The 55754-nt window shown below is 30.1% G+C and carries 66 protein-coding genes and 1 tRNA gene (1 of these 67 running past the window's edge); 44 read left to right on the plus strand and 23 right to left on the minus strand.

The genetic code is table 11. The features are described from left to right. Both ACTT9X_RS00005 and ACTT9X_RS00010 read left to right on the plus strand, forming a co-directional pair. The coding region (locus ACTT9X_RS00005) for a ubiquinone biosynthesis protein UbiB (protein ID WP_440933666.1) at window positions 1-723 on the plus strand (723 nt) is incomplete at its 5' end. 14 nt (window positions 724-737) lie between these two features. Further along, on the plus strand, window positions 738-1298 hold the full coding sequence (locus ACTT9X_RS00010) for a class I SAM-dependent methyltransferase (protein ID WP_440933667.1): 561 nt from the start codon (window positions 738-740) through the stop codon (window positions 1296-1298). A 15-nt stretch (window positions 1299-1313) separates the two neighbouring features. Here the strand turns inward: ACTT9X_RS00010 and ACTT9X_RS00015 are convergent, their stop codons facing one another. Continuing rightward, complete coding sequence (locus ACTT9X_RS00015) at window positions 1314-1952, minus strand: LON peptidase substrate-binding domain-containing protein (protein WP_440933668.1); 639 nt, start codon at window positions 1950-1952, stop codon at window positions 1314-1316. A 36-nt stretch (window positions 1953-1988) separates the two neighbouring features. On the opposite strand from ACTT9X_RS00015, the gene ACTT9X_RS00020 reads away from it, so the two are divergent. From ACTT9X_RS00020 to ACTT9X_RS00030, 3 genes are all read left to right on the plus strand, one after another. Beyond that, window positions 1989-2840 carry a sulfotransferase domain-containing protein gene (locus tag ACTT9X_RS00020; protein WP_440933669.1) on the plus strand — a complete coding sequence of 284 codons (852 nt, stop codon included), beginning with the start codon at window positions 1989-1991 and terminating at the stop codon, window positions 2838-2840. Between the two features lie 56 nt (window positions 2841-2896). Further along, window positions 2897-2971, plus strand: a tRNA-Gly gene (locus ACTT9X_RS00025). A 9-nt stretch (window positions 2972-2980) separates the two neighbouring features. Then, window positions 2981-3325 (plus strand): 4a-hydroxytetrahydrobiopterin dehydratase, encoded by a 345-nt coding sequence (locus ACTT9X_RS00030; protein WP_440933670.1) that lies wholly within the window; start codon window positions 2981-2983, stop codon window positions 3323-3325. On the opposite strand, the gene purH is transcribed toward ACTT9X_RS00030, so the two are convergent. The 6 genes from purH to ACTT9X_RS00060 all read right to left on the minus strand — a co-directional run bounded on the left by purH (window position 3315) and on the right by ACTT9X_RS00060 (window position 9667). Beyond that, a complete protein-coding gene (gene purH / locus ACTT9X_RS00035; RefSeq protein ID WP_440933671.1) occupies window positions 3315-4853 on the minus strand; it encodes a bifunctional phosphoribosylaminoimidazolecarboxamide formyltransferase/IMP cyclohydrolase in 1539 nt (512 codons plus the stop codon). The two genes, ACTT9X_RS00030 and purH, sit on opposite strands and share 11 nt — an antisense overlap. Beyond that, a complete protein-coding gene (locus ACTT9X_RS00040) occupies window positions 4850-6478 on the minus strand; it encodes a heparinase II/III family protein (protein ID WP_440933672.1) in 1629 nt (542 codons plus the stop codon). The genes purH and ACTT9X_RS00040 overlap by 4 nt, the downstream gene beginning before the upstream one ends. Window positions 6479-6482: 4 nt before the next feature. Then, entirely contained in the window at window positions 6483-7142 is a 660-nt protein-coding gene (gene rpe, locus ACTT9X_RS00045; protein WP_440933673.1) for a ribulose-phosphate 3-epimerase, read from the minus strand. A 34-nt stretch (window positions 7143-7176) separates the two neighbouring features. Next, window positions 7177-7527, minus strand: a complete 351-nt coding sequence (locus tag ACTT9X_RS00050) for a hypothetical protein (protein ID WP_072090963.1) — start codon at window positions 7525-7527, stop codon at window positions 7177-7179. A 68-nt stretch (window positions 7528-7595) separates the two neighbouring features. Continuing rightward, window positions 7596-9410 carry a sodium:solute symporter family protein gene (locus ACTT9X_RS00055; protein WP_440934022.1) on the minus strand — a complete coding sequence of 605 codons (1815 nt, stop codon included), beginning with the start codon at window positions 9408-9410 and terminating at the stop codon, window positions 7596-7598. Beyond that, complete coding sequence (locus ACTT9X_RS00060; protein ID WP_271560210.1) at window positions 9407-9667, minus strand: DUF4212 domain-containing protein; 261 nt, start codon at window positions 9665-9667, stop codon at window positions 9407-9409. Before ACTT9X_RS00060 ends, ACTT9X_RS00055 begins: the two co-directional genes overlap by 4 nt. 135 nt (window positions 9668-9802) lie before the next feature. Here ACTT9X_RS00060 and ACTT9X_RS00065 point away from each other — a divergent pair, with 135 nt between their 5' ends. Beyond that, window positions 9803-10426, plus strand: coding sequence for an esterase (locus ACTT9X_RS00065; protein WP_440933674.1), 624 nt, complete (start codon window positions 9803-9805; stop codon window positions 10424-10426). Here ACTT9X_RS00065 and acs read toward each other — a convergent pair. Genes acs through tsaD form a run of 3 tightly spaced genes read right to left on the minus strand, consistent with a single transcriptional unit; the run spans window position 10423 to window position 14021 of the window. Continuing rightward, window positions 10423-12519 carry an acetate--CoA ligase gene (acs, locus tag ACTT9X_RS00070; protein WP_440933675.1) on the minus strand — a complete coding sequence of 699 codons (2097 nt, stop codon included), beginning with the start codon at window positions 12517-12519 and terminating at the stop codon, window positions 10423-10425. The genes ACTT9X_RS00065 and acs overlap by 4 nt on opposite strands. 15 nt (window positions 12520-12534) lie before the next feature. Next, the gene (locus ACTT9X_RS00075; protein WP_440933676.1) at window positions 12535-12948 is read right to left on the minus strand and encodes an EVE domain-containing protein; all 414 of its coding nucleotides are present in this window, start codon (window positions 12946-12948) and stop codon (window positions 12535-12537) included. Further along, complete coding sequence (gene tsaD, locus ACTT9X_RS00080; RefSeq protein WP_440933677.1) at window positions 12948-14021, minus strand: tRNA (adenosine(37)-N6)-threonylcarbamoyltransferase complex transferase subunit TsaD; 1074 nt, start codon at window positions 14019-14021, stop codon at window positions 12948-12950. The genes ACTT9X_RS00075 and tsaD overlap by 1 nt, the downstream gene beginning before the upstream one ends. Before the next feature lie 54 nt (window positions 14022-14075). On the opposite strand from tsaD, the gene hemC reads away from it, so the two are divergent. From hemC to ACTT9X_RS00130, 10 genes are read left to right on the plus strand one after another with little or no spacing between them, the layout of a single operon-like run. Then, window positions 14076-14993, plus strand: coding sequence for a hydroxymethylbilane synthase (gene hemC / locus ACTT9X_RS00085; protein ID WP_440933678.1), 918 nt, complete (start codon window positions 14076-14078; stop codon window positions 14991-14993). Between the two features lies 1 nt (window position 14994). Beyond that, a complete protein-coding gene (locus tag ACTT9X_RS00090) occupies window positions 14995-15693 on the plus strand; it encodes a uroporphyrinogen-III synthase (RefSeq protein ID WP_440933679.1) in 699 nt (232 codons plus the stop codon). Between the two features lie 2 nt (window positions 15694-15695). Then, window positions 15696-16781, plus strand: a complete 1086-nt coding sequence (locus tag ACTT9X_RS00095; RefSeq protein WP_440933680.1) for a mechanosensitive ion channel family protein — start codon at window positions 15696-15698, stop codon at window positions 16779-16781. Continuing rightward, entirely contained in the window at window positions 16778-17068 is a 291-nt protein-coding gene (locus tag ACTT9X_RS00100) for a YggT family protein (RefSeq protein ID WP_440933681.1), read from the plus strand. Before ACTT9X_RS00095 ends, ACTT9X_RS00100 begins: the two co-directional genes overlap by 4 nt. A 9-nt stretch (window positions 17069-17077) precedes the next feature. Further along, on the plus strand, window positions 17078-17923 hold the full coding sequence (locus tag ACTT9X_RS00105; RefSeq protein WP_440933682.1) for a bifunctional 5,10-methylenetetrahydrofolate dehydrogenase/5,10-methenyltetrahydrofolate cyclohydrolase: 846 nt from the start codon (window positions 17078-17080) through the stop codon (window positions 17921-17923). Window positions 17924-17961: 38 nt separating this feature from the next. Continuing rightward, on the plus strand, window positions 17962-18165 hold the full coding sequence (locus ACTT9X_RS00110; RefSeq protein ID WP_440925847.1) for a hypothetical protein: 204 nt from the start codon (window positions 17962-17964) through the stop codon (window positions 18163-18165). 3 nt (window positions 18166-18168) lie between these two features. Continuing rightward, entirely contained in the window at window positions 18169-18444 is a 276-nt protein-coding gene (locus ACTT9X_RS00115) for an SHOCT domain-containing protein (RefSeq protein WP_440933683.1), read from the plus strand. An 11-nt stretch (window positions 18445-18455) separates the two neighbouring features. Continuing rightward, window positions 18456-19343, plus strand: a complete 888-nt coding sequence (locus tag ACTT9X_RS00120; RefSeq protein ID WP_440933684.1) for an alpha/beta fold hydrolase — start codon at window positions 18456-18458, stop codon at window positions 19341-19343. Then, on the plus strand, window positions 19321-20112 hold the full coding sequence (locus ACTT9X_RS00125; protein WP_440933685.1) for a TauD/TfdA dioxygenase family protein: 792 nt from the start codon (window positions 19321-19323) through the stop codon (window positions 20110-20112). Before ACTT9X_RS00120 ends, ACTT9X_RS00125 begins: the two co-directional genes overlap by 23 nt. 3 nt (window positions 20113-20115) lie before the next feature. Continuing rightward, entirely contained in the window at window positions 20116-21042 is a 927-nt protein-coding gene (locus ACTT9X_RS00130; protein WP_440933686.1) for an AEC family transporter, read from the plus strand. Here ACTT9X_RS00130 and ACTT9X_RS00135 read toward each other — a convergent pair. The 5 genes from ACTT9X_RS00135 to ACTT9X_RS00155 are packed head-to-tail and all read right to left on the minus strand — an operon-like array spanning window position 21037 to window position 24690. After that, window positions 21037-22020, minus strand: a complete 984-nt coding sequence (locus ACTT9X_RS00135) for an MBL fold metallo-hydrolase (RefSeq protein ID WP_440933687.1) — start codon at window positions 22018-22020, stop codon at window positions 21037-21039. The genes ACTT9X_RS00130 and ACTT9X_RS00135 overlap by 6 nt on opposite strands. A 1-nt stretch (window position 22021) precedes the next feature. Further along, the gene (locus ACTT9X_RS00140) at window positions 22022-23089 is read right to left on the minus strand and encodes a PQQ-dependent sugar dehydrogenase (protein ID WP_440933688.1); all 1068 of its coding nucleotides are present in this window, start codon (window positions 23087-23089) and stop codon (window positions 22022-22024) included. Window positions 23090-23092: 3 nt separating this feature from the next. Further along, window positions 23093-23803 carry an AMP-binding protein gene (locus ACTT9X_RS00145; RefSeq protein ID WP_440933689.1) on the minus strand — a complete coding sequence of 237 codons (711 nt, stop codon included), beginning with the start codon at window positions 23801-23803 and terminating at the stop codon, window positions 23093-23095. Further along, window positions 23757-23978, minus strand: coding sequence for a DUF6356 family protein (locus ACTT9X_RS00150; RefSeq protein ID WP_440933690.1), 222 nt, complete (start codon window positions 23976-23978; stop codon window positions 23757-23759). Before ACTT9X_RS00150 ends, ACTT9X_RS00145 begins: the two co-directional genes overlap by 47 nt. A gap of 1 nt (window position 23979) precedes the next feature. After that, window positions 23980-24690, minus strand: a complete 711-nt coding sequence (locus tag ACTT9X_RS00155; protein ID WP_440933691.1) for an SDR family NAD(P)-dependent oxidoreductase — start codon at window positions 24688-24690, stop codon at window positions 23980-23982. Between the two features lie 27 nt (window positions 24691-24717). Here ACTT9X_RS00155 and ACTT9X_RS00160 point away from each other — a divergent pair, with 27 nt between their 5' ends. Genes ACTT9X_RS00160 through ACTT9X_RS00175 form a run of 4 tightly spaced genes read left to right on the plus strand, consistent with a single transcriptional unit; the run spans window position 24718 to window position 27279 of the window. After that, entirely contained in the window at window positions 24718-26208 is a 1491-nt protein-coding gene (locus tag ACTT9X_RS00160; RefSeq protein WP_440933692.1) for a cryptochrome/photolyase family protein, read from the plus strand. Continuing rightward, window positions 26208-26336 (plus strand): DUF2256 domain-containing protein, encoded by a 129-nt coding sequence (locus tag ACTT9X_RS00165; protein WP_440933693.1) that lies wholly within the window; start codon window positions 26208-26210, stop codon window positions 26334-26336. Before ACTT9X_RS00160 ends, ACTT9X_RS00165 begins: the two co-directional genes overlap by 1 nt. 5 nt (window positions 26337-26341) lie before the next feature. Continuing rightward, the gene (locus ACTT9X_RS00170; RefSeq protein WP_440933694.1) at window positions 26342-27061 is read left to right on the plus strand and encodes a type 1 glutamine amidotransferase; all 720 of its coding nucleotides are present in this window, start codon (window positions 26342-26344) and stop codon (window positions 27059-27061) included. After that, the gene (locus tag ACTT9X_RS00175) at window positions 27058-27279 is read left to right on the plus strand and encodes a hypothetical protein (RefSeq protein WP_023854586.1); all 222 of its coding nucleotides are present in this window, start codon (window positions 27058-27060) and stop codon (window positions 27277-27279) included. The genes ACTT9X_RS00170 and ACTT9X_RS00175 overlap by 4 nt, the downstream gene beginning before the upstream one ends. Here ACTT9X_RS00175 and ACTT9X_RS00180 read toward each other — a convergent pair. Genes ACTT9X_RS00180 through ACTT9X_RS00205 form a run of 6 tightly spaced genes read right to left on the minus strand, consistent with a single transcriptional unit; the run spans window position 27276 to window position 32047 of the window. Continuing rightward, window positions 27276-28415 (minus strand): FAD-binding domain-containing protein, encoded by a 1140-nt coding sequence (locus ACTT9X_RS00180; protein WP_440933695.1) that lies wholly within the window; start codon window positions 28413-28415, stop codon window positions 27276-27278. The genes ACTT9X_RS00175 and ACTT9X_RS00180 overlap by 4 nt on opposite strands. 6 nt (window positions 28416-28421) lie before the next feature. Continuing rightward, complete coding sequence (locus tag ACTT9X_RS00185) at window positions 28422-28802, minus strand: phosphate-starvation-inducible PsiE family protein (protein WP_075504930.1); 381 nt, start codon at window positions 28800-28802, stop codon at window positions 28422-28424. Then, window positions 28802-29260 carry a hypothetical protein gene (locus tag ACTT9X_RS00190; protein WP_075504929.1) on the minus strand — a complete coding sequence of 153 codons (459 nt, stop codon included), beginning with the start codon at window positions 29258-29260 and terminating at the stop codon, window positions 28802-28804. The genes ACTT9X_RS00185 and ACTT9X_RS00190 overlap by 1 nt, the downstream gene beginning before the upstream one ends. Window positions 29261-29317: 57 nt before the next feature. Further along, window positions 29318-30505 (minus strand): argininosuccinate synthase, encoded by a 1188-nt coding sequence (locus tag ACTT9X_RS00195; RefSeq protein ID WP_440933696.1) that lies wholly within the window; start codon window positions 30503-30505, stop codon window positions 29318-29320. Between the two features lie 4 nt (window positions 30506-30509). Then, complete coding sequence (locus ACTT9X_RS00200) at window positions 30510-31022, minus strand: invasion associated locus B family protein (protein ID WP_440933697.1); 513 nt, start codon at window positions 31020-31022, stop codon at window positions 30510-30512. After that, window positions 31013-32047: an aldo/keto reductase gene (locus ACTT9X_RS00205; RefSeq protein WP_440933698.1), complete on the minus strand. Its 1035-nt coding sequence runs from the start codon at window positions 32045-32047 to the stop codon at window positions 31013-31015. The genes ACTT9X_RS00200 and ACTT9X_RS00205 overlap by 10 nt, the downstream gene beginning before the upstream one ends. Before the next feature lie 79 nt (window positions 32048-32126). On the opposite strand from ACTT9X_RS00205, the gene ACTT9X_RS00210 reads away from it, so the two are divergent. After that, a complete protein-coding gene (locus ACTT9X_RS00210; RefSeq protein ID WP_440933699.1) occupies window positions 32127-32888 on the plus strand; it encodes a Bax inhibitor-1/YccA family protein in 762 nt (253 codons plus the stop codon). 2 nt (window positions 32889-32890) lie between these two features. On the opposite strand, the gene ACTT9X_RS00215 is transcribed toward ACTT9X_RS00210, so the two are convergent. Together ACTT9X_RS00215 and ACTT9X_RS00220 are read right to left on the minus strand one after the other, a co-directional pair. Further along, on the minus strand, window positions 32891-33235 hold the full coding sequence (locus ACTT9X_RS00215; protein ID WP_440933700.1) for a DUF2794 domain-containing protein: 345 nt from the start codon (window positions 33233-33235) through the stop codon (window positions 32891-32893). Continuing rightward, window positions 33228-33779 (minus strand): septation protein A, encoded by a 552-nt coding sequence (locus ACTT9X_RS00220; RefSeq protein WP_440933701.1) that lies wholly within the window; start codon window positions 33777-33779, stop codon window positions 33228-33230. Before ACTT9X_RS00220 ends, ACTT9X_RS00215 begins: the two co-directional genes overlap by 8 nt. 87 nt (window positions 33780-33866) lie before the next feature. Between ACTT9X_RS00220 and hspQ the strand changes: the two genes are divergently transcribed. The 23 genes from hspQ to ACTT9X_RS00335 form a co-directional block, all read left to right on the plus strand. Continuing rightward, window positions 33867-34187 carry a heat shock protein HspQ gene (gene hspQ, locus ACTT9X_RS00225; protein ID WP_440933702.1) on the plus strand — a complete coding sequence of 107 codons (321 nt, stop codon included), beginning with the start codon at window positions 33867-33869 and terminating at the stop codon, window positions 34185-34187. 179 nt (window positions 34188-34366) lie between these two features. Continuing rightward, a complete protein-coding gene (ccmC, locus tag ACTT9X_RS00230; protein WP_440933703.1) occupies window positions 34367-35074 on the plus strand; it encodes a heme ABC transporter permease CcmC in 708 nt (235 codons plus the stop codon). Further along, on the plus strand, window positions 35071-35298 hold the full coding sequence (locus tag ACTT9X_RS00235) for a heme exporter protein CcmD (RefSeq protein ID WP_440933704.1): 228 nt from the start codon (window positions 35071-35073) through the stop codon (window positions 35296-35298). Before ccmC ends, ACTT9X_RS00235 begins: the two co-directional genes overlap by 4 nt. A gap of 10 nt (window positions 35299-35308) precedes the next feature. Beyond that, complete coding sequence (gene ccmE, locus ACTT9X_RS00240; RefSeq protein WP_440933705.1) at window positions 35309-35728, plus strand: cytochrome c maturation protein CcmE; 420 nt, start codon at window positions 35309-35311, stop codon at window positions 35726-35728. A gap of 1 nt (window position 35729) precedes the next feature. Next, window positions 35730-37601, plus strand: coding sequence for a heme lyase CcmF/NrfE family subunit (locus tag ACTT9X_RS00245; RefSeq protein ID WP_440933706.1), 1872 nt, complete (start codon window positions 35730-35732; stop codon window positions 37599-37601). After that, complete coding sequence (locus ACTT9X_RS00250; RefSeq protein ID WP_440933707.1) at window positions 37601-38119, plus strand: DsbE family thiol:disulfide interchange protein; 519 nt, start codon at window positions 37601-37603, stop codon at window positions 38117-38119. Before ACTT9X_RS00245 ends, ACTT9X_RS00250 begins: the two co-directional genes overlap by 1 nt. Continuing rightward, window positions 38116-38478: a cytochrome c-type biogenesis protein gene (locus ACTT9X_RS00255; RefSeq protein WP_440933708.1), complete on the plus strand. Its 363-nt coding sequence runs from the start codon at window positions 38116-38118 to the stop codon at window positions 38476-38478. Before ACTT9X_RS00250 ends, ACTT9X_RS00255 begins: the two co-directional genes overlap by 4 nt. Before the next feature lie 47 nt (window positions 38479-38525). After that, a complete protein-coding gene (locus ACTT9X_RS00260) occupies window positions 38526-39002 on the plus strand; it encodes an acyloxyacyl hydrolase (RefSeq protein WP_440934023.1) in 477 nt (158 codons plus the stop codon). 9 nt (window positions 39003-39011) lie between these two features. Next, the gene (locus tag ACTT9X_RS00265; RefSeq protein WP_440933709.1) at window positions 39012-40163 is read left to right on the plus strand and encodes an alpha-hydroxy acid oxidase; all 1152 of its coding nucleotides are present in this window, start codon (window positions 39012-39014) and stop codon (window positions 40161-40163) included. Window positions 40164-40168: 5 nt separating this feature from the next. After that, the gene (locus ACTT9X_RS00270) at window positions 40169-41320 is read left to right on the plus strand and encodes an alpha-hydroxy acid oxidase (protein WP_440933710.1); all 1152 of its coding nucleotides are present in this window, start codon (window positions 40169-40171) and stop codon (window positions 41318-41320) included. 104 nt (window positions 41321-41424) lie between these two features. Further along, the gene (locus tag ACTT9X_RS00275) at window positions 41425-42591 is read left to right on the plus strand and encodes a pyridoxal phosphate-dependent aminotransferase (RefSeq protein ID WP_440933711.1); all 1167 of its coding nucleotides are present in this window, start codon (window positions 41425-41427) and stop codon (window positions 42589-42591) included. Between the two features lie 38 nt (window positions 42592-42629). Then, window positions 42630-44003, plus strand: coding sequence for an FAD-binding oxidoreductase (locus tag ACTT9X_RS00280; RefSeq protein WP_440933712.1), 1374 nt, complete (start codon window positions 42630-42632; stop codon window positions 44001-44003). 8 nt (window positions 44004-44011) lie between these two features. Then, window positions 44012-44965 (plus strand): 2-hydroxyacid dehydrogenase, encoded by a 954-nt coding sequence (locus ACTT9X_RS00285; RefSeq protein ID WP_440933713.1) that lies wholly within the window; start codon window positions 44012-44014, stop codon window positions 44963-44965. Next, window positions 44966-45880, plus strand: coding sequence for a 3-hydroxyisobutyrate dehydrogenase (mmsB, locus tag ACTT9X_RS00290; RefSeq protein WP_440933714.1), 915 nt, complete (start codon window positions 44966-44968; stop codon window positions 45878-45880). Window positions 45881-46096: 216 nt separating this feature from the next. Then, on the plus strand, window positions 46097-47158 hold the full coding sequence (locus tag ACTT9X_RS00295) for an NAD(P)-dependent alcohol dehydrogenase (RefSeq protein ID WP_440932937.1): 1062 nt from the start codon (window positions 46097-46099) through the stop codon (window positions 47156-47158). Between the two features lie 23 nt (window positions 47159-47181). Further along, window positions 47182-48717, plus strand: coding sequence for an ABC transporter substrate-binding protein (locus ACTT9X_RS00300; protein ID WP_440933715.1), 1536 nt, complete (start codon window positions 47182-47184; stop codon window positions 48715-48717). 59 nt (window positions 48718-48776) lie between these two features. Beyond that, window positions 48777-49643, plus strand: a complete 867-nt coding sequence (locus ACTT9X_RS00305; protein WP_440933716.1) for a carbohydrate ABC transporter permease — start codon at window positions 48777-48779, stop codon at window positions 49641-49643. Beyond that, window positions 49643-50491, plus strand: coding sequence for a carbohydrate ABC transporter permease (locus tag ACTT9X_RS00310; RefSeq protein WP_440925809.1), 849 nt, complete (start codon window positions 49643-49645; stop codon window positions 50489-50491). The genes ACTT9X_RS00305 and ACTT9X_RS00310 overlap by 1 nt, the downstream gene beginning before the upstream one ends. Next, the gene (locus tag ACTT9X_RS00315; RefSeq protein WP_440933717.1) at window positions 50491-51570 is read left to right on the plus strand and encodes an ABC transporter ATP-binding protein; all 1080 of its coding nucleotides are present in this window, start codon (window positions 50491-50493) and stop codon (window positions 51568-51570) included. Before ACTT9X_RS00310 ends, ACTT9X_RS00315 begins: the two co-directional genes overlap by 1 nt. Beyond that, window positions 51563-52636 (plus strand): ABC transporter ATP-binding protein, encoded by a 1074-nt coding sequence (locus tag ACTT9X_RS00320; protein WP_440933718.1) that lies wholly within the window; start codon window positions 51563-51565, stop codon window positions 52634-52636. The genes ACTT9X_RS00315 and ACTT9X_RS00320 overlap by 8 nt, the downstream gene beginning before the upstream one ends. 132 nt (window positions 52637-52768) lie before the next feature. Further along, window positions 52769-53926, plus strand: coding sequence for a TRAP transporter substrate-binding protein (locus ACTT9X_RS00325; protein WP_440925806.1), 1158 nt, complete (start codon window positions 52769-52771; stop codon window positions 53924-53926). A gap of 89 nt (window positions 53927-54015) precedes the next feature. After that, window positions 54016-54600: a TRAP transporter small permease subunit gene (locus ACTT9X_RS00330; protein ID WP_440925805.1), complete on the plus strand. Its 585-nt coding sequence runs from the start codon at window positions 54016-54018 to the stop codon at window positions 54598-54600. Further along, window positions 54590-55754 carry the 5' portion of a TRAP transporter large permease gene (locus tag ACTT9X_RS00335; protein WP_440928440.1) on the plus strand. Its footprint extends 197 nt past the window's final position, so the window shows 1165 of its 1362 coding nt (coding positions 1-1165); it begins with the start codon at window positions 54590-54592; its stop codon lies beyond the right edge, outside the window. The genes ACTT9X_RS00330 and ACTT9X_RS00335 overlap by 11 nt, the downstream gene beginning before the upstream one ends.

Raw genomic sequence — 55754 nt, forward strand, 5'->3', positions numbered from 1 at the left:
ATTAAAAATAGAAAAAAAATAAATTATTTTAAAGAATACGATTTAATTTTTAATACTGATTTTAATCACCCAATTACGAAAAAATATTTTAATAAAAAAATAGAGAAAAAATATAATAGTGTAGCCTATACCACAATTTTAAAGCATGAAAAAATTTCAAATAACGTTGCTGTACAAATATTTACAAAAGATGGTCCCTTAGCTTTTTTGCCTATTTCGGATTATGAAACTTCAGTTGTTTATTCAATTAAGAAAAATTTAAAAGATGCTACAGAATTAAATAAATTAATTAATGATTATAATTTTAAATATAATTTAAAAAAAATAAATAAAATTGACTCTTTGAAATTGAATGGATTAAGTTTACGATCTTATTATTATAAAAATATCTTAGCATTTGGAGATTTACTTCATAAAATTCATCCTCTAGCAGGACAAGGTTTTAATATGACTATAAGAGATATAAAGATATTAAATGATATAATTCAGAATAAAATTAACCTTGGTTTACCATTAGACTCAACATTAAATTTTGAATTTGAAAAAAATCAAAAGCATAAAAATTATATATTCTCGTCAGGTATTGATTTAATTCATGAGTTTTTTAATTTAGAAAGAAAAACCAAAAATCAATTTTTAAGTAAATCAGTGCAATTCTTAAATAAAAATCCCACTATAAACAAAGCTTTCACAAAGTTTGCAGATAAAGGAATTATATTTTAATCTAAAATAATTATATGAAACTTAATTTAGGTTGTGGGTCTAAAAAATTAAAAAATTATGTTAATGTTGATAAATTTGACTATTTTAAACCTGACATTATTCATGATTTAGAAATTTTTCCATATCCTTTTGAGGATAATTCTGTAGATGAAATTTTAATATCACATGTTTTGGAACATATAGGTCAATCCCCTGAAACATTTTTAAAAATAATAAAAGAATTTTATAGGGTTTGTCGCCATAACTCTTTAATAAAAATAATTGTTCCTCATCCACGGCATGATAGTTTTTTATCTGACCCAACACATGTTAGACCGATTACGATATTAGGACTACAATTATTCGATAAAGAATTAAATCTAAAATGGGAAAAAAAAAATGCAGCTAATAGTCCTTTAGCTTTAATAAACAAAGTTGATTTTAAGATTATAAGAGTAAAATACAATTTAGATGACAACTATATAAGAAATATTCAAAAAAATGAAATTGACAAACAGAAAATTGAAGTTGATGCCTCTAGGTATAATAATGTTGTTAAAGAAACAGAAATAGACTGGCAAGTTATAAAAAAATAAAATTTTTTTACTTTATTATTGAATAGTAGTGTTTTCGTAGTTATCAAAAATATAAGTTTTTAGTATCTCTGCAATTTTATTTTTTCTGATATTTAAGTTTTTAGCTTCTAGTAAAATTTGTTTTTCCTCCAAAGAGAAAGGAGATGCCATAGCTAAAGCATTTATAGTCTCAGTTAGACTTTGCTTTTCTAATGCTTTCCAATTGATAATAAAACCTCTTTTTTGAAACAAAGACTTTAAATCTTTAAAAATTAATTCTAGATCAGAAAAATTTAATTTACCATTTTCAACGTTCAAATCATTTAAATAATCATTATAGTCCACCTCTACACTTCTATATTTTTTGTCAGTGTTTATTTCATTTATTATTTGAAATCTAATTACCCCTTTTAATTCAATTAGATAACGACCATCTTCTGTTTCTCGAAAACTTATTATTTTTCCTAAACAACCAACATGATATAATTTTGGTATACCTTTTTCATTTTTTGAATTTTTTGGTTGAATCATCCCAATTAATTTATTTGATTTCATACTATCATTGACCATATCAAGGTATCGTGGTTCAAAGATATTTAAAGGTACAGTGGTATTAGGAAAAATTATAAAATTGCTAAGTGGAAACACAGGAATTATTTTAGGAAAATTGTTCATTTTTTAATTTATAATATATTATTAAAAAAAATTTAAATGATATTTTGGATAGCCTCATATCCCAAAAGTGGGAATACCTGGTTAAGAGCTTTATTGTCATCATATTTTTATACAGAAGATGGAATTTTCAACCAAGATTTATTAAAAAATATTGCACAATTTCCTGAAAAGCGACACTTTAGCGATTTTAATTATAATCCTAAAATAGTGACAGATACCTCTAGATTTTGGATTAAAGCTCAGGACAAAATCAATTTAAACAATAAATTAAATTTCCTTAAAACTCATAACATTTTGGGATCAATTAATAATAATAAATTTACAAATACAAAAAATACTGTTGGTGCAATATATATCGTTCGTGATCCAAGAAATGTATTAACTTCTTTACAAAATCATTATGAGTTAACTAAAGATGAAGGTTTGAAATTTATGCTAAGTGAAAAAAAATATATTTATGATTATCATACAAAAGATGATTTCAGTGATTTTCAGTTTATTAGTTCTTGGGAAAAGAATTATAAATCTTGGATAAATCAAAAAATTTTTCCAGTTAAGTTAATTAGATATGAAGATCTCAGTTTAAAAACTTTAGATATTTTCAAAGAAATAATAAAATTTATCCAAAAAACTAACCAAGATAAACAAGACATTAATACTTTGAAAGCTCAGAACTGTGTAAGTTCTACCAATTTTGAAAAAATGAGAAATATAGAAAAAAATAATGGTTTTCTAGAGTCTGTCTTGTCTAAAAACGACACCAAAAAAATTCCTTTTTTTTATTTAGGTCCAAAAAATAATTGGAAAAACACGTTTCATAAAAACTATCAGAAAAAATTAAACTTAGTTTTTGAAAATAATTTAAAAGAATTAAATTATCTTTTATAAATTTTTCTTATTACTTGCAATTTTAAAAAGCCCTTATTATAATATTTAATAAATAAGCGGGTATAGCTCAGTGGTAGAGCGTCTCGTTGCCAACGAGAAGGTCGAGGGTTCGACCCCCTTTGCCCGCTCCAAAAAAAATTATGAGTGATTTAGCCAATAAAAAGTGTGTACCTTGTGAAGGAAATATTCCTCCTTTTAGCATTGATGAAATTCACCAATATTTAAAAAAAGTTGATGGTTGGGAAGTTTTAGAAGATAAGATTGATGGCTTTCATTTAATAAAAAGTTTTAAATTTGATAATTTTTTAGAAAGTCAAGAATTTGTAAATAAAGTTGGAGAAATAGCTGAGTCCGAGGGTCATCATCCTGATTTATGGTTTGGATGGGGCTACGCGAGAATTAAAATATTCACTCATGCAATTAAAGGCCTAGCGGAGAGTGATTTTATTCTTGCTGCAAAAATAGATAAAATATCTAATGTCTAAAGTGTCTTGTCTTTGAAAAAAGAAGTACGGTATCAGTTTCATTTGCAAAATTAATTATCTCTTTATCTCTTACTGATCCAGATGGCTGAACCACTGCTTTTACACCAGATTGAACCAATTTTTCAATACCGTCTACAAAAGGAAAAAATGCATCTGAGGCAGCAACTAAATTATCATTCTGAAGGTTAAATTTTTTCATTTTATTAATTGCTATTTGACAACTGTCCAATCTACTTGGTTGACCAGAACCAATACCAATAGTTGTTTCGTTAGATGCTAACACTATTGCATTAGATTTGACATACCTGCATACATTAAATGCAAAAATTAGATCTTTAAGTTGTTTAGATGTTGGTTTTCGTTTTGATACAATTTTAAAATTTTTTTTTAAAAATAAATTTAAGTCCTCTGATTGAATCATTATAGATTGGTTGAATGATACAAATTTATGTAATTTTTCTGATGTATAGTTTGTACCATCAACTATTCTTAAGTTTTTTTTAGTTTTTAATATTTTTAGAGCATCGCTATTAAACCCATTTGCAATTATTACTTCTAAAAATAATTTCTTTAACTCTAATGCTAAATTTCTTTTAATTTTAAAATTGCAGGAAACTATCCCACCAAAGGCACTCACAGGGTCACAAGAGAGAGCAGATTTATAACTTTCTAAATTATTATTTTTAGCAGAAACTCCACATGGATTTGCATGTTTTACTATCACTGTTCCCTTTCCTTTCGGTAATGATCTTGAAATAGTTAGGGCACTAAATATGTCATTATAATTGTTATAACTTAGTTGCTTTCCATGAATTTGCTTTAAATTAGCATTTAAACTACTTGAATAAATTGCACTTTGTTGATGGGGATTTTCTCCATATCTAAGTTGCTCAATTAGTTTTCCATAAAAAACTTTCTTCTTAGGGAAAATAGTATTTGATTTTTTGTTAAAATAGTCTGAAATTACAGAATCATAATAAGCCGTTTCAGTAAAAGCTATTCTTGAAAGTTTTTCTCTAAAATTTAAAGAAGTAGATCCTTTGAATTTTGTTAGTTCTTCAATTAATTCCTCGTACTGTTCTGAAGAAGTAATTACAGTTACATCATTATAGTTTTTGGCAGCAGATCTAACCATCGTAGGACCACCAATATCTATATTTTCTATAATTTTTTTATGGTTCTTTGTTTTTTTTATAGTGCTCTCAAATGGATAGAAATTTACAATAACCAAATCAATGTTCTCAAAGTTATTATCTTTCAGATCTTTAAAATGAGATTTTTCTAACCTTTTATTTAAAATACCTGCATGGATTTTTGGATGTAGAGTTTTTACTCTTCCTTCTAAAATTTCAGGAAAATTTGTAAACTTAGAAACTTCCAAGCATTTAAAATTTAATCTTATAATTTCTTTATAAGTTCCACCTGAGCTAATTATTTTAATTTTATTTTTGCTTAGAATATTCAATAGTGGTTTTAAGTTTTTTTTGTCAGATACAGAAATAAGAGCTGTTTTAATTTTTTTCTTCATTGTAATTTACTTATTTCCCACTTTATTATCTGCACTTCTTCATTGTTCATGCCAGATATAAAAATATTTTGGTTCTCTTTATATGAATTTTTATTACCGAAATATAAACCATTATCAATATTAATATCAAAGTTTTCGCAACTAAATTTCCACCCTTCTTCATCTATCTCAATTAATATAGATTTGTTGTCTTGAGTTTTCATTACTTTTGATCTTGGATCAAGATGAAATCTTATATCAAATTTAAGTTCTGTATTTGGTGTTTTTCTTAATAATCTATCATATCCGATAAATTTTATTTGCTCTGGATAAAATTCAATTTCTCTCTCATAATTAGTTCCAAACCTTATTAAATATCCATCGTGAGCACCTGATATTTTCCAATAATTATTTTCGAAAACCACATTTTTTTTTGTAACTTTCAGTCCTTTATCAATAAGTAAATTATTCTCATTTTTTGTAAAAATACATGATGAGTAATCTTCAATAGTTAAATTACAATGAAGAGCTGTGCTTCTTGATAATTTGTTAAATTTATTATTTTTGTCTGAAAAATATCCAGAATTTGAAATTATTTTTTTATCGTTTGAAAATATTTCAAATGATAAAGCACCTGCCTGGTAGTCGTTGGAAAAAAATTTATTAGGGCTAGAACCAATATCAGCTGCAATAATTATTTTTTTATTTTTAAGTATTGTATATCCACCAAGTTCATTAATTTGATTCTTAAATTTATAACCAAGTCTTTTTAAGTATTGATCAAATTCTTTATTCTCAGAGGAATAATTTCCATTAAAAAAAATATCTTGTTTTATATTTTGCCATATGAAAGCGTAACTTGAACCTAAATAATAAATGGTTTCATCAATATATTCAGGAATTAGATTTTGAGATTCTTTAAACCACTCTCTAATTATAATTAAGTATTTTAAATAAAATATTAATTGTCTGATATTTCTTGATTTAGGAAAACCTTGGTTATCAATTGAGGATTTAATTATATTTTTTAACAAGTTTAATCCGTTAATAAGATATAATTTTTCATTTTTATAAGCTAATCCCGTAAGAATTATTGCAGCACATCCAATCATTTTATTTTCTACCTCTTTTGGATTCTTAATTTCATTTAATAGATGGTTAGTTTGTTTTTGTACCATGTGATCAAAAATGGACCTATATTCTTCATCACTATCTTCATAAGTAAGTTTGTGATTTGATAACCATGAAATAATTCTTTTAGCTGTTAAATCAAACTCCCAACTTTTTTTCTGATATTGTGTGTTATTTGAAATCCAATTTTTAATAACTGTTTGCGTAGTCTTTTTGGAGGATTTTAAATCTAAGCTGAAAAACCAAAAAAAATTATTTAATTTTTCATAATCTTTTAGGCTTAAATTGTTTTTCCAAATTGATTCAATAGCAAAATCCTCAATTTTATATTTCTTATTTTGGTATTTAATTATAGAAGATAGTAAATGAGGGCTAGGTTTATATTCAAAATTATTATTGAAAGTTTTTGATATTTTTTTTTCGTAAAAATTTGAATTTTTATAAATTGATTTGAAACTTTCTTTTAAGCTAGAATAGAATTGACCTAAAATGCCTAAGGAATTTATATTAATCATTAACTTATTTTAATTTTAATAAATTAATATTTTTCTTTATATCTCCATCATTGCTTTTAAATACTGTAGTACCGGAAACAAGAATGTTAGCACCAGCATCAATTGCACTCTTACAATTATCAAAATTTATTCCCCCATCAATTTCTATGTCAAAAGTCATTTTTTTCTGTTCTCTTATTTTCTTTAGTTCTTTAATTTTATCTAAAACTTCAGGTATAAATTTTTGGCCTCCAAACCCAGGATTTACACTCATAATTAAAACTAAATCAATTTGATCTAATAGATTAAATATTAAATCAATTTTAGATTCGGGATTAAGCGAAACTCCAACTTTTTTATTTTTTTCTTTTATTTTTTTTATTGAATTTTCTAAATTATCAGTAGCTTCAGGGTGGATAGTAATTATATCCGCTCCCGCTTCAGCATAAGCATCTATGTATTTATGTACCGGTGAAATCATTAAATGAACATCAAATTTTAATGAACAGTGTTTTCGAAGGGCTTTAATTACAGGTGGTCCTATTGTTAAATTAGGAACAAAATGACCATCCATGACATCAACATGAATCATATCCGCTCCACCTTCTTCGAGTCTTTTAATTTCTGAACCTAATTGACTAAAGTCAGCTGATAAAATCGATGGTGAAATTTGTATATTTTTCATTGATTGTTAGATTAACTAGTATCAATTTTAAAAATTAAAATGAATTAAAAAATTGATAAATTTGTCTAGAAATTTCACTCTCCAAAGGAAATGACAACATTCCCATCACCGAATACCCCAAGATCCAAGGCATAAGATAAAATCTGATCATGTAAAAAAACCAAGCAACGTATAAAGGCACTAATGGCCCAATAATAAATGAAGGTGTGATTGGTTTAAATAATTTAATTAAAGGATTAGTATATTTTACGAACACTCTCATAAAAAAAAATTGAGAGTCTTCCCTTTGAAAAATATTCATTGCCACTCTTCCAATAAGAGTCCACATGATAATCCCTAGCAAATAATCAATAAAATATATTAAAGGATGAAAATTTGCTGACATTCAAAATTTATATTGGAAAATTTATTGAAATAAAAGGGGCGAAATTAATCGCCCCTTTAAAAGATTATTTAGTGTGATTTACCAAGAATTGTTTTACCACTCGGTACACGTACATCATCAACCATTTTTTGAGTAGCTTTATCTGGTTCCGCAGTCATTAAACTAACTACTACCATTAAAACTAAACTAACAGCTGATCCGAAGATACCAAAGGTTAACTGAGTAATTCCTAGGAATCCACTTCCACCAGTTCTTACCCAAACCAAGTACCACGCACCGGCGATTAGACCACCTAGCATACCAGCAATCGCACCTTGTCTATTAGCTCTCTTCCACCATACACCAAGTACAAGTGGGAAGAACAATCCTGACATCGCAAAATCAAAAGCCCAGATAACCGAACCTAAGATTCCTTGAATCTCCATTGCTGCAATAGTTGCTCCAGCAAAACCAATTATTACAAGTAATACCCTTGCAACAAGTAGTCGTTTTGCAGTTTCCGCTTTTGGATCAATGATCTTATAGTAAACATCATGTGATATAGCGTTTGCAATCGCTAGAATCAAACCATCGGCAGTAGACATGGCAGCTGCCATACCTCCTGCAGCAACTAGACCTGAAATTACATAAGGTAATCCAGCTATCTCTGGTGTTGCTAATACAACGGCTTTACCACCCATGAAGAACTCGTTTAATTCTAGAGTTCCATTTCCGTTAAAGTCGCTGATAAACATTAGGTTTGCTTGGTTCCAGTTTTGGTACCAATCTATCGCTTCCACTTCTGCAAATGTCTTACCGATAATACCTGTTGGTAAATTCGGGTCGATCAATGATAACTTAGATAATGTAGCTAACATTGGAGCAGAAGAATAAAGTAGGAAGATAAAGAATAATGACCAACCTACTGATTTTCTAGCTGCTTTTACACTTGGAGTAGTAAAGTATCTCATCATCACGTGCGGTAATGAAGCTGTTCCCATCATCATCGCTAATGCTAATGAAATAAATGCCCAAGGTGTAGCGTTCACTGCAGAGTGAGCTTTAGTTATTCCTGCTAAGCCTTTAGGTACTGTTTTTAGATCAGCAGCCGCGTTTTTAACAAAACCGAACTGTTGTTCTAATTCACCAATTCTAGCTACCTCATCAGCTAACATAAAGTGAGGGAAGAAACCCGCACCCATTTTGTTACTGATCCAGAATACTGGAAGTAGGTATGCTATAATTAGTACGATATATTGTGCAACCTGTGTCCAAGTCACCCCTCTCATACCACCTAACATTGAACATAATAAGATACTTATTAGTCCAACATAAACTGCGTATTGGAATGGGATATCAAGTGCAACAGATGCAATAGTACCTGTAGCGTTAATTTGTGCAGTCACATAAGTAAATGAAGCAACAGTTAAAACTACTACTGCGCTAAATCTTGCTAGATTACCACCGTATCTTGTACCTATAAAATCTGGGACTGTATAACAGCCAAATTTTCTTAAGTATGGTGCTAATAAAGATGCAACAAGCACGTAACCACCAGTCCAACCCACAAGTAGAGCCATATAGCCGTAACCTTTAAAGTAAATACCACCCGCCATTGCAACGAATGATGCACCAGACATCCAGTCTGCTGCAGTCGCCATTCCGTTGAAGACTGTTGGTACTTGCCTACCAGCTACGTAATATGCATCTGCTTGGGCTGTTCTTGATAGCCAACCGATTAATGCATAGATGAATACAGTAAATGCAACGAAAGCGATACCGATCGCTTTAGCTGTCATACCCATCTGTTCAGCAATTGCCATAATGATTATGAAACCTATAAATCCTCCGGTATAGATCCCGTAAACTTTAGGCAAATTATCTATGAAATTACCTTTCATTATTCGTCCTCTCTTTCGCTAAAGCCGAACTCTTCATCGATTTTTTCTTGTCTATTCGCAAACCAGAAAATTAGTATTACGAATGCACCAAGAGATCCCTGACATGTAAACCAGTATGTCCATGGATAACCGAAAGGTCCTGTGACCTCGTTCATTTCAGCTCCAAAGAGAAAGATGCCAATTGAGAAAACAAACCAGATTGCCAGTGTTATAAATAACAATCCCCTGGTTTTTTCCCAGTGTTTTTGTTGATTTGACATTTATACCTCTCTTTTTAGTTATAACTGGTTGAAACCATAACCATTATGAAGGTTTTGAAAAGACCTAAAATTCACCATATTAGGTACTTATTTACTTACTTTTTTAAGATATAATTGGCGCACTTACAAATTTACATGGGAAAATACAAATTAACTTGGAGAGACATAAAACTTGAGGATTTCAAAACATATTTATTCGCCATGTTTAAGGCGTTTATTCCAAAGAAAAAAATAAAAACTTTAGATGAATTAGAACAATTTATTCAAACTAAATCTGCCTGGGCTACTCAAGTTACTTTATATAATTATCTAAAAACTAGAATGGGAACAAGATATGTTCTTCATTTTGACAATGATGAATTTATGTCATCAGTAAATCTTGCTAAATGGAATATTTATTCAGTTGCATTACAAGATTTAACTTTTTTTACTTTTTCGTATTTAAAAGTTAATTTTAATTATCAGGATATTCATAAAGCAAATGAAATTTTTAATAAAATTTTAGATGACGAAATTTCTAACAAGATGCCGTTAGATATTATTGATGAAGCTAGGAAAAGTTTTGATGAACGATTAGAGAAAATAAATTGGGATGGTTATTATCAAGACTTACCTTTTAATCCTAGTGCTCTTTCTTTATATAAGTGGGCTCCGATTGCAGACGAGTTAAAAACTTTAGATCGAAAGATTGTTTTAAATTCTATGATTTTAAAATGGGACGTTGTTAAACAAGAGTTTAAAGATTTAATTCAGTTTTAAATATTTTTTCTATTATCTACTAAACTATCAACAACACTTGGATCAGCTAGAGTAGTGGTGTCTCCTAATTGACCGTGCTCGTTAGCAGCAATTTTTCTCAAAATCCTTCTCATTATTTTTCCCGATCTTGTTTTAGGTAGACCCGGGGTAAAATGAATTAGATCTGGAGTAGCTAAAGGACCAATTTGTTTTCTAACCCAAAGTTTTAGATCTCTTTCTAGTTCACCAGTTTCGCTTTCTCCTGCATTTAAGGTTACATAACAATACAAACCATTACCTTTAATATCATGAGGGTAACCAACTACAGCAGCTTCAGCTACTTTTGGATGAGCAACAAACGCACTTTCAATTTCAGCTGTTCCAAGATTATGTCCTGAAACAATAATTACATCATCTACTCGTCCTGTTATCCAGTAATATCCATCTTTATCTCTTCGGCATCCATCACCAGTGAAATATTTTCCATTAAATTGAGAAAAGTATGTATCAATAAATCTTTGATGATCACCATAAACAGTTCTCATCTGTCCAGGCCATGATTGAGCTATACACAATCTTCCTTCTCCAGCTCCTTTAATTTCCTTACCGTTTTTATCTACAAGCACTGGCTTAATTCCATAGAAAGGTTTTGTTGCAGATCCAGGTTTAAGAGGAATTGCACCTGTTTGAGGAGCAATCATTATACCTCCAGTTTCTGTTTGCCACCAAGTATCTACAATTGGGCATTTAGAATTACCTACAGTTTTATAGTACCACATCCAAGCCTCTGGATTTATTGGTTCTCCCACTGTTCCCAAAAGTTTAAGGGACTTTCTAGAGGTTTTTTTAACTGGTTTGTCTCCCTCTCGCATTAATGCTCTAATTGCAGTTGGTGCTGTATAAAAAGTATTTACTTTATATTTATCAACTATCTGCCACCACCTTGAACTATTAGGATAATTTGGAATTCCTTCAAACATTATAGTTGTTGCACCATTCGAAAGTGGACCATAAATAATATAACTATGTCCAGTTACCCAACCAATATCAGCAGTACACCAATAAATATCTTTTGGTTTGTAATTAAAAATATATTGATGTGTCATTGAAGCATAAACCATATAACCACCAGTAGTGTGAAGAACTCCTTTAGGTTTACCTGTTGAACCTGAGGTATATAAAATAAATAAAGGATCTTCTGCGTTCATTTCTTCAGGTTCACAATGATTAGGAACGTCTTTAATTAAATCATGATACCAAACATCTCTGCTATGATCCCAGTTGATGTAATTTCCAGTTCGTTTAACAACAACACATTTTTTAACGTTTGGACAACTCATTAAAGCTTCATCGACTGTATATTTCAGTGGTATAGTTTTTCCACCTCTCACTCCTTCATCAGCAGTGATTATATACTCAGATTCGCAATCATTTACTCTTCCAGAGATAGAATCTGCTGAAAAACCTCCAAAAATAATTGAATGTACTGCACCAATTCTTACACAAGCCAGCATTAAAATTGCTAACTCTGGTATCATAGTTAAATAAATTGTCACACGGTCACCTTTTTTAATTCCTAATTTTTTTAAACCATTTGCTGCTTTAGAAACTTTTTGATGAAGTTGTTTATAAGAAATTTTTTGACTATCTTTTGGATCATCTCCAACCCAAATAATAGCAGTTTTATCTTTTTTATCCTTTAAATGTCTATCAATGCAATTTGCAGAAGCATTTAAAGTGCCATCTTCAAACCATTTAATTTTCACTTCTTTTGTACTATATTTTACGTCTTTAATTTTTTTATATGGTTTTATCCAAGTAATTCTTTTTCCCTCTTTCCTCCAAAATTCGTCATTGCTTTTTATAGATTGAGAATATTTTTGTTGGTATTTACTTTTATTTGCTAAGCTACTTTTAACCCATTCCGGTTTTGTTTTAATAACAACTTCAGGAGGTGTATTTCCGTTTTCCTTTTTTGCTTTAATTCTTTTTTTTGGTTTTTTAGAAGATTTTATTCTAACTTTAGATCTTCTTTTCACTTTTTTTGAGGTTTTTTTTCTAACTTTAGATTTTTTTTTTCTTACCTTGCTTTTGTTTTTCTTTTTTTTTGGCATAGGACAATTTTTTTTTTAAATTTTACTCATGTTATTTATAATTTTCCAGCTTTTATAATCAACAGGCATTACAGAAAGTCTACTTTGCTTTATCAGAGCTAAATGGCTTAAATCCTTATTTTTTTTAATACTTTCGAGCGTTATAGGCTTTGAAAATTTAGACTTAAATTGAACAGTAACGGCAACAAATCTCCCTGTTTTGTCTGTTTTATCTATATACGATTCTTTTATAACTTTTACTATTCCAACTATTTCTTTTCCTATGTTTGAATGATAAAAAAAACATAGATCACCTTTACTCATACTTTTTAAATTTTTTGCAGCTTGATAATTTCTGACACCATCCCAAGGTGCACCTTTACTTCCAGCTTTTTTTTGTTGGTCAATTGACCAAACATCTGGTTCAGATTTTATCAACCAATATTTCATTACAATTGAACTCCAGCACCTTTTAGAAAAGCTGCATCTTCATCTAAAGGCCACCTAGGTTTTGCTGGATAATCTAAATTATCAAATTGATTTATTTTAAATTTTTCCAAACCTACTATTGCAATCATTGCTGCATTATCTCCACAAAACTCTATAGGTGGAAAAATACTTTTATAATTTTTTTCTTCACATAGATTAATTAACATAGATCTAATTTTCTTATTTGCTGCAACTCCACCAGCAACAACAAAAATTTTTTCATTTAATTCATTTATTTTTTCAAATTCAGTAAAAGCAATCTTTGTTTTTTTATATAAAATTTCCTCAATTGTTTTTTGAAAAGATGCTGCAAGATCATATTTATCTTGTTCTGATTTAATTGTTTTGCTTATCTTCAATACGGCAGTTTTTAGACCTGCAAAAGAAAGATTGCATCCTCCTTTGCTGAAAATTGGTTTTGGTAAATCATATTTTTCTGGATCACCTTTTTTAGCTAAAATTTCTATTTGAGGTCCTCCTGGAAATTCTATTCCTAAAAGCTTTGCTGTTTTGTCAAACGCCTCACCTAATGCATCATCAATAGTTGTTCCTAATCTTTTATATTTACCAAGGTTCTGAACACTTAAATATTGTGAGTGCCCACCTGAAATTAAAAGAAGTAAATATGGATAATTTAACTTTGTATTTAGTTTTGGACTTAAAGCATGTCCCTCTAAATGATTAACAGCAATAAAAGGTTTATTCATTGCTGTTGCGAAAGCTTTACCAAAACTTAACCCAACTGATAAACAAACAATTAATCCAGGACCAGCGGTAGAAGCAACAGCATCTATTTCTTCAATTTTTCTTCCACTTTCATCAATAGCTTTTTTGACAATCCAATCAATTTTTTCAATGTGTGAACGTGCTGCTAGTTCAGGAACTACACCACCAAACTCCTTATGAACCTCAACTTGGCTAGAAACAATGTTGGATAAAACTACTGGGAATCCCTCTTCATTTTCAGTTATTAAAGAAGCTGCCGTTTCATCACAACTAGACTCTATTCCAAGAATTAAGGGTTTTTTGCTCATTCAAATAGTTTTTAATAATTGTACAATCTTTATACAAGTAAGAAATAATTTTTTATGAGAAAAAAAATAATAATTGGATCTAGGGGTAGCAAGCTTGCCTTACTTTATGCTCAACAAGCTAAAGATAAGATTATTGAAAATACCGACCTTGGTAATGAAGATGTTTTAATTAAATCAATTACAACTAAAGGTGACGAAGTACAGGATACAAGATTATCTGAGCTTGGTGGCAAAGGTTTGTTTTCTAGTAATATTGAAAAAGAACTTCAGTTAAAAAATATTGATATTGCAGTCCACGCACTGAAAGATATGCCTGCTAATGAAACAAAAGGATTAACAACAGACTCTTTCCTTGAAAGAAATGACCCTAGAGAGATTTTAATTACAAAGAACAAAAAAAAACTTAAAGACCTAGATCAAAAGTCAATTGTTGGTACCTCATCATACAGAAGAGAATTTCAAATAAAAAAAATTAGACAAGATTTGAACTGTAAACTAATTAGAGGAAATGTAGATACTAGAATTAGAAAATTGAATGAAGGGATGTATGATGCAATTATTTTGTCTTATGCTGGTATCAAATTTTTAAAGTTTGAAAATGAAATTTCAGAAATTTTTTCAGCTGAGGAAATAATTCCTAGTGCAGGACAAGGCATAATTGCTCTTCAGTGCAGGGAGAATGATGATGAGACAATTTCTATTTTAAACAAAATTAATCATGAAGAAACACATAAAAGAGCTCACCTTGAGAGAAATATTTTAAAAGTTTTAGATGGAGATTGTGAAACAGCAATTGGTGCTCATTCAGTGGTCGATGGAGATAAGATTACAGTGGAGGCTGAACTTTTTTCTTTAGATGGTAAACAAAGGTTTTATGAAAAAAAAGTTGGTAATTTGAATGAGTTTAAAGAAATTGGTAAGGAGATTGGAATACTTTTAAAAACAAAATCAAATAACACATATAAAAGATAATATGCATATTTTGTTAACTAGACCATTAGATGATTGTTCCGAAATGATATTTAAATTTCAATCATTAGGACATCAAGTTTCTCATCTTCCATTAATAAGGATTGAAAAGGTTAATTATGAAGAAATTAACTTTTCTGAATATGGTGGAATTGTTTTTACTAGTGCAAATGCAGTAAAATTTTTAAACACAGTCAAATTAGATAAAAATATTAAATGCTTTTGTGTTGGAAACGCCACAGAAAACAAAGCAAGAAGCGTTGGTTTTCAAAATACAATTGCGGCTGAAGGAAATGTAACAAACTTAAAGGAGCTAATTATACAAAGTTATGACTCCAAAAATAAAGAATTACTTTACGTTAGTGGTGAAACAATATCGGTTGATTTAGATCAACAGTTATTAAAAGAAGGGTTTAAGGTAAAAAGAATTATTAATTACAGAGTAGATCATAATCAAAAATTTGATCAGAAATTTGTTAATGAATTAAAATTAAATATGCCTGATATGGTCTATGTGTACTCTCAAAATAGTGCGTCAAGTTTCTTAAATTTCATAAAGATTTACCAAACCGAAAATTTATGGATGAGTACAAATTTGATGTGTATAGGCGAAAAAACCTCGTCAATACTGAACGAAATCAAATGGAAAAAGATTTTTCTTTTTAACCCTGGAGAAGAAGAGTTTTTGTTATATAAAATTTAGAAATGGAATTAATTAATAATTTTTCAGAGATATTTTTATCAGTATGGAATAAAGGAATTCTTGGTGTTGATATTTTTCAAATCTTAATTGGTATTGGAATATTTTTACTATTCTTAATTTTTAGAGGTCTAATAAGCAAATTAGTTATTAAAAAATTAGAAATTATCTCGAAAAGAACAACGAATAAACTAGATGATACTTTTGTTCAATCACTTGTAGGTCCAGCAAGATTTTTACCAATTGTATTAGGATTTTTTATTGCAAGCTACTATATGACTTTCTCACTAGAAGGAAGAGAAGTGGTAGATACAATTAATAGAACATTAATCACTATTTTGATTTTTTGGGTAATTCACCAAATCATAGAACCAATTTCATACATACTTAGTGGTTTAGATAAATTGTTAACAAGAGAACTTATTGGCTGGATAATTAAATCGCTAAAAATTCTAATTTTTATTTTGGGTTTAGCAGCTGTTTTAGAATTGTGGGGAATTAAAATAGGCCCAATCATTGCAGGTCTTGGATTGTTTGGTGTTGCTGTAGCATTAGGGGCACAAGATTTATTCAAAAATTTAATATCAGGAATTTTAGTTTTAGTTGAAAAGAGATTTAAAATTGGAGACTGGATAGCTGTCGAGGGTATTATTGAAGGGGTAGTAGAAAAGATTGGATTTAGATCAACAACAATTAGAAAGTTTGACAAATCTCTTGCTATTATTCCAAATTTTCAATTTGCTGAAAACGCTGTTGTTAATGTAAGTGAAACTTCAAATTGGTTAATCAGTTGGATTATTACACTTCAATATGACACTACCGTAGATCAGTTAAAAAAAATTAGAGATGAAATCGAAAGTCATATTAATTCAAGCGAAGATTATAATACCTCAATTGGCGTTGCGGTAAGAGTTGATAAATTTTCTGATAGTTCAATAGATATGTATGTAAGATGCTTTACAAAAACAGGAAGTTGGAATAATTGGCTTGATGTAAAAGAAAGATTAGCAATTGCGATTAAGGAAATTGTAGAAAAAAATGGTGCTTCATTTGCTTTCCCAAGTCAGTCGATTTACGTTGAGAAAAAATGATAGCTATTTTTTATTTAGTTTTACAAATTTTAAAATTGTATTCTTATGTTGTAATCGCCAATGTTATTGTAAGTTGGTTAATAGCTTTTAACGTTCTTAATACTCAAAATAAGTTTGTGTATGCAATTTTAGAGTTGAGTTACAAATTGACCGAGCCTTTCTTGAATAAAATTAGACGTTTTTTGCCAAATTTAGGTTCACTAGATATTTCTCCAATCATTCTTCTTTTATTGATTTGGTTTATCGAAATGTGTATGAAGCTGTACATTGCCCCAATGATTTTTTAAGAAAGAAATATGATTTTAATTGATGGAAAAAAAGCAGCCGCAGAATTAAGAGCAGAGTTAAAGGAAGAAGTTGCAGAATTAAAATCAAAATATAATAAAGTACCAGGTTTAACAGTAATACTGATTGGTGATTTAACACCTAGTCAGATTTATGTAAGAAATAAAGAGAAGTCAGCAAATGAGGTAGGATTAAAATCTGAAGTAATTAAATATCCAGACACAGTTGAAGAAAAGACTGTTCTAGAAAAAATTCAAGAACTAAACAGTGATGAAACTGTCTCAGGAATTTTAGTTCAACTTCCTTTACCTAAGCATATTGATAAGCAGAAGGTTATAGAAGCTATTGATCCCTCAAAAGACGTAGATGGATTTCATCCAATGAATGTAGGTAATCTTTCATCTGGTTATGAAAGTTCGATACCTTGTACTCCGCTTGGATGTTATTTGTTGATAAAAAAAATTGAACCTAATTTAAGTGGTAAAAAAGCTGTGGTTGTGGGTAGATCAAATTTAAATGGTAAACCAATGACACAACTTCTTTTAAAAGAAAATTGCACCGTAACTATAACTCATTCAAAAACTAAAGATTTAAAAGCTGAATGTTTAGAGGCAGACATAATTGTTGCAGCTGTAGGTATACCCGAACTTGTTAAAGGAGATTGGGTTAAAAAAGATGCTATTGTTATTGATGTTGGTATAAATAAAACTAACAACGGTATAGTTGGTGATGTTCATTTTGATGAAGTTTCAAAAAATGCAAAAGCACTTACACCTGTTCCAGGTGGAGTTGGACCTATGACTATTGCTTGTTTACTTAAAAATACCATAGACTGTTTCAAAAGATCGCAAATTTAATAATTAAATCCCAAGCTGTAATCTGTTAATTAATTAGGATGAAAAAACCTAAGCGACCTTATAGATTTGGTATAATTTTTTTACTTCTTACTGTTCCACCAATTGGAGCCACACAGCTAGGTTGGTATTTGCATGACATGCAAACTGGTTTTGATTATGGTATGATTGTAGGTACAATATCAGTAATTTATGCTGCATATTTGATGTATGAAAAAAACTGGCGTGAAGAAGATGAAGATTAAATTATGGAAAAAATAATTTTTTTTGGATTGGTTATTCCTATTATGGCTTATGTTTTATACTTAGGTGGAATGGCAATAATGAATGGTTTTAAATCTAAGGAAGCTAATAGAGCTGAAAAGGAGCAATCCGAAAGTGAGACTGATGAGATAAGTGAGACTGCTTCTGAACAAACTAGTACTCTAAGTGATGAACTTAGTAAATTAAATGATTTAAAAGAAAAAGGAATTATTTCTCAAGAGGAATTTGAAAAGGCGAAAAATAAACTATTAAATAATTAAATAGTTTAATCATGTTCATTGGTTTTAAAAAAAAATTTGTTAAGGTAAACAAAGGTAAAATATTTTGTAGATTTAAAGGTGATGGTGCTCCTTTATTGTTACTTCACGGATATCCACAATCGCATGTAATGTGGCACAAAACAGCCCCTGAGCTTAGCAAATATTTTACAGTAATAGTTGCTGATCTTAGAGGATACGGAGACAGTTTGGTTTTGCCTGGTGGAATAAATCATAAAAATTATTCTAAAAGAGAAATGGCTAAAGATATGGTTCAATTGATGAGTAAATTGAATTTTAAAAAATTTTTTGTTGCAGGACATGATAGAGGCGGGAGAGTTGCACATAGAATGGCAAGAGATTATAGAAATAAAATTATGGCTTTAAGTGTATTAGATATTTGTCCAACTCTGGATATGTACGAGCATACAGATATGAAATTTGCAAAAGGATATTTTCATTGGTTTTATTTAATACAGCCCGCACCTTTACCAGAGAAAATGATAATGGCAGATCCTAAAAGATGGTTAAAAAGTCGTTTTAATAGGTCATCAAAACGTGCGATTGGAAAAGTTGAAGATGAATATTTTAGAGCCTTTAGACAAAAAAAAAGAATTCATGCAACTTGTGAGGATTATAGGGCTGCGGTTACTATAGATTTAGAGCATGACAAAAAAGACAGAAAAAAAAAATTAAACATTCCTATACAAGTTTTGTGGGGTAAAAAGGGAGTTGTTGGAACGCAATTTAAATCAGTTAAAATTTGGCAAAAATACACAAATAAAAAAGTTTATGGGGCAGAAATTAATTCAGATCATTTCATTCCAGAGGAAAGTCCCAAACAAACGATTAATCACTTAAAAAAATTTTTTTTAAAAAATGTTAAAAATAATTCCAAATAAAAAAAATATTGGAGCTGAAATAATTGTAAATTTAAAAGATATTTCAAATAAAGATATTTTAAAAATTAAGAAAGCACTGAATAAATATGGAATGTTGTATTTTAAACAACAAGAATTAACTTCTAAATTTTATATTCAGTTTGCAAAATATTTTGGAAAATTAGCCAACTATCCAAGACTAAAAGGTTTAAATAAAAAATTTCCTCAAATTACTGTGGTGCAAAGAAAATCAACTGATAAAGGACCAAGTTTTGGTGAACAATTTCATACAGACTCGATTTATACAAAAAAACCGCCAAGATTTACAATGTTGCTTTCTAAACTTGTGCCAAAAAAAGGAAAAGCTAATACAGAATTTTGTTCTCAATATCTTGCTTATAAAGAATTACCAAGTCCAATAAAAAGAAAATTTAAAAATATTAAAGGTAAATATTCCTCTGAGGGTCCAATCTCGGTTACAACAAAAGAAAGAGTAAAAGAAAAAGGTAAAAATATTAAAGAACTTAAATCTTCACATAAAATAATTAGGAAAATCAGCACAAATTATTCTATTTATTGTAGTCCAGGACATTTTGTTGGTTTTAGCTCAAAGATAAAAAATCAAGAAAAGTTAAAAAAATTTTTATTTAACCATCAAATTAAGAAGAAGTTTCAATTTTCATTGCCTTGGGAAAAAAATCAATTGGCTATATGGGATAATAGATCTATGCTTCATCAAGCAACACCTTTCAAAGGAAATAGAATAATGCATAGAATAACAATCAAATAATTTATGTTCACAATTTTTTTAGGACTAACTCCATTTATATTTATTACTTTTTTAGGGTTTGTTTTTGGTAAGTTGAAGGTCTTAGATCTTAATCATGCTAAAATTTTAAATCTTTTCTTGTTCTATATTGCAGTTCCAGCATTGATAATTAAGCTAATAGCACAAAATGAAATTGGACAAGTAGATTTCAAACAAATTTTCTCTTATTTAATTATGCAATCGATATGTGGAATTATCGCCTACTTAATTACTTCAAAATATTTTAAAAGATCAATCCCAGAGTCAATTATTTGGGCTTTAACAGTTGCATTATCAAACCATGTAACTTTGCTCTTACCAATAACAGAAATTTATTTTCAACAAAATGTAATTACACAAGTTGCAAGTATCATATTAATGGATGGGATAATTTTATTATCTGTAATTGCTTTTTTTCTTGAATTATCTACAAAAAAAAATGTAAATTTATTTAATTTTATTAAAAATTTATTTTTAAACCCATTTATACTTTCAATAATTATAGGTCTATTATTTTTATTATTAAATTTTAACATTGATCAAACACCGATTGAATACACTTTGTCTAAACTTGCAGCATGTGTTTCTCCAGTTGGATTGTTTGCAATTGGCATAACTCTCTCATTTTATACTAAAAATGTAATTAACAAATTATCCGTATCTATTTCAGTTTTAAAATTAGTTATTTCCCCAATAATTTTATTGTTAATTGGATTAGTGTTTTTTAATGCAGGATTGCCAGCTGAAATACCAGGTGCTTTCTTTGTGAGTGTTGCGCCTTGCGGAGTTACTTCTATAGTTTTATGTGCAGCGTATAATGTAAGTCCCGAAAATATAATTAAAGCAATTTTTGTCTCTACTATTGCTTCTATTGGAACTATATTTTTTGCAATTAAGTATTTAACTCTATAACAATTTATCTAAAGGACTAACTTCTCCAATTTTAAAAATAATAGCATCTTCTTTACTAAAACCATATTTTTCAGCACTATCTTTAAATCTAATTGGGGGTTCCATAATCGGCTCTAATGACAAAACAAATGTTCCCCAATGCATTCCTAATACTTTTTTACTTTTTAGGTCCCGTGCAACATTCAAGGCTTCTTCAGGTGTAGTATGATAAATAGTTTTATCAAACATTGGTTTGAAATTATAAGCCCCAATATTAATCATTGTCAGATCTATAGGACCATATTTTTCACCTAGTTCTTTGTAGACTTCCCCATATCCGGTGTCACATGCAAATAAAATTTTTTTATTTTTATGTTCTATTAAAAAATTACCCCACAAAGTTTTATTAGTGTCCGTTAAACTTCTCTTTGACCAATGAACTGCAGGAAGTAAAGAAATTTTCAAATCCTCATTTATAATTATTTGATCATACCAATCCATTTCATTTACATCTTTATATCCTTTAAAATATTTACCAAGATTTAGAGGTGTTAATACTTTTGCACTCTTGAAAGGAAAATTTCTAATTGTTGACATGTCCTGATGATCGTAATGATTATGAGTGAGTAAAAATATATCCGTTTTAGGTATCTCATTTAATTTTATTGCAGGATCAGTAAATCTTTTTGGACCAAAGATTAGTGGTCCAGCATTCTTTGAAAATACAGGATCTGTTATAATTGTAGTTCCACCTAATTTTATAAGATATGTCGCGTGACCTATCCAAGCAATATAATCATTATCTTTATATTTTTCTAAATCAGCTAATACTTTTTCTTTTTCAATCACATGTTCTTTTGGATAAGATAAATTAACTTTTTTTCTTAATTTACTGAAAGTTCTATAAGAAAATTTTCCTGATCTGGATATTATTACTGGAGATCCTTTTGGATTCCTGAAAGTACCATCAGGTAAATGATGATAAGGTCTTTCTTTCATATTATTTTTTTTTCTCCATTAACCATAAACTGTTTCCCGCAAGAAAATATATTTTTCCATTAACTGGGTGAACCTGTATATCTCTTATTCTTCCAATTTTATCTTTGAAAATAATTGTTTCTTCAATCTTAGATGAATTTTTAAAGTTTAATTTTCTCATTGATTTATCTTTTAAAGAAGTGATTAACGCTTCTCCATTCCATTCACTAAATTCTTTTCCCTTATAAATAGTTATAGCACTTGCTGCAATTGAAGGTACCCAGTATTGGATTGCTTTGGTAAATCCTGGTTTCCATTTAGGTCCAATCTTTGAGCCTGAATAATTTGTTCCACCCCAACCTAAAATTTTCCAACCATAATTTTCTCCTTTTTTAATTTCACCAAACCAATCACCACCTTTTGCACCATGGTTGCTTGCATAAATTTTTCCATCAAAAGAGGAATAGGTTAAGCCTTGAGGATTACGAACACCAATTTGATAAATTTCTGGTAACCAATTTGATTTACCTTCAAACTTAGGGTTATCTTTTGGAATACTACCATCTAAATAAATTCTGATAATACTGCCAGGATGATTTGTCGGATCTTGAGCAATCATACCACCACCTCTTTCACCAGCAGAAGCAAAAAGAAAATTGTCTTTTATAGCTAGTCTTGAACCGAAATGATAACCAGATTCTATAGGTGGTTCAGCTTGAAATATATTTTTGAAATTTAAATTTTTTTTATTTAATTTAGCTTTTGCAATTGATGTACTAGTTTTCCAATCCCCTCTATTTTCTGAATAAGAAATCCATAAGTAATCATTTTGATAAATAATATCTAACAAACCTCCTTGTCCGTGTACAAAATAATTTAAGTTATGTTTAACTTCGTAGGCTTCTTTAGAAGTAATATTTACTATTTTTATCTTTCCAGTTTGTTCAGTAATAATGAGTTCCTCATCACTAATAAAAGATGATCCCCACGGTTCATTTAATGATACTAATTGTGTAAAATTATAACTATTAGAGTGTGAAAGTGAAACTTTAGAAAAAAAAATAATTATAATTAAAAGAACAAACCTCATAAATTATATTAATCTCCCTTGAATATAAAACTCATTAGTTTCATTTTTTTTTACTTGATCTCTTGTGTCAAACCAATTATTTCCAAAAACACTTATATCTCCTTTTACATGTAATGTGCCTTTCTCAATTTTTGTATCACAGTAAACATCATCTCCCATTAAAGTTCCTTCTAACGCTCTCTTCTTATAATTTTCAACTGTATCTATATCTTTAAAAACAGTGTTAATTGCACAAGGCCCAATTTCAGTCATGCCCCAATTGACCATAAATTGACAACCTTTTTCAACAAATTTTGTAATTAATTCCCACTCCACTGGTTCACTACCACAGGTGATCCATACACCTTTTAAATTTAAATCTTGAAATGATTTAGTCAGCATTATAGCTCTTGCATGTTTTGGTGTTATATGGCTGTGTGTAAAGTGTTTAATTTTTTTACAAAAATTATATGCATTAAATTTTTCAATTTCTAAATGTGCACCTACTTCATAACCAGGTAATGTTTGTGCTAAAAGACCACCAGCATGTTCTAATTTACAAATTGTATAGATTTTACTTTTAGATGAAATTTTTTGACATTCACGTGCAATCTTATTTGCATTTCTTAGCTTGTAGGGAGATTGGTAAATCTTTTTTTGTGGGCCTGTGGTACCACTAGACTTTAATTCAATTCCTTTTTTTAAAATTTGATCCAAATTGTTTTTCTGTTCCATCAACAATTTTTTTTGCAAGTTTGTAAGGTGTAAAAGTAAATATCCAAGGCAAAATACTATGGATTAAACCTGTAATAAAAATTAGAATAGCTAAAAAGTTAAAATAGCTAGCGTATAAAAAATGTTTTAACCAAGATGATTTAATTTTTTTTAGATGTTTTGAATCCCAATCCATTTTAAGATAATTTAGATCTACCACCATCTACTGCAATTATTTGCCCTGTAACCCAGGAACTATCATCTGTTAGTAAGAATTTAGCAAGAGCTGCCGAATCTTTACCCTCGCCTAATCTTTTAAGGGGATGTGCTTTCGCAATACCTTCAGCTATAGCAGTATTTTTTAACATTGGTTCTGCTATTTTAGATTTTGTTAAACTTGGTGCCACACAATTTACTCTTATGTTTGGAGCAAATTCTGCTGCAAGAGAAACCGTCAATCCTTCAACAGCAGCTTTTGCTGAAGCTATGATTGCATGATTGGTAAAACCTCTTTGAGCAGCAACAGTTGAAAATAACACTATTGAACCTTTATTTTTTTTTAAACTTTCTTGATATCCCTTAATAGCTTCTACAGCAGAATAAAGATTAAGTTTCATGCATTTCTGAAAGTCTTGTTCATTTACCATTCTTAAAGGTTTTAAATCAATTGAACCGACACAATAAGCAAGGCCTTTAATTTCAGAAATATCTGATTTAACTTTTTCTATAAACCCATCCTCTAAAACATCTGCAACGGTATGTGAGCATCCAAGTTTTTCAGAGATAGAACTAAGTTCACTCTCATTTCTTCCAACTAAATGAATATCGTTTCCAGAGTTTTTTAATTGTTCCGCTAAACTTGACCCAATAGAACCTGTCGCACCAAAAATTACATATTTTTCTGACATAAAAAATTTTATTAGTTATATTTAACTATGAAGTTATTTTTTATACTTGGTAACCAATTATTTCCAACAAAATACTTAGACCGCTTCAAAAAAGACCACCTATTTTTTATGGCTGAAGATAAGGGTTTATGTACTTATGAAAAGCATCATAAACAAAAAATTTTATTATTTTTATCTTCTATGCGTTCTTATGCAGACGGATTAAGAAAAAACAAATTTAAATTAGATTACCTTAAAATTGAAGATAAAGAATTTAATGAAGATTATTTAAAAAAATTAAAAAAAATAATTAAACAAAAAAAAGTAAAAGAAATTTCAAGTTTTGAAGTAGAGGATAAATTTTTTGAAAAAAAAATTTCACAATTTTTAAAAAAAGAAAACATACAATGGAATGTTGTTCAAACTCCTATGTTTTTAAATTCAAGAGCTGAATTTAAAAATTATTTATCAAAATCAAAAAAACCTTTTATGGCAACTTTTTACAAAGATGTTAGAAAAAAATCTGGAATATTGATGGGGTCAGATGGTGATCCAATCGGGGGGAAATGGAGCTTTGATGAGGATAATAGAAATAAATTACCTAAAAATATTTCAATTCCTAAATTTCCAAAAATAAATGAAACCAATCATACAAAAAAATTAAGGCCTATTATTGAAAAGGAATTTAAAAATCACCCAGGGAGTACAAATAATTTTTGGTTTGCAACGGAATATGAAGATGTAGTTAAACTATTAAATTTTTTTATAAAAGAGAAATCTAATCTTTTTGGTGATTATGAGGATGCAGTTGATCAAAAAGATAATATTCTATTTCATAGTGCATTAAGTCCTTATATAAATTTAGGTTTAATTACTCCTGAATTCGTTATCCAAAAAATTTTAGATTTTCATAAAAAAAATAAAATTAGAATGAATTCTTTAGAGGGTTACATCCGCCAGGTGATTGGCTGGCGAGAATTTATGCGTGGAATTTATCAGTCATATTCACAAGAAATGGAAAATGGAAATTTTTTTAAACAAAATAGAAAAATGAAAAGTTCTTGGTATGATGGCACCACTGGTCTTCCACCTTTAGATTACGCAATTAAAAATGCGGTTAATAATGGTTGGTCACATCACATTGAAAGATTAATGATCTTATCAAACATAATGAACCTTTGTGAAATAAAGCCAACAATTGTTTATAAGTGGTTCATGGAGATGTTTGTAGACTCCTCAGATTGGGTAATGGTTCCTAATGTTTATGGAATGGGATTATTTAGTGATGGAGGAATTTTTGCTACCAAACCTTATATTTGTGGATCTGCATATTTTATGAAAATGATGGATTTTAAAAAAGGTGAGTGGTGTAACACTATGGATGGTCTTTATTGGAGATTTATTGACCGAAATAGAAAATTTTTTTTAAAAAATCCCCGTCTTTCTATGATGGTAAGAATATTTGATAAAATGAAATCTGATAGAAAAAAATTAATTTTATCTGAAGCTGATAAATTTATTAAACTAAACACAATTTGATGAAAAAAGAAAATTTACCAACAAAAATTTGTCCAGTTTGTAAAAGATCATTTACTTGGCGAAAAAAATGGAAGTTAAATTGGGATAGAGTAAAATATTGTTCCAAGAAGTGTTCTAAGCTAAGCTAAGCTTAGTGAACATAATAGTATTACAACATATCAAAATAGAAGATCCAGGTTACATTAAAGATTTAATGTTAGCTGATGGATTAAATTTAACTACTATTGAGTTAGATGAAGGTGAAAAAATACCAGATGATTTAAGTAAATTTAATGGAATGTTTTGCATGGGGGGTCCAATGGATACCTATATGGAACAAGAATATCCTTGGTTAATAGAAGAAAAGAAAGCAATAAAAGAATTTGTTGTTAATCTAAAAAAACCTTATTTAGGTTTTTGTTTAGGTTGTCAGCTTTTAGGAGAAGTGATTGGTGGAAAAGTAGTTAAATCTAAACCAGCAGAAATAGGAATTATGGATATTAATTTCTCTAAGAAAAAAAATGGAGATAAATTATTTTCAAAATTTCCTAATACTATTAAAAGTTTACAATGGCACTCTTATGAGGTTCAAGGTATTGAAAATAATAAAGATGTAACTTTATTAGCCTCTTCTCCAATTACCAAGTATCAAATCTTTAAATATCAAAACCATGCTTATGGAATTCAATTTCATATAGAAATAAAGGATACTACGGTTAATGAGTGGGGATGTGTACCGGAATACAAAAAAGCTTTAGTGGATCAGCTTGGTAATGGTGCATTAGAAAAGTTTGACCAATCTGCAAAAGATAACATGAAAGATATGAATAACTATTCTACAATCCTTTATGATAATTTTAAAAAACTTTTATGAACAATAAGATCTTTGAATGGGCAGGGGTTATAACTGCAATATTGTATTCTTTGTTTGTTGCTTTAAATATAGGAATAGAATTTTTTGGTTTTTGTCTATTGCTTTTGTCAGCTATTTTAATTGGAATATGGGCTTATAGGGGTGGTCATAAAGGAATTTTGTTATTACAATTTTTTTATGCAACAGCCGGAATTATTGGGATGGTTCGTTGGTTTTAGTTAAAAGTCGAGACTATTTTGGGAATATAATTTTTAAAATTAAAAAATCCTTTATTGCAGTATTGCCAAGCCAATTGATCAAGATTTCTATATAAAAAATCTATCTTTAAATTATTCGAATTTAAAAAATCTAAATTTTCACCTACCGTTGGATATAAACCATAACAATTTTCAATGTTTGTTAATTTACTTATATCTATAACTTCACAATCAATAGATTTATCTTTTAATCTTTGTTCTTGGTCTTCAATTAAATGAGATTTAAATTTCACTAACTTTTCACTGAGTTTTATTACTCTATTTTCATTTTTATTAGAAACTAAGTAAATTTTTTTAAAATTGTTTTCCTTAAAGTCAGTGATTTCAAACGAGAGATTATTTTCAAATATTAAAAGATTCTTATTCTCAATTTTTTGTGGGTTATTGAAATCCTGTTTAATTATTTGATAAGATTTTTCAGATACTTTTGGAGGAGCACTTTCATTTAATTTTATATTTTGAAATCTATTGTTAGTGAATTTTTTAATATTCCATTCACTTGCAAGGTAATGTTTTCCTTGAGTTTGAACACCCGCAACCCATCGCCACCCAAGAGTATTTGATGCAGCATCTCCATCATAAAGATGTTGCATAAAAAATTCTGCACCTAATTGCCAAGGCAATTCTAAAGTAAAAATCCAAATACTAGCAAACCACATTCTTGTGTGATTATGCAAATAATTGTTTTCTTTAAGCTCTTTCACCCACTCATTAAAGCAGTCTACTTTTGTTTTTCCTTCGATTGCTGCAATATAATCGCTATTATCTTTAAATTCATTTTTGATTTGATTTAATTTGATAAGATAATCAGCCCAAACACTTGGTCTTAGTTCTAACCAACCTTTCCAATAAGTTCGCCATAGAACTTCTTGAATAAACTTTTCATTTTTTGAAAAAGAAAATTTACTTAGAGCTTTCTGAATGACTTCTTGTTCATTAATTATTCCATGAGTTATATATGGTGATAAGCAAGATATATTAGACCTTTTTTCAGGTCCAAAATCAAAATTCCTTAATTTTGAATATTCTCCAAGATTATTCTCAACAAAATTATTTAATTGATTTAAGGCCTTAGCCCTTGAAGCTTCAAATATCATTTTAAATTATTTTGATTTTTTTTTCTTAAGACCTAATTTGTCACTATGTCTTAATCTTAAAACAACAATGGCTCCAGCTATTAACAAAATAGCTACTGCTTCATAAACAAGTGCAGTAGGATCCATTTCTTTGCCTTGTAGAATAATAAATCGTGCAAGTGCTGTAATTGCAATAAGAAGTGGAAGGGTAATACTAATAGATTGTTGGTTCCAAAAAACCCTTACCATTGCTAGTACCTCCAAATAAAGAAACATTAAAAGCAAATCTGCTAATGTAACAGATTGATTTAAAAACATGTTTTTCATTTCAATTCCAACAGCAATAACAGTACTGATTAAGATAATAACCATTAATGCTAACTGTAAGTTTTTTGCTATCTTATCCATTATTTATCTTTACTAAAAGGTAACCATTTTTCAATTGCAGATTTTAATGGACCATCATAAGGGATTGAATAAGAATTCGGGTTTGGACTTGTCAAAACTTCAATTCCTTTTGAAAATACAAAAATAAATACTATCACAAAAACTATGACCATGATTTTAAAAGGATCAAAATTTTTTGTTTGAAAAACACTTGCAGATTTCTCTTCTGCTCTATGGAATTGTTTAAAAGTCATATAGACGGCAAATATTAAACCTATATGAGCTAAAAAAAGTCCAGCCCATCCAAATGCAAAAGTTGTGTAAGAAAAAACATATAAACTAAAAACAGTTGTCCAAATAAAACTTAAAACTAAAAGAATTTGTAATCTAACTGTTTTAGGAAGTGCGCGTAGATCATTTTTACTATCATCAAATAAAATATTTGCAGCATCTCTCATCCAATTCTTTATTGATTCCATTATCTAAGGATATAATTTTTACTGATTTAAACAAATGTTAATTTGTCCTAAACGATACTAAGAACGAAGCATTTTTTTGTGAAAATTGATAAATCTTTCAACGTTAAATTTATTAAATGACTTATTTTCTTCAAATGAGACTTTTTTCATCGAGTAAGCGCTGCTATTAGTAACTCTTGATTGAATTGTAATATTTCCTTTATACAATTTAAGTTTAACTGAGCCATTAACTTTGCTTCTTTTTAAATCTACAATTTTTTGAAGTTTAAATCTTTCTTTTGAGTACCAATAACCATTGTAAATTAACTCTGCATATCTAGACATTATCTGATCTTTTTTGTGCATAGTTTCTTTATCTAAAGTAACTGACTCAATTGCTCGATGAGCATTGATTAAAAGAGTTCCACCGGGCGTTTCATATACACCTCTAGATTTGATACCTAAAAATCTATTCTCCACTAAGTCAACTCTTCCAATTCCATTTTTACCTGCGATGTCATTGAGCTTTGTTAATAATTTAGCCGGAGACATTTTTTTTCCATTTATTCCAAAAGGATCTCCATTTTTAAAATTAATAGTAACAAAAGATGGTTTGTTAGGTGCTTTTTCAGGAGAAACTGTTCGTTGAAAAATAAATTCTGGAGCAGAATTTTTTGGATTTTCTAAAACCTTACCTTCAGTTGATGTATGAAATAAATTATCATCCACTGAAAAAGGGGGTGCACCTTTTTTATCTTTAGGAATAGCTATGCTATGTTTTTTTGCATAATTAATTAAGTCTGTTCTAGATTTTAGTTTCCAAATTCTCCACGGAGCTATAATTTTAATTTTAGGACCAAAATAATGATAGCCTAATTCAAATCTAACTTGGTCATTGCCTTTACCAGTTGCTCCATGCGAAACTGCATAAGCTTTAAATTTTTTGGCGACTCTGATTTGTTCTTTTGCAATGAGAGGTCGTGCAATAGATGTTCCCAATAAATAAACACCCTCATAAATTGCGTGTCCTCTGATCATAGGGTAAACATAGTCTTTAACAAAAATATCTTTTAAATCTTTAATAATTATATTTTTAACACCAAATTTTTTTGCATTAGTTATAATTTTTTTTCTATCAATTTCTTGTCCAACATCTGCTGTATAACAAATTACATCTGCATCATAATTTTCTTGAAGCCATTTTAAAATTATAGAAGTATCCAGCCCTCCAGAATAAGCTAGAACAATTTTCTTTTTTGATTTCATTGAATTAACTACAAGCTTTTCTTGAAGCGTTATAAGCTTTAGTAAATCCTAGCAATGAGTAATGATCAATAGTTTGAGAACCTTGTTCATTGTATCCGGTAATCATAATTCTTGATCCCTTCCTCATTTGTTTGATCATTTTTAATTCGATTTTATTGTCTGCAATCCACGCAAAACCTTGTTCTTTAATATCAAATTTAAATTTATTCTTCCCTGAAGCAGCTGTTACTGAATTATTTTTGTTGAATTCATAACCTGGGGTAACACTTACTTCATTTTTTATATTGTCGTTTGGTCTAAATGCTACAAATAATTTTGCATCTCTTTTATTAGTTTTGGGTGCTTGCAAAATAGGTAAAGATTGTGCAAAGCATACTTTACCGTCAGTATCTATAACGACCATTGCCTCCCAATCTTTATATTTACCAATTTTTTTAATTTCCTGAGCTGAAACTTGAGCAACACCACTTATAAAAAATATTCCTAACAATATTGTAATTTTTTTAATTATGGACATGGATTTGGATAAATTGTTTGTACGTAGTTAATTTCTTTAATGACATCATCAGATAAGTTTACATTTACACTTTCTATATTTGTTTTCAACTGCTCCATTGTAGTTGCTCCAATTATTACACTAGTCATAAAGTCTTGGATTTCACAAAATTTTATCGCCATCTGACTCATATCAAGATCAAATTTTTCACTAATTTTATAATAATGTTCAACGGCATCCTTAGTATTTGGCTTTCTATACCTTGTCCAGAAATCGAAATCTCTCTCCATTCTTGATCCTTTGGGGAAATTCTTATTTCTATACTTTCCACTTAAATATCCACTTGCTAATGGTGAGTAAGCTAAGCAGCCAATGTTTTCTCTTATAGAAACTTCAGCTAGTCCAACTTCGTAAGATCTATTTAATAAACTATAAGGATTTTGGATTGACATCATTCTTGGCAACTTTTTATTTTTGGATAACTGAAGATAATTTAAAACTCCCCAAGGGGTCTCATTTGATAAACCAACGTATCTTATTTTTCCCTGATCAATATATTTATTTAACTCCGCAAGAACATCTTCAAATTTATTCCATTTGTTTTCTTTATGAACATAACCAAGTCTCCCAAAATTATTTACATTTCTTTCTGGCCAATGAAGTTGATATAAATCTATATAATCAGTTTTAAGTCTTTTAAGACTGTCATTTAAAGCAGATTCTAAGTTTGGACCTGTAAAACTATTTTCTCCACTTCTTAAATAATCTCTTGCCGGACCAGCAACTTTTGTTGCAAGAATGACTTTGTCTCTTTTTTTTGTTTTTTCAAACCAGTTTCCAATAATTTCTTCTGTATCACCATAGGTTTCCTTTCTTGGTGGTACTGCATATAATTCAGCAGTGTCCCAAAAGTTTACTCCTTGATCTAAAGCAAAATCCATTTGTTCAAATGCTTCAAGCTCAGTATTTTGTTCTCCCCACGTCATAGTACCGAGACAAATTGTACTCACTTTAATATCGGTATTACCTAAATTTTTGTAATTCATCAGAAATATTAAGTTAAATTTTTGTTAATCTTTTAAGGTATCTTGAATAATTAGTAAAAGAATATATATATTACTCATTATGGAATTTGATAAAAATGGAATACTAAATAGAGCAAAAGCAGCACAACAAACAGCTGCTGTAATGGATGAAGGCTTAAGAGCCTACATGCTAAAAGTTTATAACTACATGGCAACAGGTATATTGCTAACTGGAATAGTAGCACTATTAACATTTAAAATGTCTGTTGTTACTAATGATGCAGGTTCAATCGTTGGTCTAACACAAATGGGGAATGCAATTTATTTATCAGGTCTTAAATGGCTTGTAATGTTAGCACCTCTAGGTATCGTTTTTTACATGAGTTTTGGAATTAATAAGATGAGTGCATCAAAGGCACAAACCACTTTTTGGGTATTTGCAGCTTTAATGGGACTATCATTATCTTCAATATTATTGGTTTATACTGGAATGAGTGTAACAAGAGTTTTCTTCATTACATCTGCAACATTTGGAGCGATGAGTATATACGGATACACAACTAAAAGAGATCTTACAAAGTTAGGATCTTTTTTAATGATGGGTCTAATTGGAATAATTATAGCTTCAATTGTTAATATCTTCATGAAATCTTCTATGATGTATTTCGTGATTTCAATTTTAGGTGTTTTAATTTTTGTTGGTTTAACAGCTTATGACACTCAAAAAATTAAAAATATGTATGTTGCCTCAGACTCAGGTGAGTTAATGGGCAAGAAGGCTGTAATGGGTGCTTTAACTTTATATCTAGATTTTATAAACCTATTTATAATGTTGTTAAGATTATTCGGGCAAAGAAGATAAATTTATTTTTGAAGTTTTTTCCAGTTGGTATTTTTTAACAAAATTTTAAGATCGTAAGAATTTTTAAGTATTTTACTATTTGTATCAGTAATTAAATATTTAAGATTTTTATTTTTAGGCTTAAAATTTTTACAAATTTTATAAAGGGCATTTTCTGTAGCATTTTTAAAAACACTAAATCCAACTTGTTTACTTGAAATACTTAAACCATAATCTTTCCAAGAACCTTCAGAAACCATCTTAGCATATAAGTCTAATATTATCTTAAGCTCATCTTTTTCAAAAAAGTGCTTTTCTTCAATTTTATTATTAGGATTATTTATTACTAATCTTAAATTACTACGCATCAAGCTTATGCTTATTAATTAATGGTATTTGAAATCCTGTAAATACTATCGTTATTGGAAGCATTCCCCAAACTTTAAAATTTACCCAAAATTCTTCTGTTTGAGTTCTCCAAACAAATTCATTTAATAAAGCAAGACCAAAGAAAAAAAACATCCATCGTTTATTTAGAATTTCCCATCCAATATCAGTTAGAGGAATAGATTTACCCATAATTTTTTTAAGAATAGGTTCATTGGTAAAATATTTCCCAAAAAATAATGCAAGAGCAAACATAATATTAATGATAGTTGGTTTTACATAAATAAATATAGGATCATTAAAGTAGATTGTTAATCCACCAAAAAAAGTAATTAAAATTCCACTTACTAAAGGCATTGGAGGAATTTTTTTTTCAAAAAACCAAACTAGTGCTAGTGCAACTAAAGTTGCAACTATCAGTGGAGGTATTGCTACTGATAAATTTTTACCACTATTGTAATAATAGAAAAAAAATATTGCTAAAGGACCGAAATCAGTAACAAATTTTAAAAAAGATTTATTCACCAAAAAGATATTAACATATTTGCCACATCACAAAACATTTATATTTTAAGCATTGATTTTTATTTTTAAATACCCATACTCACATCAATGCCAGTACAAAAAGCAAAATTTTCAATTGGAGACATTGTAAAACATAAACACTTTGAATTTAGAGGTGTGATTTATGATGTTGATTTTGAATTTAATAATTCGGAGGAGTGGTATCAGTCTATACCAAAAAATGTGAGGCCGAGAAAAGATCAGCCTTTTTATCATCTATTGGCAGAAAATGATGAGATAACTTATGAGGCTTATGTTTCGGAACAAAACTTGTTAATCGACGATTCTGATGAGCCAATAAAACACCCTTTAATTGAGGAGATTTTTTCTGGAAAAAAAGGATCTAGTTATTTTAAGCCTTCTAATTAAGGCAACCATCATTCAACCACATTTAGCTCAAATCTAGGCCATATAAATTAGACATAATCTTACAAATTTCTGATCAAGAGTGTTAAACGTTAATTTCAGTCTTATTATCTCCCCTCTGCATTCTTGATCAGATTACCATTTCATAATAAAAAGCATCAAAAAAAATTCTGATTTTTAATATGTTTAAACTTTTTGAACCTAACAAAATTTTCAAAATTACTTCAAAAGCACCCAAGTATGTTTTATTTTTATTTATTATTGTATTAAGTGTTGGATTGGTTGAAGCATTAGTTTTATCTCCTGAAGATTATAAACAAAGTGATGCAGTTAGAATTATGTATGTTCACGTTCCTGCCGCTTGGATTTCACTCGGAATATTTTCTTCCATAACTTTATTATCTATTTGTGGTTTTGTATTTAGAAACAAAAACTTTTTTTTAATTTCTAAAAGTCTAGCTCCTTCAGGATTTGTTTTTAACATCATTGCTTTAGTCACAGGATCAATTTGGGGCAAACCAACTTGGGGAACTTGGTGGGCTTGGGATGCTAGAATTACCTCAATGTTAATCTTAGCATTATTTTATGCAATGTATTTAATTGTATGGAGGATCTATGATAAGGAGGAAAAAGTTTACAAGATTTCAACTTTCATAACTATTATAGGAATTATTAATGTTCCAATAATAAAATACTCAGTCTATTGGTGGAACACACTTCACCAACCAGCATCTATTAATATTTTATCTAAAAGCTCAATTCATTCATCAATGCTTTACCCATTATTGATTATGACTGCGGCATTTGCTCTTTTTTCATTGTTAATTTTCTTAATGAAATATAATACAGAACTGATAAAAATTAAAAATAAAGGCTTAGATAGATTATGATTAATGAATTACTTTTGATGAATGGATATGCAGTGTATGTATTATCTGCTTTTAGTTTTACCCTATTAAGTTTTCTAGGTTTATATTTAGTAACTAAATTGCAGTTTGTTAGAGAACAAAACAAATTTATTACTAAATTTGGAACACTTACAACTGAGCAAGCTAATACAGCAAAATCACAAAGAATAAACAAAGAAATTCTAGCAAACGTAACAAACAATTAACTTTTAAACCATGTATGGTCGAAAAGTTAAATTAAGATTTTTGTTTATAACAATAATCTTAATTACTCTAATTTTAACAACTTTTTTGATTTTAAAATCTTTAGAAGAAAATGTTGTATATTTTCAATCACCCACTGAAATAAAATCACTTACAGAAATAGACAAAAGTAAAATAAGGGTTGGGGGTATGGTTAAAAAAAATTCTATTTCTATAAATTCGAATGAAGTTATTTTTATAATTACAGACTTTAAAAATGAGATAAATGTTACTTTCTCGGGAGCAGTACCAAATTTATTTGCTGAGGGAAAAGGGGTTGTTGCAGAAGGTTTTTTAAAAGATAGAAACTTTTTCTCAGCAACAAAAATTTTAGCTAAGCATGATGAAAATTATATGCCACCAGAAGTAAAAGAAGCATTAGGAGAAAAATAAATTGATCTATAGTTTTATTGGATATTATTCATTAATATTAGGATTAGTTATTGGATTATCATTATTTTATTTTTCATACAAAAATTTTAATAATTCAAACATATTAGATATCAAAATATTATCATTTACATTTTTACAATTATTATTTGTTGTTATTAGTTTTTTGTGTTTGATCTTTTCGTTTATTATTTCAGATTTTAGCAATGAAACAGTATTTAATAATTCTCACACCACCAAACCATTATTTTATAAAATTAGTGGAACTTGGGGAAATCATGAGGGAAGTTTATTGTTATGGTTATTAGTATTAACTTTATTTATTTTCTTATTTTTATTACGAACAAAAAATCAACCAGTTAAATACAAAATTTTAACTCTAATTTTTCAACAAATAATAATAGTTGGTTTTTTTTTATTTTTAATCTTAACATCAAATCCATTTAATTATATTTTTCCAATACCGACGGAAGGTCTCGGATTAAATCCAATTTTACAAGATCCAGCTTTAGCAATTCACCCACCTATTTTATATTTAGGTTATGTAGGTTCTTCAATTATATTTTCATCAGTTTTAGCAGCAACGAGTTTAAAAATTATTTCCACTAGTTGGGCATCACATATAAAAAAATGGGTTTTAATTTCATGGATATTTTTGACTTTAGGAATACTGCTTGGGTCAATCTGGGCTTATTATGAACTAGGTTGGGGAGGTTTTTGGTTTTGGGATCCAGTTGAGAATGTTTCTTTGATGCCATGGTTTGCATTAACCACTCTTTTACATTGTATTTTAGTATTAGAAAAAAAATCTATTTTAACCTCATGGGTAATAATTCTTTCTATTGCAACATTTACATTAAGTATGTGTGGAACATTTTTAGTTAGATCAGGAATTTTAAATTCAGTTCATACATTTGCTAATGATCCTGAAAGGGGTCTATTTATTCTTGTTTTTTTATTTATTTTGATTTTTTTATCTATTTTAATATTTTTCTTTTTTCACAAAGATAATGATAATAAATCTTATAATTTTTTTTGGTTAAGCAAAGAAACTTCAATATTAATTAACAACTGGTTTATGATGTATTTTTTATCAGTTGTTTTGATAGGTACTGTATATCCAATTTTTTTAGATGTGATTTCTTCTCAAAAAATATCAGTCGGTCCTCCATTTTATCATAAGTTAATGATACCATTTTTAATTCCTTTTTTACTCATGATGGCGATTGGACCAAAATTAAGATGGATCAAATCTCAATTAGAAGACAAAATTTATTTAATTTCTTTTTTGATTATCTCAATTTTATTGGCTTTTTTAGTATTAAAAAATTTTAATCAAAATATCTTAATTAATACAATTTTGATATCGAGCGCACTTTATTTATTCTTTATTACTTTGAGAGACTTTTTTGTAAAAAAATATAAAAATATTTCACAAAATATTGCTCATTTTGGATTTAGTTTATTAATCTTAAGTATTTTGTTTAACAATTTATTTGCAAGTGAAATTATAACAAATCTTAGGGTTGGTGAAACTTTTGAAAATTCAAAAACTAAGATAGTTTTTGAGAGTGTTGTTCAGAAAAAAGAACAAAATTATAATGCTATTATTGCAAATTTTACAATAAGTAATTTAAATGGTGAAAAGGATAAACTTTCACCAGAGTTAAGAATTTATAATCAACCTGTCATTGCCACAAGTGAAGCTAGTATCAAAACTACTCTTACGTCAGATAAATTTATTGTAATTAATCTGGTTCAAAATCAAGATTTTTTTAACGTAAGATATCAAGTTAAACCATTTATGTTATGGATCTGGTTATCAGTAATTCTAATATCTATTGGTGGAATTGTTAGCCTTTTACAAAGAAGATAATGAAAAATAAAATATTACTTTTTTCAGTTTTTATTTTTTTTGGAACAATATTTTTTATTTTTTACAAAGGTTTAGAAGATTCAAAAATATACTCTCCAGATGTTAATACAAAAAAAGAGATGCCAGTATTTAATACTAAAGAATTTTTTTCTGGTGAAAATGTGAAATCATCAAATATCTTTGAGTTAGATAAGATTTATTTATTAAATATTTGGTCATCTTGGTGTGTACCATGTCGACAAGAACATCCTTTTTTAATGAATTTAAATTTAGATAATAAAGTAAATATTATTGGTTTAAATTATAAAGATAATTTTAAAAATGCAAAAAACTTTTTAAGCAAACTGGGAAACCCGTATAAAGAAATCTTTATTGATTTAGATGGTACAATCGCAATAGAGTGGGGAGCTTACGGGGTTCCTGAATCATTTTTAGTTTATAATAATGAAATTATTAAAAAATATATTGGACCTCTTAACCAAGAATTAGTTGATGAAATTAAATTATTGATAAAATGAAATTTATTAAATTTATTTTAATTTTTATAATATTATTTACTTCAAGTGGTGTTAATGCTGAGGTTAATGACAAAAGAAATAAAATAACTAAAAATTTAAGATGTCTTATATGTCAAGGTCAATCGGTTTACGATTCAGACTCAGAATTTGCAAACAGTTTAAAAATCTTAGTTGATAAAAAGCTTGAAGAGGGTCTTTCTGAAGATCAAATATATAAATATTTTAAAACTAAATATGGAGAATGGATACTTTACGATCCTGGTTTAAACAAAAACACATATATTCTTTGGTTATTGCCGATATTGATATTTTTAATTGGAGGTGCAATAATCTATAAAAGCTTTATAGTTAAAAAATAAACTAATTTTTGATGAAATTAAAAAAATTTGTAATAAATCTAATAATGATGACACTTGCTTTTTCCTCAGTTGCTGAGGAAAAAGTTTTGAAAGACTTAAATACAGAGTTTAGTGTTTATACTGGAATGTTTGATTTTAGCGATGATGGAAAAAGATCAACTTTAATTGGTTTTCAACATCAGAATGAAAATTTAAATAGAGATACTCTTTTTGGAAATCTTTCTCCTATAACTGGATTTTTAGTTACAGCTGATAATGCAGGATATATTTATACAGGTGTTCAAGCACAATATAAATTAGGAGCATTAAATTTAACGCCCAGCTTTACACCAGGAATATATCACGAGGGAGATGGTAAAGATTTAGGCCATTTAATTGAATTTAAAAGTGAATTACAAATTTCACTTGATTTATCAAAAACAAGTGAATTAGGTTTTTCCTACAATCATATATCTAATGCTAGTTTAGGAGATAAAAATCCTGGGGCAAATAGTTATATGTTTAATTTTTTCAAAAACTTTTAAAAAGTAATTATGAATTTAAAGGATTGTCATAATTTTAGTGATTTTAGAAAACTTGCTAAAAAAAAATTGCCATCACCAATATTTCATTACATTGACGGTGCAGCAGATGATGAGGTTACATATGCAAGAAATACAAGTGCATTTGACGATGTTGATTTAGTTCCAAATGTTTTAAGAGGTGTTGAGAATGTTGATTTATCAACAACAATATTTGGAAAAAAACTAGATTTACCTTTTTATTTATCACCTACCGCTTTACAGAGATTATTTCATTATGATGGTGAAAGAGCCGTAGGGAAAGCAGCTAAGAAATTCAATACCATGTTTGGGGTATCGGCACTAGCAACAGTAAGTGTAGAAGAAATTTCTTCACTTGTTGATACGCCAAAAATGTTTCAGTTTTATTTTCATAAAGATAGGGGACTTAATGATTCATGCTTAGAGAGAGCAAAAGCAGCTAAGTTTGATGTCATGGCTTTAACCGTTGATACGATTACAGGAGGAAATAGAGAAAGAGATTTGAGAACTGGGTTTACGTCACCACCTAAACTAACACTATCAAGTTTATTTAGTTTTGCAACGAAGCCAATGTGGGGAATAAATTATTTAACAAAAGGTAAGTTTGAATTACCTCATCTTCAAGATTTTGTAAAAGAAGGTACGAGCACAAACTCCTCTATTGGAAATTATTTTTCTACAATGCTGGATCAGTCAATGAACTGGAAAGATGCTGAACAACTTTGCTCTAAATGGGGAGGTCATTTTGCCTTAAAAGGGGTTATGAGTGTTGAAGATGCTAAAAGAGCAGTAGATATTGGATGTACAGGAATAATGGTTTCTAACCATGGCGGAAGACAACTTGATGGATCAAGGTCACCTTTTGATCAACTTGCTGAAATAGTTGATGCTGTTGGTGATAAACTGGATGTAATCTGTGAAGGGGGGATTCATAGAGGAACTCATATGCTTAAAGCATTATCATTAGGTGCAAAAGCATGTTCTGGTGGTAGACTTTATTTATATGCTTTAGCAGCAGCAGGACAAGCAGGTGTTGAAAGAGCTTTAGAGAAGTATAAATCTGAATTAGTAAGAGATATGAAGTTAATGGGCTGCACTAAAATAAGTGATTTAAACAGAAGTAATTTAAGATTTAGAAAATAGTAATCATGAACATAAATGATTGTTATAACTTTGAAGACTTTAGAAAATTAGCAAAAAAAAAATTACCAGCTCCTATCTTTCATTACATTGATGGTGGTGCAGATGATGAGGTTACACTGAATAGAAATACTGAGGCGTTTAATGATTGTGATTTAGTTCCAAGTATTCTTAACAGTGTTGGAGAGCCAGATTTATCGACTACAGTGTTTGGAAGAAAAATAAGCATGCCATTATTTTTATCACCAACAGCAATGCAAAGTTTGTATGATCCAGAAGGTGATAAAGCATCTGCTAGGGCTGCGGAAAAGTTTGACACTATTTATAGCATGTCAACTATGGCATCATTTTCAATTGAGGAAGTAGCAAATATTTCAAGTGGTCCAAAACTTTTTCAGCTTTATATTCATAAAGATAAATCAATTACAGATGATTTAATTGAAAGATGTGATAGGGCGAATTTTGATGGCATGTGTATCACGGTCGATACACTTGTAGCAGGTAATAGAGAACGAGATCATAGAACTGGATTTACAACACCACCAAAATTTACTTTAGATAGTTTATTAAGTTTTGCTATGAGGCCAGGTTGGGTTTTTAAATATTTTACAAATAAAAAATTTGAGTTAGCGAATATAAAAAATAAAACTGATAAAGGTACAAATATTGCTAAATCAGTAATGGATTATATAAATGAGCAGTATGATCCTGCGATGAATTGGAAAGACGCTGAATATTGTATAAAAAAATGGAACAAACCAATGGCACTAAAAGGAGTTATGTCCGTAGAAGATGCCAAGAAAGCAATTGATATTGGTTGTACCGCAATAATGATTTCAAACCATGGAGGAAGACAGCTTGATGGATCTAGATCTCCTTTCGATCAAGTAAAAGCAATTTCAGATGCTGTAGGTGATAAGTTGGAAATAATATTAGATGGTGGAGTAAGAAGAGGAACACATGTATTAAAAGCATTAGCCGCAGGTGCAACAGCATGTAGTTTTGGAAAAGCGTTCCTTTTTAGTTTAGGTGCTGGTGGACAAAAAGGAGTTGAAAGGTTATTGGATAACATGCAAAAAGAAATTAGAAGGAATATGATTTTAATGGGATGCAAAAAAATTAAAGATTTAGATGCGTCAAAAATAATCTACCGTAATTAATCAACAAGTAATTGTAAGGATTATTGAACAAATCTAAAATAAGTTATTTAAAAATCTTGAATAGACATTAGTCTACTTTTCGTTTAATTTTCGATTTTAAAATTATGATACTTGCAAAAAATTTAGAAAATTTAGGAACTGAGTCAGCGTTTAGTGTCTTAGCAGAGGCTAAAGCATTAGAGGCAAAAGGACATCCTATGATTCATCTAGGACTAGGTCAACCAGACTTTAAAACACCTAAGCATGTAGTTGAAGCTGCGAAAAAAGCATTAGATGATGGACATCATGGATACGTGATGTCTAATGGAATACCAGAATGTAGAGAGGCTGTTACAAGATGGATCAAAAAACAATATAACACTAATATTGATCCTGAGAGAATTTTAATAATGCCTGGTGGAAAACCAACTATGAGTTATGCCATCCAATGTTTTGGTGAACCAGGAGCAGAAATAATCCATCCTACACCTGCATTTCCAATTTATGAGTCAATGATCAATTATACTGGTTCTACACCTGTTCCATATGACCTTACTGAAGATAAAGATCTTAAATTTGACCCAGATAAAATATTATCTTTAATTACTGATAAAACTAGATTGTTAATTTTAATTAACCCAAACAATCCAACAGGTAGTTTTGTTGAAAAACCTGTAATAGATTACTTTGCTAAAGAATTAGAAAAACACCCACATGTTACTATTTTAAGTGATGAAATTTATAGTAGACAAATTTTTGATTACAAAGAAATGCCATCTTTTTTTCATTATGAAGCTTTAAGAGAAAGGTTAATAGTTTTAGAGGGTTGGAGTAAAGCTTACTCAATGACTGGTTGGAGATTAGGATGGAGTTATTGGCCAAAAGAAATGATTCCACATGTAAATAAATTATTAATAAATAGTGTATCCTGCGTGAATGCAGCTGCTCAATTTGCGGGTATAGCAGCATTAGATGGTCCAGATGATTCAATTAAAGACATGCTGGATAAATTTACTTTGAGAAGAAATTTAATACATAAAGGGTTAAATGATTTACCTGGAATAGAGTGTAGTTTACCTGGTGGAGCATTTTATGCATTTCCAAAAGTAATAGGAACAGGCATGAATGGTTCTGAATTTTGTAAAAAAGCTATGCATGAAGCTGGAGTTGCTATTGTCCCAGGCACAGCATTTGGTAAAACTTGTCAGGATTACGTAAGATTTAGCTTTGCTGCATCTAGAGATAATATACAGCAAGCATTAGAAAATATAGGTAAGATGCTTTCTAAATAAGCTGTATTTTTTTATTTTTTTTAATAATATTAAGACTTATGAACCAACAAGTTGAAACAGAATTAAAAAGTCTATTAAACAGTAGATATTCAACGTCAGAGTCCGCTCGTGGTAATTACGCGAGAGGCGAGGATACTTACGAACCAATTTTATCAAAAGCGGTAGTTTTTCCAGAAACTAATGAAGAGGTTTCAAAAATACTAAAACTTTGTAACGAGCATAAAGTTCCAGTAGTACCATATGGAACAGGTACATCTTTAGAGGGCAACGTTGTAGGAAATGAAAATGGTATAACTATTTGTCTTGAAAAAATGAATAAAATTTTAAGTGTAAATGCTGAAGATTTTGACTGTAGAGTACAGGCATGCGTGACAAGAGAACAATTGAATGAATATTTAAGAGAGGATGGAGTTTTTTTCCCTATAGATCCAGGAGCAAACGCTGCTTTAGGTGGTATGGCATCAACCTCCGCTTCAGGAACAATGGCTGTTAAATATGGTACAATGAAAACAGTTATTTCAGGTTTAACTGTAGTTTTACCTAATGGTGATATTATTAATACAGGTGGAAGAACTAAAAAAACTTCAGCAGGATATAATTTAACAAATCTATTTATCGGATCAGAAGGAACCCTAGGTATTATTACCGAAGTTCACTTAAGATTATCACCTATACCAGAAAGTATAATGAGTGCGGTGTGTCATTTCCCTTCTTTAGAAGATGCAGTAATGACTGCTCAACAGGTTATTCAATATGGTGTTCCAATTGCTAGAATTGAAATGCTTAATGCAGATCAGATGGGAATCTCTATTAACTACTCTAAATTAAAAGATATTGAGGCGGTACCAACTTTATTTTTTGAATTTCATGGATCTGAGTCTTCAAACAAAGAAAATATCAAAATTGTTGAAGAACTATCAAAAGATAATAATGGTAGTTCATTTAAATGGGCTAAAGACTTAGAAGACAGAAATAAACTTTGGCAAGCAAGATGGGATGTATATTATTCTGTTAAAGCTCTAAACAATAATGGAAGAGTTTATTCAACAGATGTATGTGTTCCAATTTCAAAGATTACTGAATGTGTAAAATTTGCAGAGGAAAAAGCACAAGAATTTGGAGTTAGAGCTCCAATGGTAGGTCATATGGGAGATGGAAATTTCCATGTAGTATTACCTTACGATCCTGCAAAAAAAGAAATGTACAAACAATTAAGAGCATTTAACGGAACCCTAATTAGAAAAGCTTTAGAACTTGAAGGTACTATCACCGGTGAACACGGAGTTGGGCTTCACAAAAAAGAATATTTACTAGAACAACATCCTGATAGTATTCCAGTAATGAAATCAATCAAAAAAACATTGGATCCAAATAACATAATGAATCCTGGAAAAATTTTTGATTTAAACTAATCTTCAACATGAAAAAAATTTTGATAACTAGAAGATTACTTAGATCTTGTGAGGAAAAAGCATCAAAAATTTTTAAAGCAAATTTTAATGACAATGATGAGCTGTATTCTCAAAACAAGGTAGTTGAAATGAGTCAAGGATGTGATGGAATTTTAACCTCCTTAACAGATAAAATGGACGCTGAAACAATTAATAAATTACCTGAGAGTGTAAAAATAATTTCAAATTTTGCAGTTGGATTCGGAAATATAGATTTAGAAGCAGCAAAAAAAAGAAAAATAGCTGTTACAAATACACCTGATGTTTTAACAGATGCGACAGCAGAAATTGGAATTCTACTAATACTTGGAGCTTGTAGAAGAGCCTCTGAAGGAATTGAAAGCGCAAGACAAGGAGGATGGAAGTGGTCAGCTGATTACCTTATTGGTAAACAATTGACTGGCTCAAGGTTAGGTATTTTAGGAATGGGAAGAATTGGTCAAAAAATTGCTAAAGTTGCAAAGTCTTTAGGAATGATTATTCATTATCACAATCGATCAAAATTAAACGAAGATAAAGAACAAGGTGCAACGTATCATGATACTTTAAAAGGCTTATTGTCAGTTTCAGATGTTTTGTCGATTTGTTGTCCAGCTTCTAAAGAAACGATTGATATGATTAATAAAGAGACAATAGAATTTTTACCTAAAGGTGCGATTGTTACAAACGTTGCTAGGGGGGATATTGTTGATGACGAGGCTATGATAGATGCATTAGAAAGAAGAAAAGTTTATGCAGTAGGATTAGATGTATATAAAAATGAACCTAATTTAAATCCAGGTTATTTAAATCACAAAAGTGCATTTATACTTCCACACCTAGGTAGCGCAACTAAAGATACTCGTACTGCTATGGCAAATTTAGCAATAGATAATCTTGATGAGTTCTTCAAAACTGGAAATTGTAAGAATAAAGTAAATTAAATGTCTAAATCGATAGCGTTTATTGGCGTTGGCAACATGGGTTGCCCAATGGCTGAAAATTTAATGAAGTCAGGTAAATCTGTAAAAGTTTTTGATGTTTCAAAAAAGATGCTGGAAATTGCAAGAGATAAAAATCTTGAAACAATCGAAAATATAGATGATTTAATTACAGATAATATTGAAACAGTTGTAACTATGCTTCCAGAAGGTAAGCATTCTAGGGAAGTTTACTTAGGAGAAAAAGGAATAATAAATAAAGTTTCAAAAGATTGTCTTTTAATAGATTGTTCAACAATTGATATACAAACTTCTATTGAGATTGGAAAAAAGGCTTCAGAATTAGGAATAAAAATGATTGATGCTCCAGTTAGTGGTGGAGTAATGGGAGCTCAAAAAGCAACTTTAAATATAATGGTTGGTGGATCAAAAGAAGCATTTGAAAAAGCACTTCCATTGTTAAAAATCATGGGGAAAAATATATTTCATGCAGGTTATTTAGGTAGTGGGAATGGTGCCAAAATTTGTAACAATATGGCTCTAGGTATTGCAATGATTGCTGCTTCAGAGTCGTTAATGTTGGCAAAAAGGTTAAATATCGATATTAAAAAAGTTCATGAAATTATGAAAAATGCATCAGGTAACAGTTGGCCAATTTCTGTTTATCCACCTTTACCTGGTTTAATTGACGGTACACCCTCAAATAATAATTATCGACCAGGTTTTTCTGCAGGTATGATGAATAAAGATCTTAAACTTGCAAATGATTGTGCTCAAAGCGTAAATGCCGAAACACCATTAGGAAAAATGGCTTTAGAAATTTATGATCAATTTTGTAAAGAAGGAAACGAAACTAAAGATTTTTCAGCTATTTCTAAAGTTATAGGTGGAAATGCTTGGGATTATCCAATTGATTAATTAAATTTATTGAAGGCCATTCCTCTTAAAAGATACGCAGATGTTGAAAAAATTGCGCCAGCAGTATTGTTTCTAGCACCTTTAAAATACAGTTTTAAAATGGATCTCTTCTACTTTGAGTTGAATTTATTAAATATTTGAAAGTTTAAAAGTGGCATTGACTCCTGATCCGATTAATTTTTTAATGATGTTTTAAATTTAATGGGAGAGTAAACTATGAAAGCACAGGTTTTACATAAGTATGACCCAGAGATGAAAGAAAAAGTTTGGGTCACAGGTGAAGAGTTACCAAATCCAAAAATAGAGAAAGCCAGCGATGTGATTGTTAAAATTGGAGCTGCAGGTGTTTGTAGAACTGATTTACATATTATAGAAGGTGTGTGGAAACATATTCAAGACCCGGATGGAAAATTACTCCCTTGCGTTATGGGTCATGAAAATGCAGGCTGGATAGAAGATGTCGGAAAAGATGTAACAGAATTTAAAAAAGGGGATCCAGTAATTTTGCACCCTTTAATTTCAGGAACAGATGGAACATGTTTAGATTGTAGAAGAGGTAATGATATGCATGCAGCAGCAGGTGCATTTCCTGGATTAAGTATCAAAGAAGGTGGATATTCAGAACTTTTAAAAACAAGTGTTAGAAACTTGATTAAATTGCCAAAAGTCTTAGCTCCAAAAGATGTAGCTCCTTTTTCTGATGCAGGCTTAACAGCTTATAGAGTTGTCAAAAAAGCGACAAGACACTTACTTCCCGGTCAAAGTTGTGTGGTGATAGGTGCTGGAGGTTTAGGTCATATCGCAATTCAATGTTTAAAAGCAATGTGTGCAGCAGATATTATTATCGTTGAAAAATCTGAAAAAGCATTAAAACATGCTATGGAACTCGGAGGAGATCATGGAGTAATTATTGATGGAAACGAGGTTGAAAAAGTTAAGGAAATAACAAAAGGTGTTGGCGCAGAAGCAGTTATAGATTTTGTAGGAGAAAAAGGTTCAACATCAATGGGTCTTAATATGACCGCTAATGGTGGTTTCTTTTACATAGTTGGATACGGTGAGGAAATAAAAATACTTGCTGTTGATGTAATTATATCTGAAAGAAACATAATTGGAAATTTAGTAGGAACGTGGTCTGAATTATATGAATTAATGGAGTTAGCTGACAGAGGAAAGGTTAAGTTGTCCATGCAAGAATATAAATTAGACGATGCTAACAAAGCGCTACATGATCTAAATGATGGAAAAGTCAAAGGTCGTGCAGTGTTAGTTCCATAAATAACAAAAGAGAGGAAAGGAAGATGAAGACAATAAAAACTTGCGTAACTGCTCTTATATCAGCTTTGTTGGTATTTAGTCCAGTCGCGTATGCAGATAAGTGGAGCGATCAGTTTCCACATATCAAGGCTACTGGAGATATTCCAGGCGAGTGTTCTTACGAGTCTATGTCTAAGAAAAATTACAAAGGTAAGACACTTAAAATAAATACACATGCTGTTCCAGTTATGGGAGAACCAACAGCTTTACATGCTGAGCAATTTGCTAAACTTACGGGAGCAAAAGTTGATGTAACACATACACCTGCTGGTGATTTGTATGCAAAAGCTATGGTTCCGTTTCAAGCAGGTCAAGCTCCATATGATATAGTTTTTGGATTTTCAAACTTTATTAATGATTGGAAAAGATACTTAGAACCAGTTCCAAAAAAATATGTTGAGATGAAACAAATGCAAGATGTTACTCCATCTCACATTGGTATAGCATCTTGGGATGGTGTTATGTATCAGTTTCCAGTTGATGGTGACAGACACTATTTAAAATACAGAAAAGACGTAATTGACAATCCTAAGTATCAAAAAAAATACAAAGCTGATACTGGTAAAGAGTTAAGAGTCCCGCAAACATGGAAAGAGTATGGAGAAATGGCTGCATACTTTAATGGTTGGGACTGGGATGGTGATGGCGAGAAAGAATATGGATCTGCAGAGGTTATGAAAAAAGATGACTTGATGTATGCAGCTTTTTATTCAAGATCTGCCGCTTATTCAAAAAATCCTAAAACTCCAGGTGGTTTTTTCTTTGATTTAAAAACTATGAAACCATTAATTAACAATCCAGGTTTTGTGGAAGCTTTAACCGACTGGGTTGCAGCTACTAAATATGTTCCTCCAGGAGGAATAAACTTTGGTCTAGGTGATGAAATTGGATCATTTGGTGGAGGACAAACTTTGTTTAGTTTTTCATGGGATGATGCATTTGTTGCTGCTATGCAACCTGATAGCCCAATTAACAATAAGGTTGGTGCCGCTCAATTACCAGGCGCAATGAAAGTTTGGAATAGAACAACTAACTCTTGGGATGAAGGATTTAACCAAGCTCCTTTCTTCGTGTGGGGATGGGCAGTTGGCGTTGCTAAGAAAAGTAAAGAAAAAGAAATGGCTTTTGATTACTTATGTTTCTTTGCAAACGAAGCAAATCACCAAGCCGACATAGGTATTGGTCGTTTCGGAGTTAACCCATTTAGAAATGATGACTTTAAAGCGGATGTTTGGACTCAAATTGGTTGGGATAAAGATATTGCTCAATCATATGTTGATACCTTAGCTCAAATGGAGGAAAGTAAAAATAGAGTTTTCCCTTTGAGAGTTCCAGGTACATTTGAGTTTAATGCTGCATTAGCTACAGCTGCAGCAAAAGCTTTAGCTGGACAGTTATCACCACAAGCTGCTTTAGATGAGGCTGCTAAGCAGTGGGAAGACATACTTAATAGAGTAGGAAAAGATAACGTAAGAGCAGCTTACTCTGTTGGTGTAGCAATGGAAGATAACAAGCTTTAAAAATATCTTGTGGCCGTCTTAACGACGGCCACAACTAACAAATTCCAAAAATTACAATTATGAATTTTAAGCACAAATATATTTTTTTATTTCCTGGTTTATTTGTGCTTATAGGAATACTTATTTTTCCAATTATTTTTACTATCAGATTAAGTTTATCAGGTTGGAATAGTTATACGCCTGAAATGAATTTTATAGGAATTACAAATTATATAAGACTTTTTACTGATGACCCAAGATTTTGGGAGTCTTTCTTCAGACTAAGTTTTTTATCAGTTACTACTGTTATTCTTCAATACATTATTGGTTTCGCATTAGCGCTTATAGTTTGGAGAGAAATTAAATTTAAAAGATTTTTTAGAGTTATTTTTTTAATTCCTATGATGACTACGCCTGTCATTATGACAGTAATTTGGAGAACTTTTTTTCACGAGTCTCTAGGTCCTGTGAATGATCTTTTGGGAAACTTAGGAGTAGAGCCTATATTATGGCTTAGTGACCCAGTTATTGCTAAATTTACTGTAATTATTGTTGAGGTATGGCAATGGACACCGTTTATGTTTTTGTTGTTACTTGCAGGTTTATTATCTCTGCCCAAAGAACCTTTTTTAGCCGCAGCAATAGATGGTGCAAGTTCTTTTAGAAAGTTTGTATATGTTACTTTTCCACTAATGGCACCAATCTCAATTGGGGCAATTATTATTAGATTAATTGAGGCCTCAAAGATAATGGATACAGTTTTTGTATTAACTTCTGGAGGACCGGGTACAGCAACAGAAACTTCAAGTTTTTATATTTATATTAAAGGCTTAAGGGAGTTCCAAATGGGTTATGCTGCAACCCTTTCTTTTACGTATTTAGTAATAATGATCATAAGTTTAACGATCATTGCAAAGGTTTTAACAAAATTAATGATTAAAGAATAATGGAAAAATTATACAAATTTTTAAAATACACTTTTATTATTCTCTGGACGGTTTTTATTGTAGCTCCTTTTCTGTGGGCCATCTCTACTTCTTTTAAAGATTTTCAGTCAGTGAATAGTAAGGTTACTTACATTCCCTGGTTAGATTTTGAACCAACACTTGAGGGATGGCGTGTATTAGTTAAATCACCTGCAAGAGGTGGTGTCGATATTGTTGAACCATACTTTAATAGTCTTTTTGTAACCTGTACAGCAAGTTTAATAAGTATAGTTTTAGGAACTTTGGCAGCTTATGCTCTATCAAGATTTACTTTTAAAGCTGGTTTTGTCAGAAATAACGATATTACTTTCTTCTTTATATCACAAAGAATAATGCCGCCCATTGTTTTATCAATTCCCTTCTTTATATTTCTAAGCACAATAGGATTATTAGATAGTTTGATAGGACTAGTGGTAGTTTACATAGTTCTTTTAATGCCTATTGCAGTTTGGATTATGGTAGATTTTTTTAACCGAGTTCCAAAAGAGTTAGATGAAACTGCACTTATTGATGGATGTAATCCCTATCAAGCCTTTTATAAAGTAGTTTTACCAAACTCCATCCCAGGATTAATTGTTGCTGGTATGTTTTGTATAATATTTGGTTGGATTGACTTCTTTTTTGCTTTTATTTTAACTTTTACTGAAGTGCAATTATTACCAGTTAAAGTGGTAGCTTTAAATTCTTCTATTACGCCTTGGTGGAGTCTATCCGCATCTGCCTTAATATCTGTGGCTCCACTTATAATAGTCGCTTTTGTGGTTGAAAGATATTTGTCTAAAGGAAATTTATCAGGAGCCTTAAAATAATGAACCTGGTTGCAAAACATTTAACTTACAAACCTGATGATCAGTATCATCTTAATGATGTTTCTTTTAATTTTGAAAAAGGAAGACTTTATACTATTCTTGGACGTACATTGTCTGGCAAAACAACTTTATTAAAGACAATAGCTGGTTTATTAAATCCAGATAGTGGAAATATAAATTTTGAAGATAAAAATTTTAGCAAAGTCCCAGTATGGGAAAGAAATGTTGCTATGGTTTATCAACAATTTATCAATTACCCTCATTTGAGGGTTTATGAAAATATTTCATTTCCACTAAAACAAAGAAAATTAAATGAGGAAAATATAAAAAAGAACGTTGACGATGCTCTAAAAACGGTTGGTTTAGTGGGTTTTGAAAATAGAAAAATCCAAGAATTGTCTGGAGGACAGCAACAAAGGGTAGCACTAGCAAGATCACTCGCGAAAAAAGCAAAAATTTTATTATTAGATGAACCCCTTGTTAACCTTGATTATAAACTTCGTGAACAACTTAGAGAGGAATTTAAAACCATATTTAATGAGGGGTTGGCTAATGAGACTATTTTAATTTACTCAACAACTGACCCACAAGAAGTTATGGAATTAAATGGAGAGGTAATTGTACTTGATGAGGGTAAAGTTTTACAATCAGGTCCAGCTAAAGATATTTTTGAAAATCCTATTAACCTCAAAGTTGCTGAAATTTCAAATGATCCTCCAATGAATATTATAAATGGCTTAAAAATTGATGGTAAAATTACATTCGAAAATATCAACATCAAACTACCAAAACATTTATCTAAATTAGAAAACAAAAATTATAATTTTGGAATTAGATCCTCAGAAATTAAGCTTAGTGATGGCGGTGAGGAATTTGAAATAGAATTAGCAGAAATTAGTGGGTCAGAAACATTATTACATTTAAAAAGAGGAAGTACAAAAGTTATTGCATTGATTGAAGAAGTTATGAATTTTAAAATTCATGAAAAAGTAAAAGTTGTGTTCAATTCTGATAAATTTTCTGTTTTTGCAGAAGATGGAAAATTAATCTCATCACCATTCAGGATTAAGAATGGCTAAAATAGATCTATCAAATATCTCACATACTTATAATCCAAAAGATTTAGAACCTACTTATGCTTTAAATACATTTTCGATGACATGGGAAAATGGTAAACGTTACGCAATACTTGGACCATCTGGTTGTGGGAAAACAACTATGTTAAATATTGTATCAGGCTTAATAAAGCCTACTCAAGGCACGATATTGTTTGATAATGAAGATGTAACTAGCCAAAAAACTGAAAATAGAAATATTTCGCAAGTATTTCAGTTTCCAGTAATTTATAACACAATGTCGGTATATGATAATTTAGCGTTCCCATTAAAATGTAGAGATTTTGAAAAGAATAAAATTGAAGAGAGAGTTCGATCTGTATCTGAAACATTAAATCTTTCTTCATTTCTCAACATGCCCGCAAGGAAACTCACAGCAGATCAAAAACAACTCATTTCCTTAGGAAGAGGATTAGTAAGGGAAGATGTAGCTGCTGTATTAATGGATGAACCATTAACAGTAATTGATCCAGACTTAAAATTTAGATTGAGAAGAAATTTAAAAGAAATTAATGAAGAATATAAAACAACATTGGTTTATGTTACTCATGATCAAAATGAGGCAATGACATTTGCTGATAACATTATTGTAATGGACCAAGGTGAAATAGTTCAGGTTGGGCTTCCCAAAGATTTATTTGAGAGACCTAAAACTACTTTTGTTGGCTATTTTATTGGTTCTCCTGCAATGAACTTATTTGAAAGCCAATTACACACAGAGAATAGTGTAAAAATTAATGACACGACAATAAAAACAAATACAAATTTATCAAAATTGAAAAATAATAATTTAAAATTAGGTATTAGATCAGAATTTGTAAAAGTTGCAAAAGATGAAACTGAGAATTTGGTGGAAGTTAATATTCAAAAAATAGAAGACTTTGGAAACTTCAAACTATTAACCACAAAAATGGGTCAACTAACAATAAAGTCAAAAATCAATAGAGAAATTGAAATTGCTAGCGATAAGGTAAAATTACACTTTCCTCCCGAAAAATGTTGTGTATATCAAAATAATAAATTGATCTAAGTAAATTTCTACCCAGGATTGTAAAAAAATATAATTAGCTTTAAATAGTGACAATCTGTGCCTCTTTTTAGAAAGACTCTAATATAAAACTATGTTTTACTTCTCGACAGTTAATTAACTAGAGGAGAAGAAATGATTAAAAATAAAAAATCATTGAAGGGTTCTAAAACTCCTTCAAGAAGAAAGTTCTTCAAAGCCGCAGCAGCAACTGGTGCAGCAGCAGCAACAGCTGTAGCAATGCCGAATGTTGCTTTTGGTGCTCCGCAAACATTAAAGATGCAAGCAGCATGGCCATCAGGTGCTAACATCTTTTTTGAAATGGCCGGAGACTATGCCAAAATGGTGGGAGACATGTCAGGTGGAAGTTTAAAAATTGATCTTCAACCTGTTGGAGCAGTTGTAAAAACCGGAGAAATTGGACAAGCTGTAAGTGACGGTGTTCTTGATATGGGACACTGGGTTACTGCGTATTGGTATGGAAAAAATCCTGCCGCGTCTCTTTTCGGAACTGGCCCATCTTACGGTCTATCATCTCAAGAAGTAATGGCTTGGATGGAAGAAGGTGGTGGAAGAGCATTGTATGAAGAAACATTAGCAAAAGTTGGATATGACTATGTTGGTGTTTTTGCGATGCCTATGCCAGCCCAACCTTTTGGTTGGTTCAAAAAGAACGTAACTAAAGTAAGTGACGTTAAAGGTATGAAGTATAGAACAGTTGGTCTTGCAACTAACGTTCTTACTGCAATGGGTATGGTAGTTAGACAATTACCAGGTGGTGAAATTCAGCCAGCAATGAAAACTGGTTTGATTGAAGCTGCTGAGTTTAACAACCCAACTTCAGACTCTCAGTTTGGTATGCAAGATGTTTCTAAGCATTATCACTTAGGATCTTTTCACCAATCACAAGAGATGTTTGAAATACCTATTAACAAAAAAACATTTAATAGCTTATCTCCTGCAAACCAAGCAATATTAAAAAATGCTTCGTATGCAGCAAATACCGCTAACTACTTTAAAGCTTTGGTAAGATACTCAGCTGATTTATCTAAATTGATGAATGAGCATAAAGTAAACGTTTACCAAACTTCAGATGCAATTTTAGCAGAGCAGTTAAAAGGTTGGGATAAAGTTGTAGGTGATTTCTCTTCTAAAGATCCATTCTTTAAGAAGATTGTTGATTCACAAAAAGCTTACGCGAAAAGAGTAATGAAATACTTACTAATGAATCAGCCTAACTACAGACTTGCTTATGAAAATGAGTTTGGTCCGTTAGCGAAAGTTAAAATCTAAGGTTCAAATATATAAAAAATTAAGGGGGCTTTTTAGCCCCCTTTTTTTTAATTGAATTAATTAAGAAAATTAAGATAAGTTAGTTAAATATGTACTCTTATATAAAATTTGCAGATACTCTTAGTACCTCAATGGGTAAAGCCTTCTCATGGTGCATAGTAATTTTGATGGGAGGAACATGTTATGAGGTTATCATGGCTTACGCATTTAATGCTCCTACTTTATGGAATTTTGATTTCAGTTTACAAATGTACGGAGCGATATTTATGATGGCTGGAGCTTACACTTTAGCAACAGAAGCTCACGTTAGAGGAGATGTTATTTACAGATTGTTCCCAACTAAAGTTCAAGGATGGATTGATTTAATATTATATTTCATCTTCTTTTTTCCAGGGGTGATTGCACTTGCATTTTATGGATATGAATATGCAGCTAAAGCATGGATGGTGAAAGAAACAAGTTGGAATAGTCCAGCACAAATTCAAATTTATATGGCAAAATCATTAATACCTTTATCAGGCATACTTCTTACACTCCAAGGAATTAGTGAAGTATTTAGAGCAATTATTTGTATTAGAACAGGACATTGGCCAGAGAGAGATGCTGGTGCTGAAGAAACTGAAAAAATTTTAATGAGAAAATCTAAAGAGGAAGAAAAAATAGATGTTGTTTAGTTTAACAAATCCAGAAATTGCTATTTTAATGATGGTGATATTTCTGTTTGCTGTATTACTCGGATTTCCTATTGCATTTACTTTAATGGCAATGGGTTTAGGATTTGGGTATTACGCATATTTTGATCCATCAAGAATGGATCATCTATTAGACAATAGGATATTTAATTTATTTGTTTCAAATACCTATTCTGTGATGGATAACCATGTCCTCACCGCCGTACCTTTGTTTTTATTTATGGGATATTTAGTTGAAAGAGCAGGTATAGTTGCAAGATTATTTTATGCCATAAGACTTGCATCTCATTCTCTTCCAGCATCAATGGCAGTTGCTGCCCTAGTTACTTGCACTTTATTTTCTACAGCAACGGGTATAATTGGAGCAGTTGTGACTTTAATGGGTTTGCTTGCTTGGCCTGCAATGGTCAAAGCTGGTTATGATAAAAAATTTGCATCAGGAGTAATATGTGCTGGAGGATGTTTAGGAATTTTAATTCCTCCTAGCATTATGCTTATTGTTTATGCAGTAATAGCTCAGTTATCTCCATTAAGATTATTTGCAGCAGCAATATTTCCTGGTTTGATGTTAGCAGGTTTATATATTTTATATGCAATTATTTTGGCTTATTTTAATCCATCAGTTGCACCTAAGCCTCCTAAAGAAGAAATTCCACCAAGATCAGTAATTTTAAAAGAAGTTTTGGTTTCATTCTTACCATTATTTTCATTAATTATTTTGGTATTAGGAAGCATTCTTGCTGGCTTAGCTACCCCAGCAGAAGCTGCAGGTGTTGGAGCTTTTGGAGCGTTAGTTTTATCTTTCTTTTATAAATCTCTAAAATGGAAAAATTTTAAAGAGTCAGTATTTCTTACTGCAAAAACTACCGCAATGATTATGTGGTTGTTTATTGGATCTTGGACGTTTGCGTCAGTATTTTCATATTTAGGAGGACATGAAGTATTTGAGCATTTTTTTAAATCAATGGATATACAACCTTGGCAATTTTTAGTCATTACACAAATTATAATTTTCTTATTAGGCTGGCCATTAGAGTGGACAGAAATATTAATTATATTTGTTCCAATATTTTTACCTTTAGTAGAATTTTTTGGAGTTAACCCTTATTTTTTTGCAATGCTAATTGCTTTAAATT

It is taken from the genome of Candidatus Pelagibacter sp. (genome assembly GCF_052049855.1).
Taxonomy (GTDB): Bacteria; Pseudomonadota; Alphaproteobacteria; order Pelagibacterales; family Pelagibacteraceae; genus Pelagibacter.

Excerpts from the sequence above, each read along its gene's own strand:
- ACTT9X_RS00010 (WP_440933667.1), top strand. The coding sequence starts at position 738 with ATGAAACTTAATTTAGGTTGTGGGTCTAAAAAATTAAAAAATTATGTT.
- ACTT9X_RS00015 (WP_440933668.1), bottom strand. The coding sequence starts at position 1,952 with ATGAACAATTTTCCTAAAATAATTCCTGTGTTTCCACTTAGCAATTTT.
- ACTT9X_RS00020 (WP_440933669.1), top strand. The coding sequence starts at position 1,989 with ATGATATTTTGGATAGCCTCATATCCCAAAAGTGGGAATACCTGGTTA.
- ACTT9X_RS00030 (WP_440933670.1), top strand. The coding sequence starts at position 2,981 with ATGAGTGATTTAGCCAATAAAAAGTGTGTACCTTGTGAAGGAAATATT.
- purH (WP_440933671.1), bottom strand. The coding sequence starts at position 4,853 with ATGAAGAAAAAAATTAAAACAGCTCTTATTTCTGTATCTGACAAAAAA.
- ACTT9X_RS00040 (WP_440933672.1), bottom strand. The coding sequence starts at position 6,478 with ATGATTAATATAAATTCCTTAGGCATTTTAGGTCAATTCTATTCTAGC.
- rpe (WP_440933673.1), bottom strand. The coding sequence starts at position 7,142 with ATGAAAAATATACAAATTTCACCATCGATTTTATCAGCTGACTTTAGT.
- ACTT9X_RS00050 (WP_072090963.1), bottom strand. The coding sequence starts at position 7,527 with ATGTCAGCAAATTTTCATCCTTTAATATATTTTATTGATTATTTGCTA.
- ACTT9X_RS00060 (WP_271560210.1), bottom strand. The coding sequence starts at position 9,667 with ATGTCAAATCAACAAAAACACTGGGAAAAAACCAGGGGATTGTTATTT.
- ACTT9X_RS00065 (WP_440933674.1), top strand. The coding sequence starts at position 9,803 with ATGGGAAAATACAAATTAACTTGGAGAGACATAAAACTTGAGGATTTC.
- acs (WP_440933675.1), bottom strand. The coding sequence starts at position 12,519 with ATGCCAAAAAAAAAGAAAAACAAAAGCAAGGTAAGAAAAAAAAAATCT.
- ACTT9X_RS00075 (WP_440933676.1), bottom strand. The coding sequence starts at position 12,948 with ATGAAATATTGGTTGATAAAATCTGAACCAGATGTTTGGTCAATTGAC.
- tsaD (WP_440933677.1), bottom strand. The coding sequence starts at position 14,021 with ATGAGCAAAAAACCCTTAATTCTTGGAATAGAGTCTAGTTGTGATGAA.
- hemC (WP_440933678.1), top strand. The coding sequence starts at position 14,076 with ATGAGAAAAAAAATAATAATTGGATCTAGGGGTAGCAAGCTTGCCTTA.
- ACTT9X_RS00090 (WP_440933679.1), top strand. The coding sequence starts at position 14,995 with ATGCATATTTTGTTAACTAGACCATTAGATGATTGTTCCGAAATGATA.
- ACTT9X_RS00095 (WP_440933680.1), top strand. The coding sequence starts at position 15,696 with ATGGAATTAATTAATAATTTTTCAGAGATATTTTTATCAGTATGGAAT.
- ACTT9X_RS00100 (WP_440933681.1), top strand. The coding sequence starts at position 16,778 with ATGATAGCTATTTTTTATTTAGTTTTACAAATTTTAAAATTGTATTCT.
- ACTT9X_RS00105 (WP_440933682.1), top strand. The coding sequence starts at position 17,078 with ATGATTTTAATTGATGGAAAAAAAGCAGCCGCAGAATTAAGAGCAGAG.
- ACTT9X_RS00110 (WP_440925847.1), top strand. The coding sequence starts at position 17,962 with ATGAAAAAACCTAAGCGACCTTATAGATTTGGTATAATTTTTTTACTT.
- ACTT9X_RS00115 (WP_440933683.1), top strand. The coding sequence starts at position 18,169 with ATGGAAAAAATAATTTTTTTTGGATTGGTTATTCCTATTATGGCTTAT.
- ACTT9X_RS00120 (WP_440933684.1), top strand. The coding sequence starts at position 18,456 with ATGTTCATTGGTTTTAAAAAAAAATTTGTTAAGGTAAACAAAGGTAAA.
- ACTT9X_RS00125 (WP_440933685.1), top strand. The coding sequence starts at position 19,321 with ATGTTAAAAATAATTCCAAATAAAAAAAATATTGGAGCTGAAATAATT.
- ACTT9X_RS00130 (WP_440933686.1), top strand. The coding sequence starts at position 20,116 with ATGTTCACAATTTTTTTAGGACTAACTCCATTTATATTTATTACTTTT.
- ACTT9X_RS00135 (WP_440933687.1), bottom strand. The coding sequence starts at position 22,020 with ATGAAAGAAAGACCTTATCATCATTTACCTGATGGTACTTTCAGGAAT.
- ACTT9X_RS00140 (WP_440933688.1), bottom strand. The coding sequence starts at position 23,089 with ATGAGGTTTGTTCTTTTAATTATAATTATTTTTTTTTCTAAAGTTTCA.
- ACTT9X_RS00145 (WP_440933689.1), bottom strand. The coding sequence starts at position 23,803 with ATGGAACAGAAAAACAATTTGGATCAAATTTTAAAAAAAGGAATTGAA.
- ACTT9X_RS00150 (WP_440933690.1), bottom strand. The coding sequence starts at position 23,978 with ATGGATTGGGATTCAAAACATCTAAAAAAAATTAAATCATCTTGGTTA.
- ACTT9X_RS00155 (WP_440933691.1), bottom strand. The coding sequence starts at position 24,690 with ATGTCAGAAAAATATGTAATTTTTGGTGCGACAGGTTCTATTGGGTCA.
- ACTT9X_RS00160 (WP_440933692.1), top strand. The coding sequence starts at position 24,718 with ATGAAGTTATTTTTTATACTTGGTAACCAATTATTTCCAACAAAATAC.
- ACTT9X_RS00165 (WP_440933693.1), top strand. The coding sequence starts at position 26,208 with ATGAAAAAAGAAAATTTACCAACAAAAATTTGTCCAGTTTGTAAAAGA.
- ACTT9X_RS00175 (WP_023854586.1), top strand. The coding sequence starts at position 27,058 with ATGAACAATAAGATCTTTGAATGGGCAGGGGTTATAACTGCAATATTG.
- ACTT9X_RS00180 (WP_440933695.1), bottom strand. The coding sequence starts at position 28,415 with ATGATATTTGAAGCTTCAAGGGCTAAGGCCTTAAATCAATTAAATAAT.
- ACTT9X_RS00185 (WP_075504930.1), bottom strand. The coding sequence starts at position 28,802 with ATGGATAAGATAGCAAAAAACTTACAGTTAGCATTAATGGTTATTATC.
- ACTT9X_RS00190 (WP_075504929.1), bottom strand. The coding sequence starts at position 29,260 with ATGGAATCAATAAAGAATTGGATGAGAGATGCTGCAAATATTTTATTT.
- ACTT9X_RS00195 (WP_440933696.1), bottom strand. The coding sequence starts at position 30,505 with ATGAAATCAAAAAAGAAAATTGTTCTAGCTTATTCTGGAGGGCTGGAT.
- ACTT9X_RS00200 (WP_440933697.1), bottom strand. The coding sequence starts at position 31,022 with ATGTCCATAATTAAAAAAATTACAATATTGTTAGGAATATTTTTTATA.
- ACTT9X_RS00205 (WP_440933698.1), bottom strand. The coding sequence starts at position 32,047 with ATGAATTACAAAAATTTAGGTAATACCGATATTAAAGTGAGTACAATT.
- ACTT9X_RS00210 (WP_440933699.1), top strand. The coding sequence starts at position 32,127 with ATGGAATTTGATAAAAATGGAATACTAAATAGAGCAAAAGCAGCACAA.
- ACTT9X_RS00215 (WP_440933700.1), bottom strand. The coding sequence starts at position 33,235 with ATGCGTAGTAATTTAAGATTAGTAATAAATAATCCTAATAATAAAATT.
- hspQ (WP_440933702.1), top strand. The coding sequence starts at position 33,867 with ATGCCAGTACAAAAAGCAAAATTTTCAATTGGAGACATTGTAAAACAT.
- ccmC (WP_440933703.1), top strand. The coding sequence starts at position 34,367 with ATGTTTAAACTTTTTGAACCTAACAAAATTTTCAAAATTACTTCAAAA.
- ACTT9X_RS00235 (WP_440933704.1), top strand. The coding sequence starts at position 35,071 with ATGATTAATGAATTACTTTTGATGAATGGATATGCAGTGTATGTATTA.
- ccmE (WP_440933705.1), top strand. The coding sequence starts at position 35,309 with ATGTATGGTCGAAAAGTTAAATTAAGATTTTTGTTTATAACAATAATC.
- ACTT9X_RS00250 (WP_440933707.1), top strand. The coding sequence starts at position 37,601 with ATGAAAAATAAAATATTACTTTTTTCAGTTTTTATTTTTTTTGGAACA.
- ACTT9X_RS00255 (WP_440933708.1), top strand. The coding sequence starts at position 38,116 with ATGAAATTTATTAAATTTATTTTAATTTTTATAATATTATTTACTTCA.
- ACTT9X_RS00260 (WP_440934023.1), top strand. The coding sequence starts at position 38,526 with ATGACACTTGCTTTTTCCTCAGTTGCTGAGGAAAAAGTTTTGAAAGAC.
- ACTT9X_RS00265 (WP_440933709.1), top strand. The coding sequence starts at position 39,012 with ATGAATTTAAAGGATTGTCATAATTTTAGTGATTTTAGAAAACTTGCT.
- ACTT9X_RS00270 (WP_440933710.1), top strand. The coding sequence starts at position 40,169 with ATGAACATAAATGATTGTTATAACTTTGAAGACTTTAGAAAATTAGCA.
- ACTT9X_RS00275 (WP_440933711.1), top strand. The coding sequence starts at position 41,425 with ATGATACTTGCAAAAAATTTAGAAAATTTAGGAACTGAGTCAGCGTTT.
- ACTT9X_RS00280 (WP_440933712.1), top strand. The coding sequence starts at position 42,630 with ATGAACCAACAAGTTGAAACAGAATTAAAAAGTCTATTAAACAGTAGA.
- ACTT9X_RS00285 (WP_440933713.1), top strand. The coding sequence starts at position 44,012 with ATGAAAAAAATTTTGATAACTAGAAGATTACTTAGATCTTGTGAGGAA.
- mmsB (WP_440933714.1), top strand. The coding sequence starts at position 44,966 with ATGTCTAAATCGATAGCGTTTATTGGCGTTGGCAACATGGGTTGCCCA.
- ACTT9X_RS00295 (WP_440932937.1), top strand. The coding sequence starts at position 46,097 with ATGAAAGCACAGGTTTTACATAAGTATGACCCAGAGATGAAAGAAAAA.
- ACTT9X_RS00300 (WP_440933715.1), top strand. The coding sequence starts at position 47,182 with ATGAAGACAATAAAAACTTGCGTAACTGCTCTTATATCAGCTTTGTTG.
- ACTT9X_RS00305 (WP_440933716.1), top strand. The coding sequence starts at position 48,777 with ATGAATTTTAAGCACAAATATATTTTTTTATTTCCTGGTTTATTTGTG.
- ACTT9X_RS00310 (WP_440925809.1), top strand. The coding sequence starts at position 49,643 with ATGGAAAAATTATACAAATTTTTAAAATACACTTTTATTATTCTCTGG.
- ACTT9X_RS00315 (WP_440933717.1), top strand. The coding sequence starts at position 50,491 with ATGAACCTGGTTGCAAAACATTTAACTTACAAACCTGATGATCAGTAT.
- ACTT9X_RS00320 (WP_440933718.1), top strand. The coding sequence starts at position 51,563 with ATGGCTAAAATAGATCTATCAAATATCTCACATACTTATAATCCAAAA.
- ACTT9X_RS00325 (WP_440925806.1), top strand. The coding sequence starts at position 52,769 with ATGATTAAAAATAAAAAATCATTGAAGGGTTCTAAAACTCCTTCAAGA.
- ACTT9X_RS00330 (WP_440925805.1), top strand. The coding sequence starts at position 54,016 with ATGTACTCTTATATAAAATTTGCAGATACTCTTAGTACCTCAATGGGT.